Below are 57,671 nucleotides of genomic sequence, written 5' to 3' on the forward strand. Positions count from 1 at the left end.
CACCTGGGAGCTTGCTGAGCGAGCTTGGCGGGCTGATCACGCGACTGCGCACCACGATCGCCGAACTGACGGCCGACGCAGAACGGCTCGGTGCCGCGTCGCAACAGATCAGCGCAACCTCGCAGGCGGTGGCGGGTGCCGCGCACGAGCAGTCTGAGTCGACACAGTCGATGGCCGCTGCGATGGAGGAACTCACGGTCAGCATTTCGCATATCTCCGACAACGCGCAGGAGACCGAGCACCATGCGCGCGACGCTGCGGAGAAGGCCCTCAAGGGGCAGGGCGATGTTGAATCGGCAACGCAGGAGATGCGCGCCTTGTCGGAAACGGTGGCCGAGGCGGTGCAGCGCATCGGTAGCCTCAGCGCCCGCGCCAACGAGGTCGGCACTGTAGCCGCCTCGATCAACGATATTGCCTCGCAGACCAATCTGCTCGCACTCAACGCCGCGATCGAGGCCGCACGCGCGGGCGAGCAGGGCCGTGGCTTCGCGGTGGTGGCAGATGAAGTGCGCAAGCTTGCCGAGCGCACCGCGCACGCCACGGTGGAGATCGAGCGCATGGTGGCGGCGATTCAGTCCGAAACGCAGGGCGCGGTCGACGTCATGACCACCGCGTCGCAGCAGGCAACGCAGGGGGTGGACGCAGCGGAGCGCTCCGCGACGATGCTTGGGGAGATCGTTTCCGATGCGGAGCAGGCCAGCGGCCGCGTGGCCGAGGTGGCGGTGGCAACGCGTGAGCAGGGCAATGTCAGCACGCTGCTGGCGGGCCAGGTGGAACAGGTGGCGCGCATGGTCGAATCGACCAGCGTGGGCATGACCGAAACAGCGCAGGCCACGCAGGAACTGGAGCGGATCGCCTCGCGACTGAACGTCGTGGTGTCGCGCTTCGAAACCTGAGCGCGATTACGCCGCTCAGGCGAAAAAAAGGCGCCGCATCAAGCGGCGCCTTTTTTCATGGCTGATTCGGTTTCGGCGGCAGCAGTGGCGGCGGCGCGCCCTTGTGGGCTTTCTTGTCATGTTTGACCGCGCGTTTTTCCTTCGCGCTCAACTGAGCCTGTTTCTTCGGCTCCTTGTTGCTCTTTCTGACTTTGTTGCTCATGACACACTCCTTCGGACCGCAAGGTCAAGGCCAACGGCGCGAGGAGGCGGAGACTCCGTCGCAACCCGCGCATCAGCCGCAGCTTCAGTATAGGCCTTGGCGAGCGGCTTGACTGCTCGCCTGCCGCGCTACACTGATGGGCCATCAGAACCGTACGAGATCGGACAGGGTTGGACAGATGCTTGGAGGGCTAGCCGCACATCTACAAGGCATGCGCCGCGTCATCAGCGAGCGAAGCGGTGGAGTGCCGCAGTGCGCATGAGCGGTGTTACCGAGGCGGCGGAGACCAACGAAGCGTCTGCGCGCACGCCTGCCGCATTGCCGATGTACGCCCGCCATTTCGGGCTGGATAGCGCGCCGTTCTCGATAGCGCCGGATCCGCGCTACCTGTTCATGAGCGAACGCCATCGCGATGCGCTCGCCCACCTGCTGTATGGACTCGACGGCGGCGGGGGTTTCGTGCTGCTGACCGGCGAGATCGGTGCCGGCAAAACCACCTTGTGCCGCTGCATGCTCGAACAGGTGCCGTCGCACTGCAATGTCGCCTACATCTTCAATCCGCGCCTCTCCACCGATGAGTTGCTCGAAACGGTGTGCGAGGAATTCGGCATTGCGCAGGGCCAGCGTGGTGGCACGTTGAAGGCCCATGTCGACGCGCTCAATGACCACCTGCTGCGCACACATGCGCAGGGGCAGATCAATGTGCTGGTGATCGATGAAGCGCAGAACCTGTCTGCCGATGTGCTTGAGCAGTTGCGCCTGCTGACCAACCTCGAGACGAGCGAACGCAAGCTGCTGCAGATCATGCTGGTGGGCCAGCCGGAGCTGCGCGCGATGCTGGCCGCGCCTGGCCTTGAGCAGCTTGCGCAACGCGTTATCGCGCGCTATCACCTGCAAGCCTTGTCGGCGGACGATGTTGGCCGCTATGTGCAGCATCGTTTGCAGGTGGCGGGGCTGCGCGGCCAACTGCCGTTCGACCGCGCGGCGCTTAGGCGCGTGACGCTGCATTCGCGCGGTGTTGCGCGTCGCATCAACCTGCTCTGCGACCGCGCCCTGCTCGGCGCCTATGCGGAGGGCCGGACGCGGGTCAGTGCGCGGATCGTCGACAAGGCGGCCGGCGAGGTCTTCGATGTCGTGTTGCGCCGTACGCCCTGGCGGGCACCGGCAGCAATCGTCGCGGCGCTGGCGCCGTTGGTCGCGGGGGCGTTGGTGGCGTGGCAAACGCAACTGCGCGCCGTGCCAGCGGTCGTCGCCAAGGTGCCACCGACCAAGGCGGCGCCACCCGCGCTGCCTGCCCCAGCCGCCCCCAAGCCGGCTCCAGTCGCGCAACCGCACTGGCTGAGCCCTGAGGATCTGCTGCCCGCCGCCGACACCGCGACGGCAGATGAGGCGGCGGCCTGGCAGGCGCTCGGTAGCCTTTGGGGGCTGAGTCTGCCTGCGATGGAACCCTGCGTTGCCGCGGCACGGCAGGGTGTTTCCTGCTTCCGCGATGCGGGCAGTAACCTCGCATCGATCCGGCAGCTGGCTCGCCCCGGCATCCTTACGCTCTACAACGATCAAGGGCAGTCGGTACGTTGGCTGCTGGTCGGGCTGGGGCGCGACAGCGCCGAGCTGCGCACACCAGGCGGCGAGTTGAGAACCGTCAGCATTGCCTCGCTCACGACGTTGTGGCGGGGTGAGTTCGCGACCCTGTGGCGGATGCCACCCGACTATCGGCCGAACGCACGGGGCGCCGATGCCGAAGCGGCGATCGCCGCAGTGGCTGCGCGGCTCGCGGCCCTGCCGACCGCAACGCCAGCAACGGCCAGTGAAGCGCCGCGCGAGGTTGTTGCCGCGTTTCAGCTCGCGAATGGCCTCAAGCCAGATGGTAAGCCGGGTCCGCTGACGCTGATGCACCTCAACCGTGTGAGCGGTGTCGATGAACCCCGCCTCGAACCGCCGCGCTGAACGACCATGTCCTACATCCTCGACGCCCTTCGCCGCGCTGAAAGCGAACGCACCCAAGGCCGTTTGCCGACGCCGCTCGATCCGCCACTCGCGGGCCTGCCGCCAGAGGCGGCGGACTTGTCGCGTTCCCGCTGGCTCTGGATGGCGGGCGGCGCTGCCGTCGTCCTGCTCGCCGGCGGGATTGGCGCCCTGTTGATGCGGAGCGCCGCGCCACAGCCCGCTGGGGCTTCGCCCGCACAGGCGATGGCGCCGGCAGCACCAGCTCCCTTGCCCCAGACCGCGCCGGAGGCACCCGCGCCGCAACTGGCGCCCTCGCACGCGATTGCACATGCGCCAGCGGAGCGTGCACCGACACCGCCACGGGAGGCGCCCCCGCCGCGCTCGGCGCCCGCGGTGATCGCCGCGCCGCCCCCAACGCCACCCGCACCGCCTGCCGTGGCGCCGGAAGAGGGCACAGCCCCCCCACTCGCCGAACTGCCGGACGAAGTCCGGCGCGCGTTGCCGCCGATGCGCTTTGAAGGCACCGTGTATTCGGACACTGCAACAAGCCGCATGCTGATGATCAACGGCCAGTTGCTGCATGAGGGTGAATCGCTGAATGCCGACATTCGCGTCGAGCGAATCAAGCCACGCAGCGCCGTACTCAGCTATCGCGGTCAGCGCTTCGAGTTCTCGCGTTAAGGGCGCGGTCCATGGGGCTCGTGCTGGCGGCCTCTAGAGCTGTACCCAGTCTTCCGGCTTCTTGAAGCGCAGGGTTGTGAAGCCTTCGGCGATCAGATAGTCGCGCAACTTGGCGCTGACCACGATCGCATTGACGTTCTCGGCCAGGCGGAACAGCTGTTGATCGCGGCACGCCGATTCATCGAGGGCCAGCCGCGTGAACGAGACATTGATCAGTGGCGTGCCATCGTCGCTGAACCACTCGCTCTTGCCGAGGTCTGCTGCCGCGACGAGGCCGATGATGTTGTACGCCTTGTACGGATAGCGTACGCCGGTGGTGCTGTGAACCAGCGTGGCATCGTAAAAGTCGATATTTGACACGCCCGCATCGGTCAGCGCTTTTGCGAGTCGTGCCGACATGACGGGGATGCCCAAGTCGAGCAGCTCGACCGGCGGGCCGTTGTAGCCACGAAAGGTATCAAACGAAATCTCGATCGGTTCCGGCACCGGCTTTGTATGGCGGGCACCCGACTTCCACAGCCGGATACCGCCGACACGGAAGGTGTTGTGGATTTCCATCAGCGCCTCGCCATTCGGCGATAGCGGTTCGTCGCAGTCGAGGATGTAGAACATTGATCTAGGGGCCTTAATCAACGACGCCCAGCATGGTCTTCACGCGGGACGATGTGTAGTAACCGTTGCTTGCGTATTTCGTTGCATCGCTTTTGTTGCTGGCGGTGATTAACCGGCGATGGTGGGACGAAATCTGATTCAAGCGGCCAACGAGTCCAAATGGCGGCGTCACGCCGCCTTCGAATTTTTTCTTGCAAATCGGGCACGTGTCCGTCGGTTCGCCGAGCTTTTCGGCGAGTGCTTCAAGCGTTTTCAGCACGTTCTTGCTGTACTTCGGATGTGCATCGTGAAATTGGGCGCCGGCAGCCTTCGACATTGCCCGTTCTGCATACGCTTGTTTGAAACTGGGCGAAAAGCCGCTCCAGTTCTTTGTATAGTGATCATTGTCTTTGCGTACGCCGTAGTTTGCGGGCAGCCAGACACCGTTTTCCCGCGCATTGACGTTGTAGCCAATGTCACTTGCCAGGTTGAATTCGCCTCCTTTGCGCATGAAGTCGTGCAAAGCGGTGGCTTTGGCGAGCGACGCGCCGCCTGGGATGCAGTGGTGAGCGCCGGGTACGACGGTGGTCTTATGACCGGTGTCTGGGCAATCGATCTTCCATTGCGGGGGGCTGCCGAGGTTTTGGCCGAGAGCGCTTGAGCAGTTTGCCTCGTCGTTCTCCGGTACCGCGTCTTCGCTTTCGGAATCGCTTGTGTCAGGGTCCGCAGTCTCGTTGTTGTGAAGATCCCAAGTTGGCCGTTCCGAGCAGAACCAGCAGGGATCCTTTGGAGCCTCCGAGAGTGCAAGCATGCCTATTGCAATCGGTTCGCAGAGCTCTGTCATTGGCGACTCCTTGTGAAGCGCAGCGGCGGCGCGGCCATATTCCGCCCTGTTACATTGTGTTTGCGGGCGCGGCGGATTCCGTTTGTCATTGTCAGCGAGCCGCAACGATATTGCCACTCCCCACATGAAGCGGAATGAGGCGAAGACTGCATGGCATGAATTACTACCTGTGGCGGAACCGGCGCATGCCGGGTGACGCGATGATCTATGGCGGCTGGCCGAGTGCGCTGGGGATCTCGATGATTTCCGGCGACCGCATCGCCGCGCCTGCGGCGCCGATCGACGTGACGCTCAACGCTGAGTCCCAGGGCCGCCTGACCGACAGCTTGTTGATGACGGGTGCGGGGCGGGTGTTCTCCGAACGCCTTGTCGCGTTGTTGCTGGACATGGGGGTCAGCAACATCGACGCTTATCGGTGCCGCGTCGTAAACGTGGTGACCGGCGAGGTGCGGGAGGATTTTCGCGCCGTCAACGTGATCGGAAAGATCGCATGCGTGGATCGCGCCAAATCGGAGTTCGAGGATTTTGGCGACGGCAGCAACCGTATTCTGATCTGGGATTACCTCACGCTCGACGAAGCCCGTATCGGGGGCAACAAGCTATTCCCGCTTGCCGAGATGCCGGTGCAACTGGTGGTGCACCGTGACATCAAGCTGGCCATCGAGTCGGCGGGGTTCAGCGGCATGGAGTTTGTGCCGCAGGGCGATCAATCCTTCAAGCCGGCGGCGATCGGGCGCTAGCCGGAACCTGGGTCGCCTAGCGGTTGTAGCCGCGGCCCGTCGCCCTGTTTGCGCGCAACGATCACGATTTCGCGATGGAAGCGCCGCGGGCAGAGTCGATATGCGATGCGTAGCAACGCCGCCCGGCGGCCGCGTTTGTTCGCATGGAAACGGTAGCGGAGCGAACCGATTGCAAAACCGCTGGCCTGTAGAAAGCCGACCACCTCGCGTGCCGAGTATTCACGCACATGACCCATGTGGCCGAGCGTGCGTAGTTTGCCGAATTCATGCGCGGGGTCGGCAATGCTGCGTCCGAGCGCCAGGCGCGCCAGATTCGGCAGTGCGTAGAGGTTGGGCGTGGTGAGCAGAAGTGGCGCGCCCGGTGCGAGGACGCGATGAATCTCGCTCAGCACAAAGGCGGGATCGATGCGCTGGTGCTCGAAGGTTTCGCACAGCATCGCTGCCGAAAAGCGATCATCTGCGAAGGGCAACGGTTCGCACTCGATGTCACAGCGGCGAACATCGAGGTCGAACGCGCGGATCAGATCACCCACTCGCTGCGGTTGGATGTCCACACCCACCGCATCGATGCCCGATAGCTTCAGCAGCGCGCTCATGTGACACGGCGCCGCGCCAAGCTCCAGCACTGTGCCTTGCGGGGCCAGCGACTCGATCAGCGCGAGGTCGGCGAAATAACGGAGCTCATGCTGACGCAGATCGTCGATGTGCCAGTCGCGTGCGACGCCCTGCTGACTGCTGACGACGGCCCGCAGGGCCTGGATCGGGGTAAGTGCCACGCGTCTGATCTACCGGGTTTGCGTGCGTGAAGCATAGCCCGGGCGCGGCGACCAGCGCTCTCTTCATTCATTGCCCGGGCCGTGATCTGTCCGGAGGGCTCTAACGGTTGCATTGATGCAACGCTGCGTGCGCCGCGACGTGATTTCTTTCGCAATCGTTGCCGCGTTTTTTATCAATTTCGGGATCGGCGAGGAGGCGCTCCGTGCGCACGCAGAACGGCGTGTCTGAACGCGCTGCAGAACATCGTCGTGTGCTGGCGACGCGGCTTTGCACCGTGGCTGTGCAGGCATGACGAACGAGAATTTCGGTTTCCGCAAAAACGGCGGTTTCGCCTCACTTGTCATGCGGCCAAAACCCAACGCAGCATGTGAACCGCCAGCCCTTCATCGGGGCGTTGGGCAGGGCGCCGGGGGGCGTTGCAGTGCCGTTGTGCGGGAGTCGGATCGGCATTCCCGTCTTGCGATTCGGAGGGACCATGTCGCATCAATCCGGTGTTCTCGATCTGTCTGCGTACCGCGCTTCGCCTGCCGAGCGCCGTCGCACACAAGACCTGCTCGACCTGATCCCGGCGCGCGGCGACGTCGCGCTCGACATCGGCGCACGGGATGGGCATTTCTCGCACCTGCTGGCGCAGCGTTTCGACAAGGTCGTCGCCCTCGATCTGCAGCGGCCGCAGATCGATCACCCGCGCATCGAATGCGTGCAGGGCAATGCGGCCGCGCTGCAGTTCGCCAGCGAGTCGATCGACTTCGTGCTGTGCGCCGAGGTGCTCGAGCATATTCCGCCGCACCTGCTGGCCGATGTGTGCGCCGAACTGCAGCGCGTCAGTGCCGACAAGATCCTGATCGGTGTGCCGTATCGGCAGGATATCCGCGTCGGCCGAACCACTTGCCAGGCCTGCGGTGGCAAGAACCCGCCGTGGGGGCATGTGAACAGCTTCGACGAGGCGCGCCTCGCGGCACTGTTTGACCAATGCACCGTGACCTCGACGAGCTATGTCGGGCAGACGCGAGACGCGACAAATGCGCTGTCCTGCGTGCTGATGGATCTGGCGGGCAATCCGTACGGCACCTACACGCAGGAAGAGCCGTGCATCCATTGCGGCGCAAAGCTGGTGCCCCCGCCGCCGCGCGATCTGCCGAAGAAGGTGCTGACCAAGCTCGCCTTCTGGTCGCGCGCCGCAACGGCCGCGCTGCAGCCGCCGCGACCCAATTGGATCCACATGCTGCTGACCAAGCGGAATGCGCCGCTGCATCCCGCGATGTACGGGCTTTCCTGACGCTGCCGCGTACTCGGTCAGATCGGCGTCTTTTTCTTGCTCACGGCGCTTCCCTTGCGGGTGCTGACCGGTTCGTCGCGGATGTACTTGGCGTTGTCGACCTTGCCGGCGCGTGCTGCGTTGGCTGCGTCGTTGGCGTCGGCCAATTCGACCGCGCTGAGCGAGCGTTCGATCTGCGCCACGATCTCCTGTGCCGTGGCGGCATCCACCCGCAGCAGATCCTTGCGCGCCACCACGTTCACGCGGGTCAGGTTGGGCGACAGCGGTTCCAGTTCGACCGACACGCTCAGATTGCTCACCCGCGCCTTGGTCACCTGGCCGCCGTCCATGCTGGCCACTTCGTCGACCTGCAGGTACATCCGCTTCGAGGCGATTCGCACCGCGGCATCCACCTTGTTGAACGGTTCGCTGAAGGTGCGCGAGGCGGTGCCATTCATCTGATGCGCCAGGCCCGCACCGGCGCCCGCGCCGGCAAGGCTGACAGCCAGTGCCGCGCAGCCGTTGAGCAGCATCAGCGTGGCGATGGCGGCGCTGAGCCGCAATACGGTGGAGATGCGCGCCCTAAGGCGGGAAGCAGGCAAGGCTTGGCGTGTCGGCATGGCTTGGGGGCGTGGGTGGCGTGTGGTTCTTTCGGGGGCGGCAGACAACAAGCAGCCGCTATGCCAGCCGCATGTGCTACTGCCGCATCCGTGTGCGAGCCGCGCCGGTGCTTGCTTTCACGGCGGTCGCTGCCACCGCACCGTCACAACAGGGCCCGGCGGACGGGTACCGGCTGACGATTCTTGTCACATCGCTTGCCGGATTGGGCACATGGATTTTGCAGTGCAGCAGGCGAATTGCGCCGGTTGTGGGTCGCCGATTTCCGTCTGCCGCTGCTTCGGAGGAAAATGCCCGGTTTCACAAACCGCCTTTTCCAGGTTGCACCCATGAAAATCGAAAAGAACACCGCCGTCACCCTTCGCCTGAAAGTGACCGACACCAAGGGTTTTGTGTACGACGAAGGCAAGGCGCCGATGGCTTACCTGCACGGCGGCTACGAGAACATCTTCCCCAAGCTCGAGGCGCTGCTGGAAGGCCAGGAACCGGGTTTTCAGACCACGGTGGAACTCGCCGCGGTGGATACCTTCGGTGAGCGCGACGAATCGCTCGTTACGTCGATCCCGAAGAGCGAGTTTCCCCCGGGCGTGAAGGTCGGTGGCCAACTGCAGCGCGCCGGCGCCGATGGTCAGCCGCAGTACTTCTTCGTTACCAAGATCAAGGGCCCGGTTGTGTTGCTCGACGGCAACCATCCGCTGGCGGGCAAGGCGCTGCGCTTCACGCTGAAGGTGGTGGACGTACGCCCTGCGACGGCCGAAGAAATCGAGCACCAGCATGTCCATGGTGAGCACGGTCACCATCACTGATCCCGCGCTCCGCTTGGCACACACCGCGCACGTCGGTGTGTGCCGGCCGGCGGCGTGATGCACCTCTCCGCATCGCCACGCAGCAACCAATCCAAAAGGCTTCCGATGTCTCCCCGGTATGCGGCGCTTGCTGCGTTGTTGGCCCTCTTCGCGCACATCGGCCCCGCGCATTCGGCACCTGCCGATGACGAGGACGATGAAGACGAAGAGGAGATCGCCGACACGCCCGCATCGCCGAGCCTCACGCCGCCGGCACCAGCCGGGGCGAGCGCGGAGGTCACCAAGCCGGAAGACCACGCTGTGGCTGAGGACGAAAAGCCCGAGACCACCCTCGGCGTGTCCTTCTCGTACTATGCGATGCGCACCGAGGCGGACTTCCTCACCCCCGTGATCACGCTGGACCACGGCCCGCTGCACCTCGAAACCCGCTACAACTACGAGGCGATCGACACCGGCTCTTTTTTTGTCGGCTACACCTTTTCGGGCGGCGACACGGTGTCGTTCTCGATCACGCCGATCCTGGGCGCGGTGTACGGCGACAACGCTGGCGTGGCGCCGGGTCTGGAGGCCAGCGTGTCGTGGAAGGATTTCGACTTCTACACCGAGTCCGAGTACTACATCGATCACCACGACCATCACCGCAACTACCTGACCTCGTGGAACGAGATCGGCTGGCGCCCGATTCCGCCGCTGCGCCTCGCCCTTGTCACGCAGCGCACCCGCACGGTGGACGAAGGCCGCGATGTGCAACGCGGCGCCTTGCTTCAATGGACACTCAAGCGCGGCGCGACACTGGGCCTCAACTTCTTCAATCCGACCAGCGATCGTCGTTACACGATCGGATCGATTGCCTTTCAGTATTGAACCCCTGCTCAAGTTGCGACGCGCAGGCGCCGATAGTCTGAACTTGCCTCTCGCTGCGAGCGCGCGCTCCACATGCCCAGCTGCCGTTCCGTTCTTGCCTGTTGCGTGATCGCGCTGGCCGCGGGCGGGGCTTGCGCGGCGGAACTCTCGCTCGTATCGGGCAATGGCTATCCACCCTTTGCCGATAACGCGCTGCCCAACGGTGGCATTGCCACCGAACGGGTGCTTGCTACCTTCCGTGCCATGGGGGAATCGCCGAAGCTCGCATGGCTGCCGTGGGCACGCGGGTATCAACTCACGCTGGCCGGTGAGTTCGATGCCACGTTCCCCTATGTCCCCACGCCAGAGCGTGAAGCGGCGTTCTACTACTCCGCGCCACTATTCCGCTCGCCGCACTACGTCTTCGCGCGTCCCAGCGACGCGCGATTGGCGAGTAATTTCAAGGATCTTTCCGTCGGCCGTCTGTGCCTGCCATTCGGCTGGGCCGGTGCACCCGAGGTGCAACGGCGCATTGCGCAAGGCCGGCTGGTGCCCGACCGGCCTGAGACGCTCGCCAACTGTGTGCGAATGATCCTGCTCGACCGTGCCGACTACCTGATCGCCGCGCCGGGAATTGAAGCCGCGGCGCTGGCGGAAGTCGGCCTCGCAGCCGACGCCCTCGCGCGTGGCCCCAGTTCGGTGGGCGCACTGACCCTGCACCTGATCGTGCCGCGCAAGCGCCCCGGCGCGGCGGCGCTGATCCGCCGGTTCGACGAAGCGCTCGCCTCGCTCGACAAGGCCCAGCGTGCGGACAAGGCGCCCAAGCACTGACTGCGCCACAAGCACTCGACACGCCATTTCACCCCAGCGTGAGGCAGTTGTGCCGCAGCGCGTAAAGCCATTCGTCATGGACCGGGTGAGTCGAGTAAAACGACCGCTTTCCGTTGCGACCATCCGCGCACGTTCTTATGCGAATGCGCTCCATCCATCATGCTGCTGTTGCGGCGATTGCGTTGTTGCTTCTCGGCGCGGCGACGATCGGTCATGCGGCAACCGTTGCGGTGGACGTTGGTCACACGCCGAAGCATGTGGGCGCCCGAGGTGCCGCGGGCGGTGAGGAATACGCGTTCAACCGTGCGCTGGGTCGCAGGCTCGGTGATCTGCTGGCGATGCGTGGCTTCGTCGTGATCCGCGTCGGCGGTGATGGGCGAGAGATCGAACTGCGCCAGCGCACTGCGCAAGCAGCGGGTGCGGATCTGTTCGTGTCGATCCATCACGATTCGATCCAGCAGGCGTGGATCGACGCCGGCCGGCGCGGCGAATTCAGCGGCTACGCGCTGTTCGTCTCCGAGAAGAACCCGGACTACTCCGGCAGCCTGCGCTGCGCCAAGACGATCGGCGAGCAACTGCGCGGTGCCGGCGAAGCGCCGTCGCTGTACCACGCCACACCGATCGCGGGCGAGAACCGCCCGATCGTTGATGAGCTGCGCGGTGTGCACCGCTTCGACGATCTTGTCGTGCTGAAGACGGCGACGATGCCAGTGGTGCTGGTCGAGGCGGGCGTGATTGCCAATCCGCAAGAAGAAGTCCGCCTCGGCAAGCCCGCGACGCGCGAGCGACTCGCACAGGCCATTGCCGACGGCATTACCCGTTGCCTAAGACCTTGAGCCGTCAGTGCGACGGCGCCATCACCTGGAGACCCGAATGAAACGCACCCTCGTCTGCCTTGCCCTGAGTGTTGCCGTTGCGCCCGTTTTCGCCGCCGGCTGCGGCAAACCACGCAACGCCTTTGACCAGGTGTACTGCGCGGGCAACCTGTTCTCGCAAACCGACAAGGATCTCAACACCACGTACAGCAGCCTGCGCCAGAAGCTCAACGCGAGCCAGAAAGATGCGCTCAAGCAGGGCCAGCTCGCCTGGATTGCCAAACGCGATGCGGAGTGCAGCGAAGAAAAACGCAATGGCTACTACGTGAACCTCGACTGCGCGATCGAGCTCACGCAATCGCGTCTGGCCTTCCTGAAGGAACGCGAGCGCGAGTGCAACAGCACGGGCTGCGTCACCGAAGAGCTGGCGAAGTAAGGCGCGAAGCGGCAAGGCCAACGCTTGATGGCGGGCCTTGCAGCGCGGGGGCGGTAGCGCCCCTGCAACGCCTAGTGCGGGAAAGCAGTGGCGCGACAGGTACTATCTGTCTTTGCCCCACCTTAAGCTGCCTGCCCTGAATGCAAAGCGAAGTCAAAGATAAGCCCGTGCGCGCTGTTGTCGCCGCCGTACAACTGCCCAACGTCAGTGACGTCGAGTTCGAAGCCTCGCTCACCGAGCTGCGCGAACTCGCGAAGACGCTCGGCCTCACCGTCGTGCGTACTTTCACGCAGAAACGCGCGGGGTTCGACCAGACCGGCTACCTGGGCATCGGCAAGCGTCAGGAGATTCACGCCTACGTGACGGGCGAAGCCGGCTACGACGAGATGGACGGCACACCACTGTCCGTGGACCCGGAAGGCGGCGATATCGAGGTCGTGCTGGTCGACCATGAGATCTCGCCCTCGCAGGCCCGCAACTTGGAGCTGGAGGTGGGCTGCGAGGTGATGGACCGCACCATGGTCATCCTCGAGATCTTCCACCGCAACGCGCGCTCGCCCGCTGCCAAGGCGCAGGTCGAGATCGCACGCCTTGGCTACATGGCGCCGCGCTTGCGCGAAGCGGCCAAGCTAGCCGGTCCGCAGGGGCGCCAGCGCAGCGGCGTGGGCGGCCGTGGCGCCGGTGAATCGCACACCGAACTCGATCGCCGCAAGATCCGCGACCGCATTGCCGAACTGCAGCTCGAAATTGTCGCGATGAACGCCGCGCGCGAGACCCAGCGCGCCCGCCGCCAGGGTCGCCAGAGTCTGCCCAGCGTCGCGCTCGTCGGCTACACCAACGCCGGCAAATCCACCTTGATGCGTGCGCTGACCGGCAGCGAAGTGCTGGTTGCCAACAAGCTGTTCGCTACCCTGGATACGACGGTGCGTGCGCTGTATCCGGAAAGCGTGCCGCGCATCCTCGTCAGCGACACGGTGGGCTTCATCAAGAACCTGCCGCACGGCCTCGTTGCGTCGTTCAAGTCCACGCTCGATGAAGCGCTCGACGCCGCGCTGCTGCTGCATGTGATCGACGCCAGCGACCCCGGCTTCGAGCGCCAGCTCATGGTGACTGATGAAGTGCTGAAAGAAATCGGCGCCGACGAGCTGCCGCGCATCCGCGTCTTCAACAAGATCGATCACGTTGGCGATGCCGCCGCGCAGGCCGAATGCGAAGCCGCGCTGCGCGCGCAATACCCGGACTGCGTCGTGATGAGCGCACGCAGGCCGGAGGACGTCGCGCGCATGCACCAGACCATCGTCGCTTTCTTCCAACGCGATCTGGTCGAGGCGGAACTCTTCCTGCCCTGGTCTGCGCAGCAACTGCGCAAGGACATCTACGAGAACTGCCAGGTGCTGGAAGAACGCGCCGATGAAGACGGTGCGCACTTCAGCGTGCGCGGTGACGCGATTGCGCTTGAGCGCCTGAAGGAAAAGATCTCGCCGGCGGAGTGATCCGGCGGGTTGCGCACGGCCGCGGCGCGCAGCGCGCCGCTTCGTGCCGCGCCTTGGTCGGTGTGATCAAAGATCCAGCGCCGCTGCGCGCGCCACGATCGTGGCTTCCGATATCACCACGCAGAGACGCTGGTTGGCGGCGAGTTGAGCAGGCGCGCCGGTGGTGTGACCAACGTTCCCGATGAATACCGGAAACTGCACTACCTGGTTGTAGCCTGTGATCGCGTTCGCAGCGGTCACCACTGCGGAATGTGTTGCGCCGAGCGGCCAAAGCAGCACGCTGCCGGCCGGTGGCGTACCCGGCGTGATACCGAAGTTCCAGTTTCCGGAGCGCGTGAGCGCCAGCATTTCGGGCTGTGCCGCCATTGCGCCGATGTTGCCTAGCGTGGTCAGTGCCGGCTTCACCGGGCACAGGCCGAGCGCCTGAGCCTCTTGCGCCGCCCAGAACCACGTGGCGACGTGGCAGGTCATGGCAACACCGGGGATCGCCGGCAGTGGCGCAAGTGCTTGTGCTGCGAGGGGCATGGTCGTCTCTCCGCGGGTGAGAGCGCGCATGCTATGCCATAGGGATTTCACTTGTCATTGTGCGGCGGCCCGAATGTGAATATTCACTTCACCGCTTGCCTTCCCGGCGCAAAACTTGCGCCATGACCCACGCCAGCCGCGTGCACTGTGAAGGAGGGCGCCATGCCACTCACCATCGACGAACGCAACGCTGCCGCCCGCGCGCTTTACGTTGGCGCCCTTGGATTGGGCGAATCGCACGATGACCCGACCGCCCGTTCTTTCGCGCTTGAGTTGTTCCGCACAAGGCTCGTGCGCCGGCTGATGGTTGAGCTCTACCCCGCCGCCTATCAGCCCATGGTGGATCACGCTGCGGCAACGAACGGGCAGGTGTACGTCGTTGCGCTTCATCACTGTGCGATCACGCTGTCGGATGTGATCAACGCGGCCATCGCTGCCCAGATCCCGGTGCACTGCGTCGATGGGCGTGACGGCAACATAGGGCGGGCGTCGGGCGCAGCGATGCAACGCCGCAATCAAGCGGTTGGGGACAACTTCGCGCAGATCACAGGCGGTAACACAGCCACCCACCCTGGCGCGCGTGGCTGTCTGATTCTCTTTGGCGGCGCGCATTTCGAAGGCGCCAACCGCATCCAGAACTACATCGGCGGGCTACCGTACTGCCGGGCTGGCTGATGCCGCGAGACAGGCGCTCTGCACAGCCGATCTGCGGTTATCCATTCGGCCGCCCGAGCGTTTGAGTCTTCTATCACACATCGATACCACTGCCACGCCGCATGGTGGTGGAACGCAGCCAATGGTGCGCGGTCTCAATCAGGTGTGGTGTGTCGGGTCCGGAAAGGAGTCGCGCGTGTCGAACGTCAGCCTTGGGCGCCTTGGCGCCGCTCTGTTGCTTGTGTTACCACTCGCGTGCCTGGCGGCAGCCAAGCCGGAAGAGAAGATCCTCAACATCTACAACTGGTCCGACTACATCGCGGACGACACCCTGGCCAACTTCCAGCGCGAAACTGGCATCAAGGTGCGCTACGACAACTACGACAGCAACGAGATCCTTCACGCCAAGCTCGTCGCCGGCCGCACCGGCTACGACATCGTCGTGCCGAGCGCCCACTTCGCCAAGCAGCAGATCGAAGCCGGGTTGTTCCAGAAGCTCGATCGCGCGAAGTTGCCCAACTGGAAGAACCTGGACCCCGCGCTGCTGGCGCAACTCGCCAAGGTTGACCCGGGTAACCAGTATCTTGTGGACTGGCTGTGGGGCTACGTCACCGTCGGCATCAATGTCGGGCGGGTGAAGCGAGCGCTGGGCGATCTGCCGATGCCGGAGAACCCCTGGGCGCTGCTCTTCGATCCGCAATACACCAGCCGCCTGAAGCAATGCGGCGTCAGCTTCCTCGATTCGGCCAGCGAAGTGCTGCCGGTGACCATGCTTTACGCCGGCAAGCCCGGCTACAGCCGCAACGCAGGCGACTATCCTGCCGCCGCTGAAGTGCTGCGCGAGGTGCGGCCCTACATCACGCGCTTTTCATCCTCCGGCTACATCAACGATCTGGCTACCGGCGGGCTGTGCGCGGTGATGGGCTACTCCGGCGACATCAACATCGCCCGTGCTCGCGCGATCGCCGCGAAGAACGGCGAAGAAATCGAAGCCCTCGTGCCGACCCACGGCGCCACGCTTTTCTTCGATTCGATGGCGATACCCGCCGACGCTCCGCACCCGAACAACGCGCACCTCTTCATCAACTACATCCTGCGGCCCGAAGTGCACGCCGCGCTCACCAACAAGGTCTTCTACGCCAACCCCAACCGCGCCTCGCTGCCCTACGTGAAGAAAGAGGTTGCCGAGAACCCGTCGGTCTTCCTCTCGGCTGAAGCCGCCAGCCGCATGACTCCGCCGGACGCCGTGCCACAGGAGATTCGCCGCGTGCAGACGCGGATCTTCACCCGCTTCAAGGCGAAGGAATAGCGCTTGCCAACGCTGCTGCGCAGCGGCGTTGGTGGTGCTTTGGGCGCTTACGCTAGCTCCGTTTCGCCGGGGATCCCCGGTGCAGAAGCATGCGCGATGTCACGCCGCGCGGCACATGGGTGCCCATAGAATCGGTGACATAGCCCATTCGCCCCCATGACATGCGCCACGCCCTCCAGACACGGAACGATAGAAGCCCGATCGACACCTCGTGCGGCGGTTTCCGCGTGAGTTGGTGCGTCTGCGTTCTGCACCCACAGCGCGAGGGCGCCTGGTCTTACGGTGTCGGTTGCAGCTTGTGAGCAATTGGGCTTTGGCACACCAAGTAGTACAGCGCGCGCGGGCCAATACCGCACTCGGTATTGCGCTCTGCGGGTCAGTCTTGATCCACGTTGCGTTGTTCTCGCGTGTTTGTTGCATCGACTTTTGGGGTCAAGGCGTGCCTCAAGGCGTGTTGACGCGCGTGTCCGTTACCTTGACGCGACCAAGAGCAGAGCCACCGTTGGAGCGCCCTGTAGCGTCCGCGCCCTCCCGGCAACGTAGGAGCGCTTCAGCGAGCCCCCCGCCGGCTGTGCTCTCACGATCTGCGACCACCGACTCGCTAGCGCCGCGTGAAACCGCCGAGCCTGCCCCGCAAGCAGACGTGCCCCGAATTGATCTGGAGCGTGCTCGCGCGCTCGCACGCGCAAGCGCCGTGGGGTCCGAGAAGACGCGTGATGCGCGTTTCGAGCCGCCATCGCAGGAAAGGGAGAGTGAAGGGGCCTTGGCGAAAGGCATCGCCAAGGCACTGCGGCCAGATTGCCGGGACGCATACTCGGGAGCAGGGCTGTTCGCGGTTCCGCTTTTGCTTCGCGATACGCTCTCGGATCGTGGCTGCAAATGGTAGGCAAGGTCTAGAGGCGCTTCCGTAAAACACGGTGCGGCCGATGGCGAGGGCCGTCTGAGGCCGCAGCCGCCCAAATTGTCGAGCATGTGTGGGAAGTCAGGCGCTTACGCCTGACTGCTAACGGCGCAAGCGGGGTTTCGCGGAGCACTGCTCCGCACCCAACGCGGCTCAAGTCCGGCAAGGGCGAATCGGCCGTTGACGGTGCTCGTCGCACAAGGGTCCGGACGACGAACGTCGAAACCGCGCGAACAAGAATAAAGGCGGGTTAGGCCAGAACGGCCCACCCGCCCGCGGTTACCACGGTCGTAGCGACCATCATGGCCGCCGAAACCGTGCGACGCAGCGCACCGAGTTACGGCGCTACATTCACCGCAAACTTCTTCACCCAGGTGGTCCCCGATCCGCCCACCACTTCATTGCCGAATTCCACGCTGGCGACGTATTCCTCCGGGTTCACCAGGCCCTTGCCGACCATGTAGCGCAGCAGCGCGTCGATCGGGATCTGGCCTTTCAGCTGCCGGGTGGGGCTGCGGAAGGAGTAGAGCGTCCAGCCACGGCCGTCGCCGCGGTCGCCGATGTTGTCGGCGCGGAAGAGGTCGTAGCGCACGCCCCCGAGCACCGGCTGGTCGACGATCTGGCCGGCTGGCGTGGCGCTTTGCTGGTAGTCCATCCAGAACATGATCTCGGTGGTGATCAGTTTCGGGTTGGGCTGTTCGCTCCAGTTGCCGCTGCTGGTGAGCCAGATTTCCGGCGCGAGGTTGTAGCTGCCGCTGGCTTGCGTTTCGACTTCGTAGTCCATGCTCAGGCTTTGCATCGCCGAGATCTTGAGCGGGAAGCGCGGGTCGGACGGCTTGCCGCCGGACCAGGGCTTCCAGCCGAACATGATCTGCGGGTAGGCGAACACGGTGGGGTCTTGCCCCGGCCAGCTCCAGGTCCAGCCGATCTCGCTCTGGCCGTCCTTCGTGCGGTGGAGCAGGCATTGCTCGGGCGTGAAGCCGCGTGCCTTGTCGATGCCCCAGACGTTGTTCTCGTACTTGTAGGGGCCGACGATGGCGCTCGCCCATGCGGCGCAGTCGGCGGTGACGCCGGCCTCAGCACGGCCGGGGGCGGGCACGGTGGGGGCCTTGGCCGTGGCGCTGGGTGCAACCGACTGGGTGCCGCCGCAGGCGGCGAGCACAAGCAGGGCGAGGGGGGCAAAGCGGGTTACGCGCATCGAGTGTCTCCGTATCGTTATGTGGATGCGGTGGACTGTATCGGCGCGCGCCCGGCTTGCCCCTGCCCGGGCTTGCGCGACACCTTGCCCGGCTTGCGCTCTTGCGCGCCTGGCCAGCTCGCGCCGGCGCGTACGCGTTCAGCGCCCCAGCGGCAGTACCGGCATGCACAGCTCTGCGACGAGGTCGTCATTGCCGTCGCTCGGGTGCCCGGCCGCGTAGGTCTCAAAAAAAGGCCCGCTCGCGGCGATGAAACCGCTTTGCGGCAACCATTGGTCGATTAGCCAGGACCAGGCGAGGCCAATGTCTGCACGCGGGCCTTCGAAGCGGACGCAGGCATGCCAGCCGCCTTCGACACGTTTGCGAGAAGGGCGCAACTGGGCACTTTCCTGCCAGCCGGGTGGCAGCACCACGCATGCGTCGTAACGGCAGTGCTGCGGGGGGGCGATGGCGGGGTCGTCGAGGCCCATGCCCAGCATGGGCTGATCACCCAGGCCGAGCGCATGTACCCAGGGCTTGAAGCGCACCCACAGCGGCGCCACCACGTCCGAGTAATCGCCCTGTACGCGCCAGTACAGCACTTCGCGCTGCGGAAGCTGCTGCAGCGTGACCTTGCCGAGCGTCGGCGTCGCCGCGTCGCGATCTGGTCCGCCGGTCACCCTGTGCTGCGGCGGGCGTTGCAGCGCGCTCTGGCGCCAGGCGCTGGGCGTGACGCCGAAGTGCTGGCGGAAGGCGCGTGCGAAGGTTTCGGCGGACGCGAAGCCGCAAGTCACCGCCACTTCACGGACGGTCAGCGCCGGGTCGTAGCGCAGCCGGATGCCCGCGGTCTCCAGGCGCCGGCGGCGCACGAAATCGCGCAGGGTTTCGCCGGTCCAGGCGCGGAACACGCGGTGCAGGTGAAACGGCGAATAGGCGGCGAGCCGCGCGAGGTGGTCGAGCCGAAGATCGTCGGCCAGGTGGGCTTCGACGTGGTCGATCACGCGGTTGAGCCGTCGTGCATGGCTACCGACCAAGGCGTGGGAATCGAGAGTGGATGTCATGGAACCTCACTCGGCGGGTGCGGCGGCGAACCGGCTTGACAACGTTTTCATTCCCGCACAGCGTGCCACAGAGGCGACTTCGATGCCAGCCTATGTGAGGCGTTTCGCAAGGGCTGGGCATCATCGGCCGGTGTCACTCCGGCAGGCGTTGGCCGATCGGAGTCAGCGAGCTCGTCGCGACGGACGTTTCAGCGGGTTTCGCGCCCTTAGCGGTTCGCGCCGCCGGTAGCCGCATGCACGAGGCTCGGGCGCGGTGCCAGGCGATGGATCAGCAGATGAGCGATGCTGGCCAGCGCCAGCAGCAGGGCGATACCGAGCGCCCAGACGAGCCACAGTGCCGGCCCGATCCAGCCGATCGCGGTGGCGATCCAGGGCTGGCTCAGGACCAAGCCGGTGCCCACGGCGGATAGCGCCATTCGCAGCGACTCCAGCATGGCCGGGTCGGCCCATGCGAGCCACGCTGGCAGCGGCCAGTCTCGCAATATGGCGGCCAGTGTCTGTGCATCTGCCGTACCAGCGGCGGTTGCCGCCCACGCCGTGAGGCTATGCGCGAGCGCGACGGCGCCGCTCCAGAGCAAACCCAGGACTGCGGTGATCGACCACAAGACTGTTTTCATCGCTGTGCCCTCCGATGCAAGTGCTATTGCGCGTTCAGAGGGTGGGCGACGGATGAAAGTTCCAGCTGCTGAGCGGAGCCTGCGTTGCGGCGTGCGCGAAATGAAAAGCCCCGGGACCGGTTGTGCCGGGGCCCGGGGCTTGAGTACCACCAGTGCGCTTCAGTGGCTGCGCTCGTCGAGCTTCGCCAGCAGTGGCTTGAGGCTTTCCTTGCGCGCCGGATCGACGCGAATCGCCTCGTCCAGTGCGGCACGGGCGAGTTCGGTGTCGCCGCTGTGCAGGTAGGCCAGCCCCATGCCGATCCAGGCTTTGCTGTTCTTCGGCTCGAGCGTGATCACCTGCCGATAGGTGGCGACGCTCTTGCTGATCTCCTGCTGCGAGAGCTGGAAGCCGGCAAGGCGCAGCAGCGTGGCGCTGGACTTCGGCTCGGCCGCGACGGCGGCGGCGAAGCTCTCACCCGCCTTGTCGAGCTTGCCTTCCGTCCAGTACTTGTCGGCGCGGGCGATCAGTGTTGCCGCCGAAGTGGGCGCGGGCTCCGCCGCCACCGCCGCTATGCTGGCGGTGGCGACGAGCAGCGCCGCGAGGATGCTGCGCAGCCTCACTTCAGTGCCCCCTTGCCGTAGCGGTCTTCATAGCCCTGACGCACCTTCTCGATGGCGTCCTTGCTGATGCCGTTGAAGTACCAGTCGTGGCCCTCGATCGGCTTGAAGTACTTCTGCAGCAGCGCATCGGCGAAGGCTTCGTTGCCGTCCTTCTTGCGGACCGCCTCGCGCATCTGCGGGATCCACTCGAAGTAGGTGCGCTGGGCAACCTGATAGATGCCGTTCCACCAGGTGTAGTCCGGGCCCATCATTGCGGCGCCATGGCGGGCACGACGGCCTTCGTGGTGCCAGATTTCCCACCAGGTCCACTCGATCTTCTCGTCGAACGGCGCAGCCGTGACATAGCCCTTGGCGGTCAGCTCGCCCATCATCGCGGCGATCGGCTTGGCGAACTTGTCGTTGTAGAGATCCACCACGTCGTCGAACTGCTTGTAGTGGCCCTCGATCTGGCGCTTGGTGTGGCACGCAACACAGACGTCCTGCATGTTCTTGCGGCGCTTCTCCCAGGTGATCACTTCGACGACCTTGGCACCCTTGTAGGTGTCGCCCACCTTCGGCAGCGCGATGCTCGCCGGCAGGTCGTAGGCCTTCTTGTCGTCGGTGCGGACCATGTTGAGCTTGACCGACACCGCCGGGCGCAGCGTCCAGGAGATGCGTTCGCCCACATCGTGCGTGACTTCCTGACGCTCGGTCGCGCTCATGTGGCAGGTCGCGCAGGTCGGTGCAGCGGTGTAGTCCTTGCCGACCACCCACTTCTTCGACTTGAGATTCATCTCCTCCTTGTGTGCCGAGAAGGCGATGCCGTGCTTGGATTCCTCGTAGATCTCCTTCTGCGGATGATCGGGGCCGAGGTGGCACTTGCCGCAGGTATCCGGCTCGCGCGCCTGCGCGGCCGAGAAGCGGTGACGGCTGTGGCAGGCCGAGCACGAGCCGAGCGAACCATCGGGGTTGATGCGGCCAATGCCGGTGTTCGGCCAGGTTTGCGCCGTCGGGCGATTGTTCGCGTCGAGCGCCACCTTGCTGCCGTGGCACTGCAGGCAGCCGGCTGTGACCGCGGCCGGGCCGCCGATCACTTCACCCATGATGTTGTCTAGCGACGCCAGGATCTGGCCGCCCAGCGCATGGTGCGAGGGTTGCTGTTGTTCGACTTCCTTTTCGTGGCAGGTCGCGCAGACCTTCGGACTCACCACGGTGGTGATGAAGTTCGGCTTGCCCTTGTATTCGCGGTGCTTGTAGGCGCCGGGCGTGCCTTCGGCCGCCTTGTGGCAGTCGTAGCAGTCGACGTTGTGCTTCGCGTGGGAACTCTTCTTCCATTCACCGACGAGGCCGGGGTTGTCGTCTGCGTGGCAGGACACGCATTCCTTACCGATGGCGATGTCCGTGGCCGATTTCTTCACCTTCGCGTCGGCCGCCTGCGCGCCGAGCGAGAAAAAGGTGCAGAGGCCAAGGATCAAGCCCGCGAGGGCGATCCGACGAGGGGTCATTTTCATGCCTTCCTGAGTGATGACTGCACGGTTGATCAGGGGGCGACATGCTTGTGGAGCCCCGGGTACCGCTAAATACGCCCTGGGTGCTTTCTGCATCCTTGATGCATATCAATTTTCAAAACGCGGCGCCGGAACTTTGCGTGGAGGAGGGGGTCTCGGCCGCCGCTGCATCGGTAGGGCGGCCGTCATGAAGTGAGGTGGCGGCGCCGCAGCGAACGCCGCAACGCGATCCAGAACGCACAAGAGCCCGCCACCTGTGCAGAGGCGGCGGGCTCAAGGGGCTCAGGTGCCCGCTATGTGCGGCGAGCGGGCGCGGTACGCGCGTGTAGCAACGAAGCTGCTTCAGCTCACCTGAATCACGATCTTGCCGCGGGCACGGCCGGTTTCGCTGCGGGCATGCGCGGCGCGGATCTCGCTGAGCGGGAACACGCTGTCGATCACCACGCGCAGCTTGCCAGCATCGGCGAGCTGGCCAATCTCCGCCAGTTGCGGGCCGTTGGGCTGCACGAAGCAGAAGAACGGGGTAACGCCGTGCTGCGCAGCCAGCGCGGCATCCACCGGGCTTGCGATGGTGACGATGCGGCCGCCGCGGCGCAGCGTCGCGAGCGACTTCAGCTGGATATCGCCGCCGAGGGTGTCGAAGACCACGTCGAGATCGCGCAGGGTGCTGAAATCCTGCTTGGTGTAGTCGATCACCTCGTCGGCGCCGAGCGACTTCACCAGCTCGACGTTTGCGGTGGAGGTGGTGGTAATCACATGCGCGCCGCGAACCTTGGCAAGCTGGATTGCGAAGTTGCCCACGCCGCCGGCGCCCGCATGGATCAGCACGCGTTCGCCGGCTTGCAGCTGCGCCATCTCGAACAAGGATTGCCATGCGGTGAGCGCAACCAGCGGTACCGCGGCGGCTTCCTGCCAGTTGAGCGAGGCCGGCTTGCGGGCGATCTCCGATGCACGCACCGCGATGTATTCCGCATAGCTGCCGTCACGCACGATATCGGGGCGGGCGAACACCGCGTCGCCGATCTGCCAGCCGGTGACTTGCGTACCCACGGCAACAATCTCGCCGGCGAAGTCCCAACCCAGCGTGAGCGGCAGTTGATGCGGCAGCATGTCCTTGAGGTAGCCCTTGCGGATCTTCCAGTCCACCGGGTTCACGCTCGCGGCGTGGATGCGGACCAGCACATCGTCCGGCCCCGGCTGCGGCATCGGGCGTTGTTCGAGCGAGATCACGTCGGCGTCACCGTAGCGGTGGATGACGGCGGCAAGATGGGTGGTGTTCATGGCGGCTTCCTTGCAGTTGGGGTTCGATGTGGTGCCAGCATAGGCCCGCCATCGGCACTTGATAAGCACGCAGTAGCGCACTAGATTGTTTCCTCCTAGGAACCAATCTAGCGCTTGAATTGCGCCTCCCGATCACCATGGCCATCCCCTTTGAACGCATCCCCGGCCTCATGCTGTTTGCACGTGTGGCGCGCAGCGGCAGCTTTTCGGCCGCCGCGCAGGCGCTTGGCCTGAGCCGATCCGCGGTGAGCAAGCAGGTTGCCGCGTTCGAGGCGCAGATCGGCGGGCGTCTGATCCAGCGCACCACACGCAAGCTGGTGCTCACCGAACTCGGCGAAGAAATCCTGCGCGAAGCCCAGCGGGTGGAGGCCGCGTTGGAGGCCATCGAAGGGCTCAGCGCCGAACACGCCCAGCATGTTCGCGGCAAGCTGCGTGTGAGCTGCTCAGCCACCGCCGGGCGCGAGCTGCTGGTGCCGCTGCTACCCGAATTCCACCGTCGTTACCCGGAGCTGGAACTTGAGCTGGGCCTCGAAGACCGCTTCGTTGATCTGGTTGCGGAGCGCGTCGATGTTGCGATCCGCATCGGCCATCTGCCCGATTCCTCGCTCGTCGCGCGCAGGCTGGGCGAGCTGGCCTGGGCACTCGTTGCCAGCCCGGCCTACCTCGCGCGCCATGGCACGCCCAAACGGCCCGAGGATCTGGCCGGCCACGCCTGCCTTTTCTACAGCAACGGCAAGCATCGGCTCGACAACTGGGGTTTCGTCGTCGGCGGTGAAGTGCAGCGCTATCCGGTGCAAGGCCCGCTGGTGATCAACGACGCTTCGGCGCTGGTCAGTGCCGCGATCGGCGGCATGGGCGTGTTGCTGATCGACCAGGCACTGGTGCGCGCACCGGTCGCCGCCGGGCTGCTGACACCGCTGCTGCCCAACTTCCCGCCCGCGCCGGGTTTTCCGGTGTACGCCGTCTATCCGGCGCGCGAGCATCTGCCGGCGCGCACGCAAGCCTTCGTCGACTACCTGATCGAACGCTTCGCGCCGCTGCTGGGCGATGCGTAGATCGCCCGGATGCCGCGACGCGCAATCCGGGGCTGCGGCAGATCAAGGCTACGTGCAGGGACGCCGGTCAGTTATCAGCCGCTGTGTCGCCAGCCCCGCCGCTCAGTTCGCCGGCGCCGACTGCGTGGCGGCCGGTGGTTCGATTGGCGCGACGGGTGCTGATGACGCTGCTGGCGGCAGCGGGGCGCTGGCGTTTGCTGCCGGTTCCGACGCTGCGGGTTGATCGACGATCGGCGCTTCAGCCGCGGGCGCAGACGCCTCGGCCGCCGGGGGCTCGCTCTGCGCTGCGGGTGGTTCGATCGGCCGCGGCCGCGGCGCCGAGGCCTCCGTCGTAGGCGCTTCGCCGAACAGCGATTGGTACCACGCGTGCAGGCGGCCGCTGAGTGTTGCGTCTTGCGCGCGCACGAAACGGGCGTTGCTGTCGATCAGGCGGGCGTTCTGCGCGCGTGAGAAGAAGTCGCCGACCATCGGCAGCGCGCTGTGCGCGCCCTGGCCCCAGTAGTTGCTGCGCAGCGTAATGCGCGCGTCGTTGAAGCCGACCCACGCGCCCGCTACGAGTTGTGGATGCATCAGGATGAACCAGCCGTCTGTGTTGTCCTGCGTGGTGCCGGTTTTGCCGGCGAGGTCGCCACGCACACCGAAGCGGCCGCGGATGGCACTGCCGGTGCCGCGCTGCACGACACCGCGCATCGCGTCGAGCAGGGTGTCTTCAGCCTCTGCGGAAATCGCGCGCTCCGGGTCCGCCGGGCGGAATTCCTCCAGTACTTCGCCCTTGCGGTTCTCGATGCGCAGCACCATGGCCGGTGCGAGGTAGTGGCCGGCGTTCGCGATGGTGGCGTAAGCGCTGACCATTTCGTACAGCGTCACCGGGCTGGTTCCGAGTGCCAGCGAGGGCACCTCGTCGAGCTTGCTTTCGCGCACGCCCATCGCGCGCGCGAGCTTGGCGACGCGCGCTGGGCCCACCTGTTGCATCACCTGTGCGGTGATGCGGTTGCGCGATAGCGCGAGCGCGGTGGCGAGCGTCATCGGCTCGCCGGTCGGCGGCTCAGCGTCGTCCGGTTCCCACACCTCGCCACCGGGCAGCGGTATCTGCACCGGGGCGTCGACGAAGGTGTCGTCCGGCTTGGCGCCACGCTCGAAGGCGGCGCCGTAGACGAAGGGCTTGAAGGTGGAGCCCGGTTGGCGGCGCGCCTGGCGCACATGATCGAAAGCGTCGACCGCGAAGTCGCGACTGCCAACCCATGCGAGGATCGCGCCGCTGCGAGGATCGATCGCGAGGAAGCCGGCTTCGATACGTGTCTTCTCCTCACGCAGCTGCCGCATGAAGTCGGTGTCGCGCAGCAGCCGCTTGAGGGCCTCGTCCGCCGATTCGCCTGCAGCGGTGGCCGCTGCGAACGCAGCGCTGTCACGCACCAGCGCTTCGACCGTGCGATTGCCGGCACGCCACTGGCCGCCCCACGCGCTGTTGGCGATACTCTGCAGGGCGCGCGTGCGTTGCTCCACTGCGCGCGCTGCAAAACCCTGCAGGCGCGAATCGATTGTGGTGCGCACCACCAACCCATCGGTGTAGATGTTGTAGTCGTGCTGGTCGGCCCAGTCGATCAGCCAACGCTTCAACTGCACGGTGAAGTGGGGCGCGTCGCCGGGTTCGGCCGACTGACGTTCGAAATCCAGCCTCAGCGGCCGTCTGGCGAGCGCTTCGTAGCGCTCCGCCGAGAGCTTGTCCTGCTTCGCCATCAGCGCCAGCACCACGTTGCGCCGCTCGCGCGCGCGGTCCGGGTTCAGCACCGGGTTGTAGTAGCTGGTGCCCTTCAACATGCCGATCAGCGTCGCGCTCTCGGATATATCCAGCTCGCGCGCCGGCTTGCCGAAGTAGGTGCGCGCCGCCATGTCGATGCCGTAGGCGTTGTAGAGGAAGGGCACCGTGTTGAGATAGGTCTCGAGGATCTGCTGCTTCGAATACAGCGCCTCGATCTTCAGCGCGGTGATCGCTTCCTTGATCTTGCGAGTGATGTTCTGGCGACGCCCGATTTCTTCCGGGAACAGGTTGCGCGCCAACTGCTGCGTGATCGTGGAGCCGCCCTGCGTGTCGCCTTGCAAGGTTGCCAGCGTCGCCCCGACCAGGCGGCGAAAGTCGATGCCGTGGTGGTCATAGAAACGCTTGTCCTCAGTTGCGATCAACGCATCGATCACCCGCGGCGAAATCGCATCCAAGGGCACCCAGTCGCGGTTGCCGCGCTTGAACTCGGCAAGCGGTTTGCCGTCGGACGTCAGCACCTGCGTCGGCGCTTCTTCGCGCGCCTTGCGGATATCCGAGATCCCCGGCGTGAAGGGCACCAGCACCAGCACCCATGCCAGCAGCAGCGCAGGCGGTGCCGCGAGCGCGATCAGCACATCGCGCCGGTGCGGGTGGCGCAGGCGTTGCCACAGCGCTTCCAGAGCGGATCTGAGCTGGGGGACAAATTGGGGCGGCAAGTTTGGGGGCACGGTAGGCAGCGGATCCTGGAGGCCCGCGCATTATGCGCGGACCAGTTCGTCTGTCGATTTACTTGGCTGAAACGCCGTCTTCCGGATCAAGTGCCCGCTTCTCTAGTGCTTCGGCGCTCTTGGCATCCCACACCTTCATGTAGGCGTTGTACTTGCCTTGGATGTCCGCAGCGTTCGCCTTCGCCCACTGCTCACCTTCGGGCGTGTTGAGAACCAGCTTGCCCTGCTGCACCCAGCCCGGAAACTCGGTTCCCGCCAGGCTGTAGTGGGCTTTCGGATCAGCCTTGACCGGCCACAGCGAGAAGCGCGCCTTCCACATGCCCATGCGTGGCGCAACGATGGCGTAGTAGGTCTTGCCAGCGGTCAGATTGGCATCGAGAAAGTCCGCCGCTTCCGATACCACCATGAACCGGTGCTTGCCCGGCGCTGTGTCATAGACGACCTTGGTGCCCACCGAACTGACGCCAATGAAACCGGGCTTGCCGTCAGTCACATCGAACACCGAAGCTTGGATCGCACCACCGAGGGCAGAGGGCCTCAGGAACACCACGCGGGCACGCTGCTCGGGCAGCGCAGCAATCGACTTCTCGTCACCCGGCTTCATTAGGCTGGAAGCACAGCCGCTCAACAGCAGAGCGGCGGCGCACATCAAACAGGATAGGTATTTCATCTTGTCTCACTCGTGGTCGAATAGTTCGTCACGGCGCTGAGTGTGCCGCGATCGCAGCGCGGATTGTGGCGTCGGCCTGGGCGCGGTGACATGATGCGTATCAGTCGCCGCCGATCCTGATCTGACTGCCCGTTTGGTCACCGCGCCTCTAACACCGGCGTGCACGAGAAAGCCCGCCTTGCGGCGGGCTTTGGGCATGACGATGGCCGTGGTTACATGGCATCGCTCGGTCTACTTCAGATCAAACCGATCCAGATTCATCACCTTCACCCACGCGACGACGAAGTCGCGTACGAACTTCTCGCTCGCATCGCTTTGCGCGTACACCTCGGCCAGCGCGCGCAGCTGCGAGTTGGAGCCGAACACCAGATCCACGCGGGTGCCGGTCCATTTCACGGCGCCGGTGCGGCGGTCGCGGCCTTCGAAGCGTTGGGCGCTTTCATCGACTGGCGTCCACACCGTGCCCATGTCGAGCAGGTGGGTGAAGAAGTCGTTGGTGAGCAGGCCGGGGCGCTGTGTGAACACGCCGTCCTTCGACCCGCCGTAGTTCGCGCCGAGTGCACGCAGGCCACCGACGAGCACCGTCATCTCAGGTGCGGAGAGCGTGAGCAGCTGCGCCTTGTCGACCAGCAACTCCTCGGCCGGCACGCGGTACTGCGCCTTCTGGTAGTTGCGGAAGCCATCGGCCTGCGGCTCCAGCGGTTCGAACGATGCGGCATCGGTCTGCGCCTCGGTCGCGTCCATGCGGCCGGGTGCGAAGGGCACTTCGATCGCGTGGCCCGCAGCCTTCGCGGCGGCCTCCACCGCCGCCGAACCGGCCAGCACGATCAGGTCGGCGAGCGAGACTCGTTTGCCACCGCTCGCTGCCGCGTTGAAATCGCGCTGAATGCCTTCGAGCACGCCCAGCACCTTCGCAAGCTGCGCCGGCTGGTTCGCTTCCCAATCCTTCTGTGGCGCGAGGCGGATACGCGCACCGTTCGCGCCGCCGCGCTTGTCCGAGCCACGGAAGCTCGCCGCCGACGACCACGCGGTGTAGACCAGCTCCGCCGTCGTCAGGCCCGAGGCGAGGATCTTCGCCTTCAAGGCGGCCACATCGGCGGCGTCGATCAGCGGGTGATCCACCGCCGGAATCGGGTCTTGCCAGATCAGATCCTCACTCGGCACTTCCGGCCCGAGGTAGCGGCCCTTCGGCCCCATGTCGCGGTGCGTGAGCTTGAACCAGGCGCGGGCGAAGGCGTCGGCGAACGCGGCCGGGTCCTGGTGGAAGCGGCGCGAGATCTTTTCGTAGATCGGGTCGAAGCGCAGCGACAAATCGGCCGTGGTCATCATCGGCGGATGCTTCTTCGACGGGTCATGCGCGTCGGGGATCATGTGCTCCGGCTTGCAGTTCTTCGCCACCCACTGGTGTGCGCCGGCCGGGCTCTTCGTGAGTTCCCACTCGTAGCCGAAGAGCATGTCGAAGTAGCCGTTGTCCCAGGTGGTGGGGTTGGGCTTCCAGGCACCTTCGATGCCGCTGGTGGTGGTGTGCATGCCGCGGCCAGAGCCGAGCTGGTTGATCCAGCCAAAGCCCTGCGCTTCGATCGGTGCGGCTTCCGGGGCGGGGCCGACCAGCGCCGGGTCACCCGCGCCGTGCGCCTTGCCGAAGGTGTGGCCACCGGCGACCAGTGCCACGGTCTCCTCATCGTTCATCGCCATGCGGGCGAAGGTCTCGCGCACATCGCGGCCGCTCGCCACCGGGTCCGGCTTGCCGTCCGGCCCTTCCGGGTTCACATAGATCAGGCCCATCTGCACCGCGGCCAACGGGTTCGCGAGTTCGCGGTTGCCGGAGTAACGGCTGTTCGGCTTATCCGAGGTCGCGAGCCATTCCGTCTCCGCGCCCCAGTAGATGTCCTCTTCCGGCTGCCAGATGTCGGCGCGGCCGCCGCCGAAGCCGAAGGTCTTGAAGCCCATCGATTCCAGCGCGACGTTGCCGGCGAGGATCATCAGATCCGCCCAGGAGATGGCGTTGCCGTACTTCTGCTTGATCGGCCACAGCAGGCGGCGCGCCTTGTCAAGGTTGCCGTTGTCCGGCCAGCTGTTGATCGGCGCGAAGCGCTGGTTGCCGGTGCCCGCACCACCGCGGCCGTCTGCCGTGCGGTAGGTGCCGGCGCTATGCCAGGCCATGCGGATCATCAGGCCGCCGTAGTGGCCCCAGTCGGCCGGCCACCAGTCCTGCGAGTCGGTCATCAGCGCCTTGAGGTCGGCCTTCAGCGCCGCGTAGTCGATCTTCCTGAACGCCTCGGCGTAGTCGAAGCCCGCGTCCATCGGGTTCGAGGCCGGCGCGTGCTGGTGCAGGATCGACAGGTTCAACTGGTTAGGCCACCAGTCGCGGTTCGATTGCCGGGCGGGCGTGGTGCGGGAGCCGTGGCCGAAGGGGCATTTCTGTTCGCTGCTCATGGTCGCTGTCTCCGTGAAAGCCGATGAAGGGGTGGGTCTGGCTTCAAAGCGTAGTCGCCGAGGCCTGCACCATCCATTGAATTTCGACCATCATGAAGATTGATTCCTGCTATCGAAGGCGCGAAGCTGGATAGTCCGAATGAGCGCGCTCGACCGGGCAATTTGCCCCCAACCGCGCCCGCAGTGCAGCGGCATCTGGTCGCAGCGTTCCGCGTGATGCCAACCCCCGGATTCACGGCACAAGATTTGATCCGGGCCACAGATTAGGCAGGTCGCCCGCAGTAAGGTGAATGCCGACTACGGCCGCAATGTCTTCGATGTGCCTTGGCCCCAGCCCGCCGATATCGGTGCGGGGCGTCGGCACCCAACCCGGGGGTACACCATGAGTCACCGCCACGCCCAGCTGCTGCGCACCATCTTCCACGACCCGCCCAGCGCCAACCTGCACTGGCGCGACATCGAATCGCTGCTGCGCCACGTTGGCGCCGAGCTCGAACCGCTGTCCGGCGCGCGCATCCGCGTCAAGCTCGGCCGCGCCGAAGAAATCGTCCACCACCCGCACCACAGCAACACGTTGGCACCGCAAGCGGTGAAGCATCTGCGCGAAGTGCTCGCGCGCGGCGGGGTGACGCCGGGAACTTACGAGGCGGACGGATAACAGCCGCTTGCAAGGCTCAGCCTCACATCGGGAGTGGCGGCGCGCCTGACGAAAGCCCCGGATTCCGGCTTACGCCGTCATCCGGGCTACTTGCTGACCGGATGTAGCGCAGCAAATCCCGGACCAACGACACATGTGATGCAATCTGCGCGTACCGGCATCCGCCGAAATCCGGACCCCTCGACGGCAGCGTGAGTAGTCATCAGCATATCCGAAGCGTCTGCGCGCTAGACGGAGTCCTCTACCATCTTCGAAAAGATCGCCCCGATCAATCTCAAACCAACCCTCGTCGGATGTAGAAAAAAAACATCTGGACGCGGCACGTCACGTGAGTCAAGGCTGTAGTTGCTCCCGGCTAGGTGATGAAAATAATGGTTTCTCAATGTAACGAGAAAGTCGAACGCATCCTTCAAGCAAACATCGATCGATTGCCCGCCACTTACCGTCGCCTGCCTATTCTTTTCATTTATGTATGCAACGATCCGTGGCGAGATAGGGTCGTTAAACTCCATCCGACAAACCTCGCCGGCAAGCAAGGGGTCTCTACTCAAGAGTTGTCGTGAGAAATTGGAACAAAACTCTAACTCTCCTCCCTTAAAGTAGCCCTTTAGCTGATCGTATGCCTTCATGTATGAAGCATTTTGACGGGCGTGATAGAGCGGAAAAGCGAAGCTAAGTTTCTCAAGTGCTCGATATAGGTGCACAAAGGCCGAAAGCCCTCGCTCGAGGTCAAGACAAACCACCGCTCTGGCTACCTCGTCTAGGAGCGAAGTAAAAAAACTGTGATTCCCTCCGGGATCGGACAAGTACTTTCGAACCGCAGGCATCGCGCTATACAGCAGAAAATCGCCGTTTCGATCCTGTATCCCCAAGGTCGGGAGCGCGGCCTTAACTCGGTCATGCAAAGAAAGGGCCGCGCCCTGTACGGCCCCCACGGCCATGTAATTCACCATCTGAGCGAATTCATGGCCGTCGAATCTCACGGCCACTCCACCGAGAAGAAGGCGACATAGGCCAAATGCCGGAGAAACGGAACCAGATCTACGTCTGTAACGCGACCAGTCGGCGAGCAACGTCGCCTCGGTGAGGGTTACCTCATCAAACGCTTCGCTTTCGCGTGCAGATCTCATTAGATGACACAAGAGATTGTGTCGAGCAATTCCGAGTCATCCAATATTGACAGTTTGCTGTAATTCTGGATGAAATGCTCCACTGCCTTTCTCCTCGCCATCCCTAGCCGGATCTTGGAAACGTCAATCCCGGAAAAGGCTTTCTCAAAGACCTCCACGGAGGACATGAAGTCAGCAGGACTGCAGGTGTTCAGAGCGGGCAAACCTTTCTTTGCGCCGGCACTAAAACCAATTAGATTGTTCTGAACTAGCAACCAGTTCTTTATTCGCTCGTTAGCCGTCCAGGCGCTAATCAAATCCACTACGTCGTCGAACTCAGACTCCGATTCACCCAAGTCGGAGTCCATGATTTTAGTCGCGATTAGCTCATCCATTTTTTCCTGAATGATCTTCTCGTTGTCTATATTGACGCTTCCGGTTAGGAAGGCTAAATAGGCCTTAATAAGGTCGACTTTCTTGAATGCTCCACGGAGCCGCTTCTGGCCCGGCTTCCTCTTCTCTGCCTGAAGAGGAATATCCGACTCTTCGAAATCGTAGACATTGGACGCGATTATCTCAATTTGATGCCGCGCTGTCATAGGCTTCTGGCCGTTATTCAGTGTGATCATCCTGTACAGCAGCAAATCCATTGATTTGCAGATCAGCGCGTTTACAAACAAGGGACGATTTAGGGGGAAGTCGCCAACACTGTCTGCTGCAGCGCGTCGGATGGTATTTAGACGCTGCATTCCATCGAGAATGAAGAAGTTGCCTATGTTTTCATCGATATAGTCACCAATAGCGGCTACATCGGCAGTCGGCGGATCGCTGTCGATGATGGCGATTGTCAAAGGGGGCATGATGCACCCCTTGACAATATCCTTTGCCAGTCGCTCATAGAACTTGTAACTCTGCAACTCTCGCTGAATTTCTAGCCGCCCAATCAACGGGACAAGCTTATCAATTGCGTATTCATAGGTAGTGGACGCCGTGATGAATGTGCTCCTCACGACCTCGTCGTAATCTACGCTCAGTACTTTCATCTCGGCATCCTGTAGGTGGTCCGTCGGTTTAACGACTGATCGGCTTGTACCGAATCCGCTTCGGCTTCGCGCCTTCTTCACCGAGTCGCTTCTTCTTGTCTTCTTCGTACTCGTGGTAGTTACCGTTGAAGAAGGTCCATTGCGAATCGCCTTCGGCGGCGAGGATGTGGGTGGCGATGCGGTCGAGGAACCAGCGGTCGTGCGAGGTGACGAGCACGCAGCCGGAGAATTCCAGCAGCGCGTCTTCCAGCGCACGCAGCGTTTCAACGTCGAGGTCGTTTGACGGTTCGTCGAGCAGCAGCACGTTGGCGCCGGCGATCAGCGTCTTCGCCAGGTGCAGGCGGCCACGTTCACCGCCGGAGAGCTTGCCGACGATCTTCTGCTGGTCGCCGCCCTTGAAGTTGAAGCGGCCGATGTAGGCGCGGCTGGGCATTTCGAACTTGCCCACGGTCAGCACGTCGGCGCCGCCGGCGATGGCTTCGAACACCGTCTTGTCGGCGTCCAGGCCCTCGCGGGTCTGGTCGACGGCGGCGAGCTTCACGGTCTGGCCGATGATCACTTCGCCCGAATCCGGCTGTTCCTTGCCCATGATCATGCGGAACAGTGTGGACTTACCGGCGCCGTTCGGGCCGATCACGCCGACGATGGCGCCGGGCGGGATGCTGAAGTTGAGCTTGTCGATCAGCAGGCGATCACCGAAACCCTTGGAGACATCCTTGAACTCGATGACCTGGTTGCCGAGGCGCTCGCCCGGCGGGATGAAGATCTCGTGGGTCTCGTTGCGCTTCTGGTATTCGACGTTGGACATTTCCTCGTAGCGGGCCAGACGCGCCTTGCTCTTGGCCTGACGGGCCTTGGCGCCCTGGCGCACCCATTCGAGTTCTTCCTTCATCGCCTTGCGGTGGGCGTCTTCCTGCTTTTGCTCCTGCGCAAGGCGGGCGCCCTTCTGCTCGAGCCAGCTGGAGTAGTTGCCTTTCCAGGGGATGCCTTCGCCGCGGTCCAGTTCGAGGATCCACTCGGCGGCGTTGTCGAGGAAGTAGCGGTCGTGGGTCACGGCGACCACGGTGCCGGGGAAGCGTACGAGGAACTGTTCCAGCCACTCGACCGATTCGGCGTCGAGGTGGTTGGTGGGTTCGTCGAGCAGCAGCATGTCCGGCTTGCTGAGCAGCAGCTTGGCGAGCGCCACGCGGCGCTTTTCGCCACCGGACAGCGGGCCGATCTTGGCGTCCCACGGCGGCAGGCGCAGTGCGTCGGCAGCGATTTCGAGCTGGGTGTCGAGGTCGGCACCCGAGGTGGCGATGATGTTCTCGTACTTGGCCTGCAGCTCGGCGAGCTTGTCGAAGTCGGCGTCCGGCTCGGCGTAGGCGGCGTACACCTCTTCGAGCTTGGTCTTCGCTTCCATGATCTCGCCCAGTGCGGATTCGACTTCCTCACGCACCGTCTTGTTGGCGTCGAGCTCGGGCTCCTGCGGCAGGTAGCCGATGCTCATGTTGGGCTGCCACTGCACCTCGCCGTCGTATTCCTTGTCGGCGCCGGCCATGATGCGCAGCACCGTCGACTTGCCCGAGCCGTTGAGGCCCAGCAGGCCGATCTTGGCGCCGGGGAAGAAGGAAAGGGAGATGTCCTTGATGATCTGACGCTTGGGCGGAACGATCTTGTTCACGCGCAGCATCGACATGACGTACTGGGCCATTCGGGCGACTTCCGGTAGTTCGATTGAAGGCCGCCAGTTTACCCGCCTGCCACGCAATTGCGGGGAGTGCGCAAGCATTTGTGAAATCTTGCGGGCTTTGAGCCGTGCTCAAGCCGGCCGCCGGCGAATAGGCCGATAACATGCCTCGCCATGATGAACAGCCACGCTCCCGCGCCCCAGACGCCCGACCTGCTTGCCGATGTGGAGGCTCTCCTCGATGCCGGCCAATGCCTGCAGGCTTATCAACACTTCGATGCGCTGAAACTTCGGCAGGACCCCGAGGCGCAGCTCGTGCTTGCACGGCTGATGCGAAACCTCGGTGCGGACCGCCCGGGCGATGCGCTGTCGATCCGGGTTTGGCGATCGCATCGCGATCACCCCGGGGCGCGCGTGGCGATGTTCCGCCATCAGGTGTATCGCACGGGGCCGTATCGCGGCTGGAAGTGGCGCTCGCGGCTGCAGTTGCCCGATGACGCGCCAGAAGCGGAACGCGCGGAATTCCTCGGGCTGGAATCGTTCCTGTTCGCGACGCTGCGTGACTTTGAAGCGGCCGATGCCTGCTTCGAACGCGCCATTGCCATCGCCCCGAACAATGCCTGGCTGTGGGCCGAGCGGGCCTACACGCTTCAAATGGCGGATCGCTACGACGAGGCGATGGCGGCAGCCGACCATGCGCTCGCGCTGAGCCCCGGCTATCGCAGCGCGCTGCAACCCAAAGCCTTGCTGCTTGCGCTGCGGGGCGACGCCGACGCGGCGATCGCGCTGTTGCGCGATGCGTTTGCAGCAAAGACTTGCGCTGATCTCGGGGCTCACCTGTTCATGTTGCTCGAGGAACACGGCCGCGACGAAGAGGCGGCGGTGGTGCTGGACCGCATCGAATCGCTGCGGCCACTCGCGGACAAGTTCAATCGCCGCTGGCTGGCGGCGCGGCGGGCGGACATCGCGCTGCTGCGCAGCGATTGGGCGGTCGCGGCGCGTGAGTGCCGCGCTGCGGAGGGTGAGTTCTATCCCCCGATCGCAGATCGTATCGCGGCGGCAGATGGGCATCCGATGCAACGACGCGTGAAGCTGCCGGTGAGCTTCGTGCGCCAGCATTGGATGACCTGCGCGCCGGCAACGCTGACGGCGCTTGCGCGCTACTGGGGGCGCGAAGCCGACCACCTGGAAGTGGCCGAGGCGATCTGCTACGACGGCACAAGCCACCTGGCCGAGCGGCAGTGGGCACAGGACAACGACTTCGTTGCGCGCGAGTTCACGCTTGATTGGGACAGCGCCCGGGCGCTGATTGACGCCGGCATCCCCTTCACGCTGACCACGACCTTCACCAGCAGCGGCCATCTGCAGGCGGTCATCGGCTACGACCTGCTGCGCAACTCGCTGCTGATCCGCGACCCCTTCCAGCCCACCCATGCTGAATTTGAGGTGGTTTCGCTGATTGACGTTCAGCGCGCCTACGGGCCGCGCGCCATGGTGATGGTGCCGTCGGCCAAGGCAACCTTGCTGGACGGCATTGCATTGCCTGACGTCGACCTGTGGGATCTGTATTACCGCATGGCGGCCGCACTCGCCCGGCACGACCGTGATGCTGCGCTGGCGGAGGCGAACACGCTGAGCGGGCGAGCGGGCGGCCACAGGCTCGCGATCAACGCGCAGCGCATGCTCGCCTACTACGACGCCGATGAACCGCGTGGCCTGGAGCAGACCGAGGCCCTGCTCGCGCTCTACCCGACCGACACCAACCTGCAGCTTGCGAAGGCCGCTACGCTTTGGAACCTTGGCGAACATACGCAGCAGTTCGAGTGGCTTGAATCGCTGGCGCGGAGCGCCGGACCCGACGCCCATGTGCTGACGCGCTACGCAGAGCGGCTGGCGGAAGACGGCCGGCGTGTGCCGGCCGCCCACCGCGAGATGGAGCGCGCATTCCGTCGCGCACCTGCGGACGCGGCGTTGTGGCTGCAGAAGGGCATGCTGGTCTGGGCCGACGGCACGCCGCGTGACGCCTTGCCGTACTACCGCTTCGCGGCCACGCTGCAAGACACGAACGAACACTACGCATCCAGCTACATGCGGGCTTGCCACATCGCTGGCGCTTCGGCGCAAGGGTTGGCGTTCTTGCAGGCGCGTGTCGCAAGGCTCGGTGCGAAATCGTCTCAGCCGGCACGCACGCTGTTTGAACATCTGGATGCGCTGGAACGCGTTGACGAGGCATTTTCGGTGCTGGATGCCGCCCTCGCGGCGCATCCGGCTGACACCGATTTGCTGCTCTTCTGTGCCGAGGCCCGCTTGCGTTACGGCCAGATCCACACCGCGCAGGCGATCGTCGACCGGATAGGGAAATCGGTACGCCGCGCCGCGGTGTTGCGTGTGCGCGCGCTCGTCGCCAACTCGGATACGCGACTCGACGAAGCGCTCAAGCATGCCGAAGAGGCCGCTGCACTGGAGCCGCTCGACTTGCGGCTGCATCGCATGGTGGCGTCGTTGCGTGCGCGCCTGCAAGGCAACGATGCGGCGCTCGCCTGGCTGCGGCAGGCATGCGCCCAGTTCCCGCGCAACCCGGGGCTCAGCCGGCTGCATTACGAATGGATTGGCGACACTGATCCGGCGGCGAAGGAAGCGGTGCTCCGCGACATGGCGGCCCATCACCCGGGCGACGTCTGGGTGCTTCGCGAACTGGCCAACCACCTCACACGGCAACGGCGCTTTGACGAGGCACGGCCGTTTGCGGCCGATGCGCTTGCGCGTGCGCCGACGCAGTCGTCGTCTCACGCAACGATGGCCTTTCTGGCGCAGCGCACCGAGGGCTATGCCGCGGCAGAGCCCCATCTGCGTGCCGCGATTCGCTGCAACATCGACGACGGATTCGCCGTCGATACCCTGGTTGACGGCGCACCCACGCTGGAGTCGCGGCGCGCCGCACTTGAGTTCGTGTGGGATGAACTGCTGCGCCAGGTCACGTTGGGTGACGGCCTGCTCAACTATCGCGCAGCGGCGCAGCGCACGCTGGAGCCGGAGGCGCTGCTCGAAGCGCTTCGCTATGCCTTGAAAGTTCGCCCTGACCTGTGGCACGCCTGGGTGGCCGTGGCCGCACAGCTTTCTGACATGGGCCGCAGCTCAGAAGCGCTGGTGATCCTGAGCGAAGCGGCCGGGCGATTCACGCGTTTGCCACGCCTGCACTACGAGCACGCACGCGCTTACATGCTGCAGGGCGAGCGCGAGCGTGCGCTGGCCAGTCTCGAGTCCGCACTCGTGATCGCGCCCGCCTGGGGGCCGGTGGTGCGGGAGTACGTCGACCGGGTGGTCGAATCCGGCCGCGACCTTGACCGTGCGGAACGGGTGCTGCGTCACGCGCTGACTCGCGGCGACGAGAACCCCGACCTGCGCGCGTTGCTCGGCTGGCTGCTGGAGCGCCTTGGGCGCCCCGATGAGGCCATCGAAGCGGTGATCGCGTCGCTGCGCAGCGATCCGGCGCCGACCTGGGTTTGGGAGACCGCTCGCCGGCTGTTCTCTGCAACCGGCCGCACGGGCGATTTCAGCGGACTGATCGAAGAGGTGCTGCAAGCGCGGCCGGGTGATCCTACGGTGTGGGCGGTGAAAGCGGAGCTCGCGACCGATGCCAGTGCCGCTTTGGCGGCTGCCGAGCATGGGCTTGGAATCGACCCGCGCCACCTGCGCAACTGGATCGCGCGGTTCGCGGCCTTGCTGAGGCTGAAACGATTCGACGAGCTCGATGCCCTGCTGGCCGAAACGCCTTGGGGAGAATCGGCGCCCTTCGACTTACGGGTGTTTGGCGCCAGGACGCTTCGCGCCCGTGGCAAGACCAAGCCAGCGCGCGAGGCGATGCGCGCATTGCTGGCGCGGGACGGTAATCGCTACCCCTTGTGGCGCGAACTCGCCGACTGGGCCGACGAGGACGATCGCAACGAAGAGTACCTGGAGTGCAGCGAGCATTTGCTGCGACTGGCCCCCAACTATGCACAGGCGCATGGCTACCATGGCCATGCGCGGATGAAGCACGGCGACCCGAAGGGCGCCATGGCGGACTTCCGCCGCGCACTGGAGCTCGACCCGTCCTATGGTTTCGCTGCTGTCCATCTCGCAACGCTTGGCCTGGACCACGATGCGCTGGAGCAGGCACGTTTCGCCGTCGATGTGCATGCGCCCCATTCGGCCTCCGCGCGCATCGATGCGCTGCGCACGCGGATTGCAGTCCGCGGTGGCGACAAGATGCGTGCGCTCGACGCTGCACGCGAAACGCTACGGCACCCCACCGACGCCGCTCAATTTGGCGGCCATGCAGTGCGCGCCATCGCGGAAGCGGGCTGGGAAGCCGAACTCAACAGCCTGATCACCCAGCGGATACAGGCGGGTGACTGCCCGGCGAGTGCCGTCGATGCGTGGCTCGACTCAAGGGTCGGAAAGCAGCCAATCGATGCGCTCTACGGCAAGCTGCGACCACTGATCGAGAACGATCCGGGCCATGCGCTTCTGCGCGGGCTCGTCAATTTCGCCGGGCGCCGTTCACAGCACTTTCTGTTTGACCAGTTGTTGCGAGATCACAAGACGCGCCTGCAGCGCGACGGGGAATGCTGGGGCCTGGTCGGCTGGGCGCACATTCAGTTCGACCGCTATCGTGCCGCGGCGAAGTGGTACGCAGACTGGGCCGAACGGGCGCAGCGCCCGACTTGGGCGTTGGAGAATCTCGCATTGGCCCACATGGCGCAGCAAGAGGTGGCGCCGGCGATGGGCGTGGTGCGCGCACTGCTCAGCGAAGAGCCGCGCAATAGCGCGGGGCACCTCTGGATGGCAGCCGATGCGGCGCTGCGCGGTGCACATCCGGAGGCCGAGCGCTCACTTGCGAGCGCCGGTGACGTTCCGCAGCGGCATTACATGCATCCGATTGCTGATCTGCTCCAGGCCTGGGCTGTCGCGGTGGCGAAGCGCGCGCCGGCCTACGCCGAAGCGGCCTTCCTGCGCGCCGGGAAACGCGGTGACGCGACGCCGGGTCTGCGCATGCTGCGCAGCCGCCTTGGCGGTCAGTTGCTGCGGCTGGTGCCGTGGTGGAAGCGTCCGTACTACCTCTACGTCCTGCTTCTGGCTTGATCCAAGGCTTCAGTCGTCGAGGAAGCGCACCCGCCCCGTTTCGATTTCATAGATCGCGCCGACGAGGCGGATGTCGCCGCGCGAGAGCGTGAGGTGGCCTTCGGGCGACTCGCTGATTTGCCGCACGGCCCAGCGTACGTTGGCTTCCACGGCGGCGCGCATCAGCTCGTCGGCGGGGAGCTTGGGATCGAGGCCGGCGAGGGCGGGCTCGATGATGTCGAGCACCGTTTCGATGTGCTGGCGGTGCTCCACGCCGTGAAACTTGCTTGCCAGCGCCGCTTGCACCGCGCCGCAGCCTTCATGCCCCATCACCACGAATAGCGGTGTATGCAGATGCGTGCCGGCGTATTGCAGCGTGCCGGCGATGGTCGGGCCGAGCACATTGCCGGCGACACGGATGATGAACAGCTCGCCGAAGCCGGCGTCGAATACCAGCTCGGGCGGTACGCGGCTGTCGCTACAGCCCAGGATCGTTGCGTACGGCGCCTGCCCCTTGGCGAGATCGGCGAGCACTTCCTTCTGCACCGTGGGGAACTTCGCCTTGCCGGCGAGAAAGCGTTCGTTGCCGGCCTTCAGACGTTCGAGCGCCTGATCGGCGGTGAAGCTCGGGCGGGTGTGCGAATCTGGCATGGCGGGCTCCCGGTAGTGCCCGGCGGTAGCCGGGCTCAGGGCGCGCGATCGAGTTCGGCAGCGAGGGCGCGCAGATCTTCCGGAAGCGTAACGCCGGGGTGCGCTTCGCGCCAGCGTTTGAGCTGGGCGCGCGCTTCATCGTGACGTTGCTCGCGCAGCAGGCGGCGGATGTCTTCGAAGGTCTGGCTGTCCTCTGCGCTTGGCGTATCGCTTGCCGACGCGCGTTTCTGCATCAGCTTGGCGGCGGGCGCTTCTGCGGCGGGTTTTGCGCCTTGGGCGGGTGCTGGCGCTGCGGCGGCGGGCGCGGCGTTGAGCGATTCGGCGCTGCGTTCGCGACGGGTGCTGTCGGCCTGTGCGGCGGCTTCGCGCTTGGCCTCAGCTTCCGCGGGCGGCGGCGGTGCAGCAAGTTCGACACCGCGGAAGATCACGGCGTCTTCGGCGGTCTCGGCGTCAGCTTTCCGCGCCGCGCTCTTCGCTGACGGCGGTGCGTCGGCAATCGCTTGCTTGGGGGCTGCGTCGGCTTGTGCAGCCGGCTGTTGCATCTCGGTCGTGCGCGGTTCGGCAGCGGCCGGTGCAGCGGGTGCTTGGGCTGCATCGGCGGCGGTGGGCGCCGCCTCCTGCACTGCCGCGGGCGGTGCCGGGTAGGGGGTGTCAGGCGCGCGTTCCGACATCCCTTCGACGAACCACATCCGCCCTACACCAACCGCGAGCATCAGCGTGGCAGCGGCGGCGAGCGGCAGCGATGCGCGGCGCCACCACGGAAACTCGATCACCTTTGCGGCAGAGGCGGGGGCATCTGTCTCGACGGTGCCCGCCTTGGCGAGTTCAGCCGCCACTGCGGCGCGCACCTGCGCATCGAGTGCCGCCCCCGGTTCGGCCGGCGGCAGCGCGCGGTAGGCGTCCTGCACTTCGTGCAGTGCGCCCGCGTCGACGTGGTCAGCGGATTCGGTGGGGCGGGTCATGGCCAGATGCCGCGCAAGGCGGCCCTCAGTTTTGCAACGGCATAACGCAGCCGGCTCTTTGCGGTTTCGACATTCACGCCGGTCAAACGTGCCACCTCTTCCAGCGGTAATTCGCTGTGCTCGCGCAGCAGGAAGGCTTCGCGCTGCACCGCCGGCAGCGCCGCCAGGGCACGCGCGATGGCGGCGGCTTTCCGGCTGCGGTCCAGTGCGATATCCGGCGTGGGCGTATCGGAATCGGCGATCGTGTCGAAGGGGTCGCCGTCGTCGTCGTGGGCTTGGAGCTCGCTTGCAAGCGCCGGGCGCTTCTCGCGCAGCAGATCGATCGTGCGGTTGCGCGCGATCTGGAACAGCCAGGTGCGGAACTGCGCGGTGGGGCGGTACTGCGCACGCGCCTTGGCGACCGACAGCCACACATCCTGGAACACGTCATCCACGGCAATCCCCTGGCCGATCAGCAGGCGTGCCACAAAGGCATACAGCCCCCGTTTGTGCCGCGCATACAGCGCATCGAACGCCGCCATGTCGCCCGCCGCGAACGCGAGCATCAGCGCTTCGTCGCTGTCGGTGGCGGAGTGTGCGGCGGAGTCGGGCATGGCGGCCGAGTATACCGCCGCCGGTTCCGCCGCCACCTGGGTCGAGGTATGTAGGTTGGTGCTGAGCAACGCGAAGCCTGACATCAAGCTTGGATGACGAAGCCCTTGGGCTTCGCTGCGCTCAGCGCCAACCTGCATTCGATCACTGCGCGACGCTCACCTGTTCCGGCGCCTTCGTCGACAGCGCGCTGGCGAGCTTCACCAGACGGACGAACTCGCCGCGGTAGCCAAAGCGGTCGCTGCCTTTTGCGTTCGCGGCAAGCGCTTCGATCTGCGGGTAACCGAAGCTGCCGAGGTACTTGCCGCCGCGCAGTTGCTGGCCAAAGGCGGCGACCGCGGCGGCGAAGCGCAGGTCTTCGCTTGCCGCGGTGAGGCTGCGTTTCACCGGCGTGGCGATCTCCTGTGCAGCGTCGCCGGCGGTGCCCTTGTAGCGCAGGCGCAGCATGCCGAGCTCATCGGCATGGAGCGTGGTCTTCGCCACCGGCTTGCCACCGCCGTAACGCGATTCACCGAGCAGGCCGGGCTTGCCGACCAGCGCGACTTCATACAGCGCGGTGACGGTGTGGCCGGCGCCGATCTCACCGGCATCGACCTTGTCGTTGCGGAAGTCCTCGCGCGCCAGGGTGCGGTTTTCGTAGCCGATCAGCCGGTACTCGGCGACCACGCCGGGGTTGAACTCCATCTGGATCTTCACGTCGCGCGCGACGACCGACAGCGTGGAGCTGGCTTCCTCGACGAGCACCTTCTGCGCTTCGTTCAAGGTGTCGATGTACGAGTAGTTGCCGTCGCCCGCGTCGGCCACCTGTTCCATCATCGCGTCGTTGTAGTTGCCGGTGCCAAAGCCCAGCGTGGAGAGCGAGATGCCGCTCTTGCGCTTTTCGGCGACCATGCCCTTGAGCTGCGAGAAGTCAGTGACGCCGACGTTGAAGTCACCGTCGGTGGCCAGCAGGATGCGGTTGATGCCGTCCTTCACATAGCCCTGCTGCGCCATCTGGTAGGCGAGCTGAATGCCGGCTGCACCGGCGGTGGAACCACCCGCGACGAGCTGATCGATCGCCATGCGGATCGTCGCCTTGTCGCTGCCCGCGGTGGGCGGTAGCACGACGCGCGTGCCACTGGCGTAGGTGACGAGCGAGACATGGTCCTCCGGCCGCAAGCTCTCCACCATCAGCTTCAGCGCGTTCTTCAGCAGCGGCAGTTTGTCCGGCGACTCCATCGAGCCCGACACGTCGACGAGGAATACCAGATTGCTTGGCGGCAGCGTGGCGCGCGGCTTGTCGAAGGCCTTGATGCCGACGCGCAGCAGCAGGGTGTCCTTGTTCCACGGTGAGGCGGCGACCTCGGTGGTGACACCGAAGGGCGGGCGCTTGCCGTCTACGACACGCGGCTCGGCGTACTGGTAGGGGAAGTAGTTGATCAGTTCTTCCACGCGCACCGCATCGGGCGCCGGCAGGCGGCCCTCGTTCAGGAAGCGGCGCACGTTCGCGTAGGCGCCCGTATCCACATCGATCGAGAAGGTGGAGAAGGGCTGCTCGGCCGCGGCGACGACGCCGTTGTCCTTGATCGGGTTGTAGCGCTCGCGATCTTCGGCCGGCATCGGCGCGGGCATCGCCATCAGCGTCGGCTGCGCCATCACCGCTTTGGCGAGCGGCGCCGGCGCAGCGACGGCCTCGCGCGTTTCGGCGCGGCGCTTCTGCTCGGCGCCCGCGCGTACGGCTGATTCGGCGCGCACGGCATCAGCCTTGGCCGTGGCTTGTGCATTGTTGGTGCCAGCGTCCTGCTCTGCCGCGGTCGACAGGCCATTGGTGCCGCACGCGGTGGTCAGCACCGCAAGCGCGGCGAGCAAGGTCGCGTTGCGGGCGTGGAGGTGGGCTGGGCGGGAAAGGGTGTTGCGGGTCATGTGAGGCTCCGTTTTCAAAGTGTCCGGGAGCGCCCGAAGCGGGCGTCTGAGTACTGAAACGGAGCTGGTCGACGAAACGGGTTAAGGTTTCAAGAAAAGTCCGGCGGCGCGCCGCGCGCTATCCTGTCAGCCTTGATGAAGCCGCCACGGAGCGATCATGCCCGCCACCATTCTCGACCTCGCCCTCGGCATGCCTAAAGCCGAGCTGCACATCCACATCGAAGGTTCGCTGGAGCCGAAGCTGGCCTTCGCGCTGGCGCAGCGCAATGGCGTGGCTCTGCCGTTCGCGGATGTCGATGCGCTGCGCCGCGCGTATGACTTCGAGGATCTGCAATCCTTCCTCGACCTCTACTACGCCTGCGCCGCGGTGTTGCGCACCGAGGCGGACTTTCATGACCTGATGCTCGCCTACCTGCGCCGCGCCGCGGCGGATGGCGTGGTGCATGCCGAAGTGTTCTTCGATCCGCAGACGCATACGCCGCGGGGCGTGCCGTTCGCGACGGTGCTGGCAGGGCTGGAATCGGGCGCCGAGGCGGCGCGCAAGGAATCCGGCATCAGCACGCGGCTGATCCCGAACTTTCTGCGCCATCTTTCCGAGGAGGAGGGTTTCGCAGCGCTCGCCGAGATGGAGCCCTTCATCGACCGTATTCACGGTTTCGGGCTGGATTCGTCGGAGCGCGGGCATCCGCCGTCGAAGTTCGAACGCCTGTTCGCGCGCTGTCGTGCGCTGGGCAAGCCCGTCGTTGCCCATGCGGGCGAGGAGGGGCCGCCAGCCTACATCGTGGAGGCGCTGGATCTGCTGAAGGTGGCGCGTATCGACCATGGCGTGCGTGCGGTGGAAGACGCGGCCTTGATGGCGCGGCTTGCGCGTGAGCGGATGCCGCTGACGGTATGCCCGCTGTCGAACGTGCGCTTGTGCGTGTTCAAGGACATGCGCGAGCACACGCTGCCGGCGCTGCTGAAGCAGGGCCTCTGCGCCACGATCAACTGCGACGACCCGGCCTACTTCGGTGGCTACATGGGCGACAACATTCGTGCGCTGCAGGCTGCCTTCGATTTCGATGCGTCCGTCTGGTACCGGCTGGCGCGCAACAGCTTCGAGGCGAGTTTCGTGGATGCGGCACAGCGGGCGGCGTGGGTCGATCGGCTGGACGACTGGTTTGCGCAGCAGGGCTACGCGGGCGTCGTCAGCTAAACAAAACGGGGTGGCAAGCGCCACCCCGTTTTGTGTGTTGCTGCGCCGTGATCAGAAGTGCGCTTCGACTTTCAGCATCGGCGTGCGCGCGGTGGAGCCGACCAGCTTCGTGTGGTCGTTGCCGAACTTGTTCTGCCAGTACTCGTAGCCGACGCCGGCGAGGAAGGTGTCCTTCTTGCCGGCCAAGGCGCCGACGTCCGCCATCAGGAAGATGTTCAGCAGCGTCTCGGGCTTCGTTTCATCGCCGAAGCCGTCCTTGCCCTTGGCCGCGGTGTAGTTGAAGTAGCCATTCACGTTCATCGGCAGGCTGCCCGCAGCGAACGGAACGCCCCAGGCGCCCGCGATGCGCCAGGTACTGTCGAAGCTCACGTCCTTGCCGACGATGCCGTTGTGATTGGTTTCCTTGTAGTACAGCAGGCTTAGGTCTGCCCAGCCGTCGAACACGCCGAACTTGAGCGTCGGGCCGAAGGTGAACTTGCGCACGCGTGAGGCGAAGTCGTTGTTCTTGCTGCTCGCATCAAAGCCGGTAGTCAGCGCCAGGTCGCGCACCGGGCCGAAGGCGTAACTGCTACCGGTGATCTTGCCGAGATGCAGCTGGTTGGCATACACCGCGTAGATCTCCTGTGCGCCACCCTGGCCGCCGGCCGCGGGGTCGTTCTTGTCGGACAGCAGGAAGTCGACATTGAAGAAGTTGCTGCCGTACTTGAAACCGCTGACATGGGTCAGCGCGAAGATGCTCTTGGCGATGTCGCCTTCGATGCCGGGTTCGGCGAATTGTGTGCCGTAGCGGTAGCTGACCGAGGTGTCGCTCCAGTCGGCGGCGAACGCGGGGGTTGCGGTCGTTGAAGTGATTGCGGCCAGGATGGCGGCCGCGCAGATCGAACGTTGAATACTCAAGACGTGCTCCGGGAGACTTGTGGAATCGGGGGCACAACGATTCGCCGTTCTCGCGGGCCGCCGCACGCCTTCAACCGGCGAGTCAACCTGGCTCGCGATTTGGGCGAACAGATGCGATGTGGGGCCGAAGCGTATCGCAGCCGGATTTGCATGCTTTGCGCTTCGGCAAACCTGTGTCGGACTGCCGGGCGTGGCGCACAATGCGTGCGAAAATCTCGCCGGCCGCGATGCGCCGCATCGTCGGCATCAGCCAAAGTCCATCATGTCCGCACCCGCTACCACCCAATCTGCCGACGTTCTCTGCGGCCCCATCCGCCCTGAATTGATCCGCGACGAGATTCTCGCCGACCTGTTCGAAGCCAGTGCGCAACGCACGCCGGAGCAGATCGCGCTGATTCACGGTGAGCGAAGCCTGAGCTACGCCGAACTCGATGCACTGGCCGATCGCGCGGCATCGCGCCTGATCGACGCCGGCGTGCGCCCGGGCCAGATCATCGGCCTGTGGTTGCCGCGCGGCATCGACCTGCTGGTGATGCAACTGGCAATCGCAAAAACCGGCGCGGCCTGGCTGCCGAGCGATGCCGACACACCGGTGGATCGCGTTGCGGTATGCCTTGAGGATGCGGCGGCCCCCGGCATTGTCAGTTGTGAAGCGTTTGCGCCGCAGTTGGGCAAGCTCGGTCGTTCGGTGTGGACTGCCGAAGCACTGCTCGCACCACTCGATGCACTGTTGCGCCGCCGTGAAGGTGCGCGCCCCGATCACCCGGCCTATGTGATCTACACCTCCGGTTCCACCGGCAAGCCCAAGGGCATCGCGATCAACCAGGGCAGCATCTGCCACTTCCTGCGCAGTGAAAATGCGGTGCTCGGCATCCGCGCGTCGGACAAGGTCTACCAGGGCTTCTCGGTCGCCTTCGACATGTCCTTCGAAGAGATCTGGATCAGCTACCTGGTCGGGGCCACGCTGTGGATCGCACCGAAGGAAATCGCTGCCGACCCGGATGTGCTGCCACAGGCGCTCGCAGAAAACGGCATCACCGCGCTGCATGCGGTGCCGACGCTGCTGGCGCTGTTTGCGCAGGATGTGCCGGGCCTGCGTTTGATCAACCTTGGCGGCGAGATGTGCCCCGAGGCGCTGGTCGCCAAGTGGGCGCGACCCGGCCGGCAGGTGTTCAACACCTATGGCCCGACCGAGGCCACCGTCTCGGCCAGCCTCGCCGAGTTGCATGCCGGCGAACCGGTCACGATCGGCACGCCGCTGCCCAACTACGGGCTGCTGGTGATTGCGGCGGACGTGGAGAACGGCCTGCGTCTGCTGCCGCGCGGCGAGACCGGTGAGCTCTGCATCAGCGGGCCGGGCGTCGCGGCCGGCTACCTTGGTCGCCCCGAGCTGACCGCGGAGAAATTCCTCGCCAACCCCTGGGCGACTGGCGAGACCGACGCCCGCATTTACCGCACCGGTGACCTTGCGCGCATCGATGCCGATGGCCGCGTGCAGTGCCTTGGCCGCGCCGATGATCAGATCAAGATCCGCGGCTTCCGTGTCGAGCTGGGCGAGATCGAAGCCGTGCTCGCCGAGCAGCCGGGCGTGGGCACTGTTGCGGTGTTGCTGCGCAACGATGACGGCATCGACCAGCTGGTTGCCTTCGTCGTGCCCGAGGGCGACGCACCACTCGATCCGAAGACACTGCGCACTGCGCTCGGCGAGCGGCTGCCGCCCTACATGGTGCCGGCCCGCTACGAGCTGATGGCTGAGATGCCGCGCCTAACATCGGGCAAGATCGACCGCAAGGTGCTCAAGGCGCTGCCGCTTGCGGCGTTGGCCGGGGCCGAGGGGTCCGACGTGGCGGAGACCGACGCCGAGCGTGCGCTGTTCGCCGCGCTTGAGCGGCTCTTCCCCGGGCAGCCGATCCGCCGCGAGGCGGACTTCTTCAGCGATCTGGGCGGTCACTCGCTGCTTGCCGCGCGGCTCGCGTCTGCGCTGCGAGCCGACCCGCGCTACGCCGGCCTCACGGTGCGCGACATCTACCTGCATCGCAAGGTCGGGCATATCGCTGCGGTGCTCGAGGCCATGCACGCTGCGGCGCCGCAGGTTGCCGTCGAGTGGACGCCACCGTCGGCCTTCCGCCGCTGGCGCTGCGGCATCGCGCAGGCGGCGGCGGTGCCGGTGCTGGTGGCGATCCGCATGGCGCAGTGGCTGGCGCCCTTCTTCACCTACCACTTCTTCACCGGCGACCCAGGCGACTCGATTCCGTATGCGGTGGCGATGTCGGTGCTGGTGTTTCTGGCGGCCACGCTTGGCGAGTTTGTGCTCGCCTTCGTCGGCAAGTGGCTGATCGCCGGGCGCCTCAAGCCGGGGCGCTACCCCCTGTGGGGCCTGACCTACTACCGCTGGTGGCTCGCCGACCGCCTGACCGAGGCCGCACCGTCCTACCTCTTGAGCGGTTCCTCCCTGTACGCCTGGTGGTTGCGTGCCCTCGGCGCGAAGATCGGCAAGGATGTGCAGATCGGCGCGATGACGCTGCGCGCGCCTGAACTGCTGTCGATTGCCGATGGCGCCAGCATCGGCAATGCGGTCAATTTCGAGAATGCGCGCGTGCTGCATGGCGAACTGATCCTCGGCCCCATCGACATCGGGCCGAATGCCTACGTCGGCTCCTATGCGGTGCTGGAGGGCAACACCTCGGTTGCCGAGTGGGGCCATCTGGAAGGTCAGTCAGCACTCACCGACGGCATGGCAGTGCCGCCGCACCGGATCTGGACCGGCTCGCCGGCGCGTGATACCGGTGCCTTCGATCCGGCTTCGCTGCGGCCACGGCCGGCGACCAGCACGCTGCGGGCCGTCAGCGAAGGCGTGTTCTTCATCGCCGGTGCCTTGCTCGTCACCACGCTGTTCTTCATGCCGGTGTTCCCGACCTTCATCCTGATTGACTGGCTCGACGAAATCGACGGTCTGAGTTGGGCGCAGAGCGACGTCGTGATGCTGCAGTTGATCGAGTACTTCCTGCTCGCCCTGCCTGCCAGCGCGATCCTGGTGGTCGTGACTGCGCTGGTATCGGCAGGCATCCGCTGGGGCATCCTGCCCAAGCTCAAGACTGGCAGCTGGCCGGTGCACAGCAATGTGTATTGCGGCAAATGGCTGGTGAACCAGATCCAGGAAAACAGCCTGCAGATCCTGCACGGCGTGTACGCGACGGTGTATGCGCCGTTCTGGTACCGCCTGTTGGGTGCGAAGGTCGGGCGTGACGCCGAGATTTCGACCGCGCTGGGCGTGGTGCCGGACATGCTGACGCTGGGCGACGAAACCTTCATCGCCGACGCGGTGTTGCTGGGCGACGAAGAGATCAACGGCGGCTGGATGACGATGCAGGCCACCGTGGTGGAGCGCCGCAGCTTTGTTGGCAACGGCGCCTATGTGCCGGATGGCACGACGATCCCGGAGAACGTTCTGGTCGGCGTGCTCTCAAGGGTGCCGGACGGCAGCCTGATGAAGAGTGGCGACACCTGGCTCGGCAGCCCGCCGATCAACCTGCCGGCACGCGAGACCACCAGCGGCTATCCGGAGTCGCTGACCTTCCACCCCTCGCCGATGCGGCGCCTGGGCCGTGGCCTGATCGAAGCCTTCCGCATCGTCTCACCGCACGCGATCGTGATCGCGGTGGGCTACAGCATCGTGCTCGATGTGATGCCCGCCGCCGGGGCTGGCCGCTGGGGTGAAGTGGCCTGGGATCTGACCGAGGCGGGCTTGCTGTTCGGGCTTGCGAGTTTCATCTTCGTCGCTCTGTTCAAGTGGATCACGATCGGCCGCTACAGCAAGCGCGCAGTGCCGATGTGGACGCCCTTCGTGTGGCTTTCGGAAGCGGCGACCAACATGTACGAAGGCATCACGGTGCCGAACTTCCTTCGTTACCTGCGCGGCACGCCGTGGTTGCCGGTGGCGATGAACCTGCTCGGCGCGAAGATCGGCCGCGGCGTGTATCTCGATACCACCGACATCACCGAGTTCGACTGTGTGCACATCGGCGAGTACAGCGAGCTCAACGCGCTGACCTGCCCGCAGACGCACCTGTTCGAAGACCGCGTGATGAAGATCGACCATGTGCACATCGGCGCCAAGGTAAACATCGGCCCGCGCAGCACGGTGCTGTACAGCGCCTCGGTGGCGGACGGCGCGCAGCTCGGGCCGCTCACGCTGGTCATGAAGGGCGAGAGCATCCCGGCGGGCAGCCGCTGGCAGGGCTGCCCGGCCGCACCGCAAACGACCTGAGATGGCGCGCTGGCCGGTGTTCGAATGGCCGGCACAAGCGCCGCCGCCAAGCGCGCCTTGCGTGGTGCTCGCGCTCGCGCTAGCGCCAGACATGCCCCGTGCCGATGCCCGTGCGCGGGTACGCGAAGCGGCTCGCGAGTACATCGCTGCCCGACTGCGCGTCGCACCTGAATCCTTAACGCTGCGCGCGTCGCCCGGGCTTCCCCCGCAGCTTGTCGGTTACGCGCTTGGTCTGTCGTTCAGCCATGAGCCGGGCTGCTCTTTGGTCGCGGTGAACTGGGATGGCCCGGTGGGCGTGGACCTGATGCGTGTGGCGCTGCCGGAGGATTGGGCAGCCGTCGCGCGCGACTACCTGGGTCCGGCCATCGCCGAGCACATTGCCGCGACGCCGCTTGAACTGCGCGCCGAGGCCTTCTCGCAAGCCTGGACCCAGCTGGAAGCGAGCCTGAAGTTGCGTGGCGAGGCGTTGCGTGAATGGCGTGCCGGCGATGTGGTGGATGCGTGCCGCTGCAGCCCGCTCACCTTGCCGGCGGGCTACATCGGCACGCTGGCCCTGCCGCGTTGAAGCAGGGCAACCTTGAAGGCGCTTAGCGCACCGGCTCCCGCTTGAGGAAGAACGAGGTCGCGGCACCCAGCAGCGCGAGGGCGACAACGTAGTGCGCCGGCGCGAGCGGATCGCTCTTGAGCATCAGCGTCACGACCATCGGCGTGAGGCCACCGAAGATGGCGTAGGCCACGTTGTACGAGAAGGACAGCCCCGAGAAACGTACCGCAGGCGGGAAGGCATTCACCATCGCGTACGGCACGACGCCGACGATACCGACCGCGAAGCCTGCCAGCCCGTACAGCGGCATCAGCAGCGACGCATCGGCGCGTACGCCGGTGTAGAAGGCATAGCTCGTGGCAGCGAGCAGCAGGCCTCCGATCAGGATCGCGCGTGCTGCGCCGAGGCGGTCGACGAGGGCGCCCCAGAACACGCAACCGAGCGTGAGCGCGAGGGTTGCGACGCTGTTTGCGCGCAATGCGGTCGGTGCATCGAAGCCGTAGAGCTTCTGCAGGAAGGTGGGTGTCAGTAGGATCACTGTGACGATCGCTGCCGACAGCATCCAGGTCAGCAGCATCGACACCACCACCGCGCCACGGTGATCGCGCACCACGGCCTTGAGCGGCACTTCATCGGCGAGCGCCTTGCGCTGCTTGAGTTCGATGAAGACGGGTGTTTCTTCCAGCCACTGGCGCAGGAACATCGCGAAGAGCCCGAACACGCCGCCGAGCAGGAAGGGCACCCGCCAGCCCACCGCCAGCAGTTCGGGCTGGGTGAAGTGGGTGTTGATTGCGGTCGCGACCAACGAGCCAAGCAGGATGCCGCCGGTGAGCCCGGCTGTCAGCGTGCCGCAGGCGTAGCCAATGTGGCGTGCGGGTACGTGTTCGGCCACGAACACCCACGCGCCCGGCACTTCGCCGCCAACCGCAGCACCTTGCAGGATGCGCATTGCCAGCAGCAGCACTGGCGCGGCGAGGCCGATCGTCGCGTAGGTCGGCAGCAGGCCCATGCAAAGCGTGGGTACCGCCATCATCAGGATCGACAGCGTGAACATGCGCTTGCGGCCGACGAGGTCGCCGAAGTGCGCCATCACGATGCCGCCGAGCGGGCGCGCGAGATAGCCGGCGGCGAAGATGCCGAAGGTTTGCAGCTGGCGCAGCCAGTCCGGAATCTCGGGCGGGAAGAACAGCTGGCCGATCGTCGTCGCGAAGAAGACGAAGATGATGAAGTCGTAGAACTCGAGCGCGCCGCCGAGGGCGGCGAGCGAAAGCGTTTTGTAATCGCTGGCGCCGAGCGGGCGGTGCAGCGCGCCGGCAGTGAGCGTAGTGCTGGTCATGATCGGGCTCTTGGCAGGCCGTGGCGCCGGCGCGGGCGGCGGTGAACGCCACGACGCGCCGGCGTTTCCGGCGGTTCGGAAACGCGGCAAAGCGTTGCTTGGCGGGTGGCCTGCTGAATGCCCGGGTGGGGCGGTGAGCGCGAGCCGGCGCGGTTGGCGTCGGCAGCGTTGGGATCGCTTGGCTGCCTCAGCAGGCTAGCAGAATGCGCCGGCCCTCATGTACGTAGCGCTACGTAGGCAATCCCGGCAATCGCGCTGCGCGTGCGTCAGGCCTGCGCATACGGCCAGGTCGCACGCGTGAACACGCCGCCGTCGACCCAGATCGTCTGGCCGGTGACGAAGGCCGCAGCGGGCGACGCGAAGAAGGCCACCACGCCAGCCACATCCTCCACCTGGCCGACGCGGCCGAGCGGCGTGACGGCGGCCCAGGTATCGCCGTAACCCGGCGCTTCCTGGCGGGTGCGTTCAAGTTCGATGGCGCCCGGCGCCACGCAGTTCACCGTGATGCCGAATGGCCCCAACTCGACAGCGGCGACTTTGGTGAACTGCTCGATGCCGCCTTTCGACGCGGTGTAGTCCACCAGGTGCGGGAAGGCGAGCTTGTTCGAGCCGGAGCCGATGTTGACGATGCGCCCGCCGCCGCGCTCGCGCATCAGCCGCGCCGCCGCCTGGGTGTTGAGAAAGCAGCCCTTGAGGTTGGTCGTGATGACGCGGTCCCAATCTGCTTCGGCCAAGTCCAGCAGCGGCGCCCAGGTCTGGATGCCGGCGTTGTTCACCAGCAGCGCCGGCGCGCCGCACCAGGCAGCGACTTCGCCAAAGAAGCGGTCGACTTGCGCCTTGTCGCCCGCATCGCATTCCGTGAAAAGCACGTCGGCGCCCGCCGCACGCAACGCTGCGGCGACATCGGCCGCTGCCCCGTGGGCGCCCACATGCGTGAAGGCGATGTTCCAGCCCGCGTGGGCGAGGTGCAGCGCAATGCCGCGCCCGATGCCGCTGCTCGCGCCGGTGATGACGGCGCTGGGGCGTTCGGTTCTTGGGGGGGTAGTCGAGATATCGGGCATGGCTTCAGGTGACAGGTGGTGTGTTCAAGACGATTCGCAGTCGGCCGCTCAGCACCCGCGCCGCGAGGTCTGCTGCCGTGCGGGCGCCGGCCTTTCGCATCAGTGCGGCGCGATGGTATTCGACCGTCTTGACGCTGATCTGCAAGGACTGCGCGATCTCACGATTGAGTTCGCCGCGCATCACTGCGTTGAGCACCTGCTGTTCGCGGGCCGTCAGCACGGCGTGCGGGGCCTTGTCGATTGCGGTCTCTTCGTGCGGTGGATGCATCGGGCACTGCTTGATCGTGGGCGATGGCTGGATTCTGCGTCCCGCGCCGCCGGGTGCCTGCGAATCGGCTGCTGTTGATTGATACTAAAATGACGTCTTCGAGTTGCGGAGCGTTGCTGTGCGTCCAGTTCGCGAGTATGTCGCCGATCCGTCTACCGAGGCTTCATGGCACCTGCTCGCCAGCCCGCAAACCGAGATCCCCTTCGAATGGCACTACCATCCCGAATATGAGCTGACGCTCACGCTCAACGCGCGCGGCCAGCGCTTTGTCGGCGACAGCATCGCCGACTTCGGCCCCTGTGATCTGGTGCTGGTCGGGGCCAACCTGCCGCATGCCTGGTCGGTGCACGACCGCCAGGAGCGGCGCAGCCCGCTCACTACACGGGTGTGCTGGTTCTCGCAGACTTGGGTCGACCAACTGCTTGCCGCATGTGCGGAGCTCGCGCCGCTTGCGCGGCTGTGTGCGCGCGCGGCGCGAGGCCTGGCGTTTCCGCCGGAAGTCGCGCTACAGCAGCGCGACGCAATCCTCAAGCTCGCCGAGATGTCGGACGCCCGGCGCCTGCCGGCTTTGCTCGACGTCCTTGTGCAGCTCGCCGAGGTGAGCGATGTGCAAGAGCTTGCGAGCGGGCACTACACCGGATGGGTCGAGACCGATCCGCACAATGCACGGCTGACGCGGGTGCTGGCACAACTGCATGAGCGCTTTGCCGAGCCGGTCGATATCGCGGATCTCGCCGCACGCGCTGCGCTGTCGGTCGGCGCCTTCCACCGCTTCTTCCGCCGCCACATGCGGATGACGGTGACCCACTATGTCGCCCACCTGCGCGTGGGACGCGCCTGCCAGGCGCTGATCGAATCAGAGCGCCCGATCGGCGTGATTGCTGCGGAAGTCGGCTACGCCAACCTCGCGCACTTCAATCGCCAGTTCCGCGCGATCCGCGGCGCCACGCCGCGCGAGTTTCGCGCGCGCTATCGGCCTGGGCGTTGAAGTGCGCCAGGTGTTGCGGGTGCAATCACAGCTGCCACGGCAGCGGTGATTTGGTATTCTCAGGCGTCTGTCATCAGATCGATGGCAAGCGACTGATACATAAAGAAAAAGTAAATGAACCCCCAACAAATCTTCAGGTCAGGCAAGTCCTTCTTTTTGATTCTTCTGATGGCGGCGCTCACGGCCTGTGGCGGTGGCGGCGACACCGGCAGCACGAGTGATGGCAGTTCGGCCGGTTCCGGCTCCGCCGGCGCGACCAATCCGAGTGGCAGTTCAAGCACGGGCGGTACCGCAGGCGCGGGGAGTGGCTCCGGCAACGCTGGTTCGGGCGGTTCGTCTAGCGCTGGCGGCAGCAACGCGAACGCTGGCATCGCGGAGGCGGGCGCAATCGGCTACGGCGCTGCGACGACCGGCGCGGGAAGCAGCCCCGTTAACCTTGTCAGTGTTGCATCGCTCGCGGAAGCGCAGGCCGCCATCGATAGCTACCAGAAAGCGGGCGGCACTAACGGCCTGAAGATCACCTACACCGGTGCCTTCAACTTCGCGTCGATCACCGATCCCTGCACGCAGTTCAAGCTCAGCGCACAGACCCTCGAGATCAAGGGCGAATCGACCAAGCCATTGCGCAACATTTCGATCATCGGTGCTGACGGTTCTGCAGCGAACTTTGGCATTCACATCGTCGGTAGCGCGTCGAACATCATCATCCGCAACATGACGATCGGGCTGACACCGGGTGGCGGTGATTCGGACATCGTCGGTGTTGAGGGCAGCAGTGCCGGTGCACCGTCCAACATCTGGATCGATCACAACACCTTCTTCACATCCCTGGCTGAATGCAGCGGCGCGGGGGATACCGAGTTCGACGGCATGCTCGACTTCAAGAAGGGCGCGACCAACGTGACCGTGTCGTACAACTACCTGCACGACCATCACAAGGTCAGCCTCAACGGCTATTCGGACAGCGACACCGCTGAGCGCCTGATCACCTTCCACCATAACGTGTTCGAGAACCTGGGCTCGCGCACCCCGCTGCAACGCGCCGGCTATTCGCACCTCTTCAACAACCTGTTCTCCAGCATTCTCACGTCTGGCATCAACGTGCGCATGGGTGGGTACTCGCTGATCGAGGGCAACTACTTCGAGAACGCCAAGAACCCGGTTACGTCGCGCGACAGTTCGGAGCTGGGCTATTGGGAACTGCTGAACAACAACATCAGCGGACCGGGTGACTTCAAGACATACGGCATCACTTGGACGAGCAGCGACGCGTCACCGAGCAAGAATGCCGACGACTGGGCTACGACCAAGACCTTCCCGCGCGAGAAGCTGAGCTACGCCTACACGGCGCAATCGCCCGCCTGCGTGAAGCGTGGGCTCAGGGCCGTGGCCGGAGCGGGGACGGGCATGGCGACCCTGAACTGCAATTGACCAACGCGGCGGCGCGCTGACGTCGTCCTGCGTGCACGCAAAACGGGCCGCTCAAGCGGCCCGTTCGGTTGATCCGACGCGAGGCTGAATCAGCCCTTGACGCACACCACCTGCCGTAGCGTGTGCACCACCTCGACCAGTTCGCGTTGCGCATTCATCACCGCGTCGATGTCCTTGTAGGCCATCGGAATCTCGTCGATCACGTCGGCGTCCTTGCGGCACTCCACACCCTGCGTGGCGCGGACCTGATCGGCTATGGTGAAGCGGCGCTTCGCCTCGTTGCGGCTCATCGTGCGGCCGGCGCCGTGGCTGCAGGAACAGAACGCGTCTTCGTTGCCGAGCCCGCGCACGATGAAGCTCTTCGCCCCCATCGAGCCGGGGATGATGCCCAGCTGCCCCTTCTGCGCCGACACCGCGCCCTTGCGCGTGATCCACACCTCGGCGCCGAAGTGGGTTTCGCGCTGCACATAGTTGTGGTGGCAATTCACCGCTTCGACTTCGGCGCTGAAGGGTTGGCGGATGACCGTGCGCACAGCGGCGACCACCGCTTGCATCATCAGCACCCGGTTGCGCCGTGCGAAGTCTTGCGCCCAGCCCACCGCTTCGACGTAGTCGTCGAAATGTGTGCTGCCTTCGTTGAAGTAGGCGAGGTCGCGGTCGGGCAGGTTGGCAATGTGCTGCCGCATATCGGCTTGCGCAAGTTCGATGAAGAGGTTGCCGATCGCGTTGCCGACCCCGCGCGAACCCGAGTGGAGCATGAACCACACCTGGTCGGCCTCATCGAGACAGACCTCGATGAAGTGGTTGCCGGTGCCCAGCGTGCCGAGGTGCTTGTGGTTGTTGGTGCGTTCCAGGCGTGGGTACTTCTCGGTGATGCGCCTGAAGCCGGCCTGGAGTTCGGCCCACATCGCGTCCACCGCCTTTGGCGGCGTCTCCCACGCTCCCGGATCGCGCCGGCCGGGCGCTCGCCCATGCGGCACGGCGCGCTCGATCGCGCTGCGCAGGCCGTGCAGACTCGTCGGCAGATCGGCGGCAGTGAGCGTGGTGCGTGCCGCCATCATGCCGCAGCCGATATCGACACCGACCGCCGCTGGAATGATCGCGCCGCGCGTCGGGATCACGCTGCCGATCGTTGAGCCCTTGCCCAGATGCACGTCCGGCATTACCGCGAGGTGGCGGAAGATGAAGGGCATCTTCGCAGTGTTCATCAGCTGCTTGCGCGCGTCGTCCTCGACCGGCACGCCGTCGGTCCACAGCTTGATCGGGCGGCCGTTGGCCACCTCAAGGATCTGATGCGTCACGTTCAGCTGAGCAGGCGTTTGAGGTACTTGCCGGTGTGGCTGATCGGGTGGGCGGCGACGGCTTCGGGCGGCCCGGCGACGAGGATGCGACCACCACCACCGCCGCCTTCGGGGCCGAGATCGATCAGCCAGTCGGCGGTCTTGATCACGTCCAGGTTGTGCTCGATCACGACGATGGTGTTGCCGTGGTCACGCAGGCGCGCGAGCACCTTCAGCAGCATCTCGATGTCCTGGAAGTGCAGGCCGGTGGTCGGCTCGTCGAGGATGTAGAGCGTGCGGCCGGTGTCGCGCTTCGACAGTTCCAGCGCGAGCTTCACGCGCTGCGCTTCACCGCCTGAAAGGGTGGTCGCGCTCTGGCCGAGGCGGATGTAACCGAGGCCCACGTCGAGCAGGGTTTCCAGCTTGCGCGCGACGGTCGGCACCGCGTCGAAGAAGGCATGTGCTTCTTCGACCGTCATGTTCAGCACTTCGGCGATGGTCTTGCCGCGGTAGCGGATCTCCAGCGTTTCGCGGTTGTAGCGCTGGCCGTGGCAGACGTCGCAGGGCACGAACACATCGGGCAGGAAGTGCATCTCCACCTTGATCATGCCGTCGCCCTGGCAGGCCTCGCAGCGCCCACCCTTCACATTGAAGGAGAAACGCCCCGGCCCGTAGCCACG

The 57,671-nt window shown here is 65.2% G+C and carries 49 protein-coding genes (2 of these 49 only partly in view); 21 read left to right on the forward strand and 28 right to left on the reverse strand.

The window, feature by feature from the left end:
• On the forward strand, positions 1 to 896 hold the 3' portion of the coding sequence (locus HH302_RS11930) for a methyl-accepting chemotaxis protein (protein WP_172202385.1). It extends 727 nt beyond the left edge of the window; 896 of the gene's 1,623 nt are visible here — the last part of the coding sequence; its start codon lies off the left edge, out of view; the stop codon is at positions 894 to 896.
• 55 nt (positions 897 to 951) lie between these two features.
• Here HH302_RS11930 and HH302_RS11935 read toward each other — a convergent pair whose 3' ends face one another.
• Positions 952 to 1,098, reverse strand: coding sequence for a hypothetical protein (locus HH302_RS11935; protein WP_172202386.1), 147 nt, complete (start codon positions 1,096 to 1,098; stop codon positions 952 to 954).
• A 258-nt stretch (positions 1,099 to 1,356) separates the two neighbouring features.
• Between HH302_RS11935 and HH302_RS11940 the strand changes: the two genes are divergently transcribed.
• On the forward strand, positions 1,357 to 3,045 hold the full coding sequence (locus HH302_RS11940) for an ExeA family protein (RefSeq protein WP_253946088.1): 1,689 nt from the start codon (positions 1,357 to 1,359) through the stop codon (positions 3,043 to 3,045).
• A 6-nt stretch (positions 3,046 to 3,051) separates the two neighbouring features.
• Entirely contained in the window at positions 3,052 to 3,726 is a 675-nt protein-coding gene (locus HH302_RS11945) for a general secretion pathway protein GspB (RefSeq protein WP_172202387.1), read from the forward strand.
• A gap of 33 nt (positions 3,727 to 3,759) precedes the next feature.
• On the opposite strand, the gene HH302_RS11950 is transcribed toward HH302_RS11945, so the two are convergent.
• Entirely contained in the window at positions 3,760 to 4,338 is a 579-nt protein-coding gene (locus tag HH302_RS11950) for an imm11 family protein (RefSeq protein WP_172202388.1), read from the reverse strand.
• 13 nt (positions 4,339 to 4,351) lie between these two features.
• Positions 4,352 to 5,161, reverse strand: a complete 810-nt coding sequence (locus HH302_RS11955; RefSeq protein WP_172202389.1) for an AHH domain-containing protein — start codon at positions 5,159 to 5,161, stop codon at positions 4,352 to 4,354.
• 134 nt (positions 5,162 to 5,295) lie between these two features.
• On the opposite strand from HH302_RS11955, the gene HH302_RS11960 reads away from it, so the two are divergent.
• The gene (locus HH302_RS11960; protein ID WP_216661877.1) at positions 5,296 to 5,901 is read left to right on the forward strand and encodes an imm11 family protein; all 606 of its coding nucleotides are present in this window, start codon (positions 5,296 to 5,298) and stop codon (positions 5,899 to 5,901) included.
• Here the strand turns inward: HH302_RS11960 and HH302_RS11965 are convergent.
• Positions 5,898 to 6,677, reverse strand: a complete 780-nt coding sequence (locus tag HH302_RS11965) for a class I SAM-dependent methyltransferase (RefSeq protein ID WP_172202390.1) — start codon at positions 6,675 to 6,677, stop codon at positions 5,898 to 5,900. The genes HH302_RS11960 and HH302_RS11965 overlap by 4 nt on opposite strands.
• A 476-nt stretch (positions 6,678 to 7,153) precedes the next feature.
• Here HH302_RS11965 and HH302_RS11970 point away from each other — a divergent pair, with 476 nt between their 5' ends.
• Entirely contained in the window at positions 7,154 to 7,957 is an 804-nt protein-coding gene (locus HH302_RS11970) for a class I SAM-dependent methyltransferase (protein WP_172202391.1), read from the forward strand.
• Positions 7,958 to 7,974: 17 nt separating this feature from the next.
• Here HH302_RS11970 and HH302_RS11975 read toward each other — a convergent pair whose 3' ends face one another.
• Positions 7,975 to 8,556 carry a DUF3568 family protein gene (locus tag HH302_RS11975; RefSeq protein ID WP_172202392.1) on the reverse strand — a complete coding sequence of 194 codons (582 nt, stop codon included), beginning with the start codon at positions 8,554 to 8,556 and terminating at the stop codon, positions 7,975 to 7,977.
• 327 nt (positions 8,557 to 8,883) lie between these two features.
• On the opposite strand from HH302_RS11975, the gene HH302_RS11980 reads away from it, so the two are divergent.
• From HH302_RS11980 to hflX, 6 genes are all read left to right on the forward strand, one after another.
• Positions 8,884 to 9,360 (forward strand): peptidylprolyl isomerase, encoded by a 477-nt coding sequence (locus tag HH302_RS11980; RefSeq protein WP_172202393.1) that lies wholly within the window; start codon positions 8,884 to 8,886, stop codon positions 9,358 to 9,360.
• A gap of 105 nt (positions 9,361 to 9,465) precedes the next feature.
• A complete protein-coding gene (locus HH302_RS11985) occupies positions 9,466 to 10,224 on the forward strand; it encodes a hypothetical protein (RefSeq protein WP_172202394.1) in 759 nt (252 codons plus the stop codon).
• A gap of 72 nt (positions 10,225 to 10,296) precedes the next feature.
• Positions 10,297 to 11,034 carry an ABC transporter substrate-binding protein gene (locus tag HH302_RS11990; RefSeq protein WP_172202395.1) on the forward strand — a complete coding sequence of 246 codons (738 nt, stop codon included), beginning with the start codon at positions 10,297 to 10,299 and terminating at the stop codon, positions 11,032 to 11,034.
• Between the two features lie 143 nt (positions 11,035 to 11,177).
• Entirely contained in the window at positions 11,178 to 11,870 is a 693-nt protein-coding gene (locus tag HH302_RS11995; RefSeq protein ID WP_216661878.1) for an N-acetylmuramoyl-L-alanine amidase, read from the forward strand.
• 37 nt (positions 11,871 to 11,907) lie between these two features.
• Entirely contained in the window at positions 11,908 to 12,285 is a 378-nt protein-coding gene (locus HH302_RS12000) for a lysozyme inhibitor LprI family protein (protein WP_172202397.1), read from the forward strand.
• Positions 12,286 to 12,425: 140 nt separating this feature from the next.
• Positions 12,426 to 13,778: a GTPase HflX gene (gene hflX / locus HH302_RS12005; RefSeq protein WP_172202398.1), complete on the forward strand. Its 1,353-nt coding sequence runs from the start codon at positions 12,426 to 12,428 to the stop codon at positions 13,776 to 13,778.
• Positions 13,779 to 13,844: 66 nt separating this feature from the next.
• Here the strand turns inward: hflX and HH302_RS12010 are convergent, their stop codons facing one another.
• Complete coding sequence (locus HH302_RS12010) at positions 13,845 to 14,303, reverse strand: hypothetical protein (protein ID WP_172202399.1); 459 nt, start codon at positions 14,301 to 14,303, stop codon at positions 13,845 to 13,847.
• Positions 14,304 to 14,465: 162 nt separating this feature from the next.
• Here HH302_RS12010 and HH302_RS12015 point away from each other — a divergent pair, with 162 nt between their 5' ends.
• Positions 14,466 to 14,978, forward strand: coding sequence for a hypothetical protein (locus tag HH302_RS12015; protein WP_172202400.1), 513 nt, complete (start codon positions 14,466 to 14,468; stop codon positions 14,976 to 14,978).
• Positions 14,979 to 15,153: 175 nt separating this feature from the next.
• On the forward strand, positions 15,154 to 16,266 hold the full coding sequence (locus tag HH302_RS12020; RefSeq protein ID WP_371814712.1) for a polyamine ABC transporter substrate-binding protein: 1,113 nt from the start codon (positions 15,154 to 15,156) through the stop codon (positions 16,264 to 16,266).
• 1,238 nt (positions 16,267 to 17,504) lie between these two features.
• Here HH302_RS12020 and HH302_RS12025 read toward each other — a convergent pair.
• From HH302_RS12025 to HH302_RS12050, 6 genes are all read right to left on the reverse strand, one after another.
• Entirely contained in the window at positions 17,505 to 18,365 is an 861-nt protein-coding gene (locus HH302_RS12025) for a hypothetical protein (protein WP_172202402.1), read from the reverse strand.
• A 138-nt stretch (positions 18,366 to 18,503) separates the two neighbouring features.
• Complete coding sequence (locus tag HH302_RS12030) at positions 18,504 to 19,403, reverse strand: GyrI-like domain-containing protein (protein WP_172202403.1); 900 nt, start codon at positions 19,401 to 19,403, stop codon at positions 18,504 to 18,506.
• A 206-nt stretch (positions 19,404 to 19,609) separates the two neighbouring features.
• Positions 19,610 to 20,020, reverse strand: a complete 411-nt coding sequence (locus HH302_RS12035) for a hypothetical protein (RefSeq protein WP_172202404.1) — start codon at positions 20,018 to 20,020, stop codon at positions 19,610 to 19,612.
• 159 nt (positions 20,021 to 20,179) lie between these two features.
• Positions 20,180 to 20,620, reverse strand: coding sequence for a tetratricopeptide repeat protein (locus tag HH302_RS12040; protein WP_172202405.1), 441 nt, complete (start codon positions 20,618 to 20,620; stop codon positions 20,180 to 20,182).
• Positions 20,617 to 22,110 (reverse strand): multiheme c-type cytochrome, encoded by a 1,494-nt coding sequence (locus tag HH302_RS12045; protein ID WP_172202406.1) that lies wholly within the window; start codon positions 22,108 to 22,110, stop codon positions 20,617 to 20,619. Before HH302_RS12045 ends, HH302_RS12040 begins: the two co-directional genes overlap by 4 nt.
• Before the next feature lie 339 nt (positions 22,111 to 22,449).
• Positions 22,450 to 23,388, reverse strand: a complete 939-nt coding sequence (locus HH302_RS12050; protein ID WP_172202407.1) for an NADP-dependent oxidoreductase — start codon at positions 23,386 to 23,388, stop codon at positions 22,450 to 22,452.
• 137 nt (positions 23,389 to 23,525) lie between these two features.
• Between HH302_RS12050 and HH302_RS12055 the strand changes: the two genes are divergently transcribed.
• A complete protein-coding gene (locus tag HH302_RS12055) occupies positions 23,526 to 24,443 on the forward strand; it encodes a LysR family transcriptional regulator (RefSeq protein WP_172202408.1) in 918 nt (305 codons plus the stop codon).
• A 102-nt stretch (positions 24,444 to 24,545) separates the two neighbouring features.
• Here the strand turns inward: HH302_RS12055 and HH302_RS12060 are convergent, their stop codons facing one another.
• From HH302_RS12060 to katG, 3 genes are all read right to left on the reverse strand, one after another.
• Complete coding sequence (locus HH302_RS12060) at positions 24,546 to 26,930, reverse strand: transglycosylase domain-containing protein (RefSeq protein WP_371814713.1); 2,385 nt, start codon at positions 26,928 to 26,930, stop codon at positions 24,546 to 24,548.
• Positions 26,931 to 26,988: 58 nt separating this feature from the next.
• A complete protein-coding gene (locus HH302_RS12065) occupies positions 26,989 to 27,600 on the reverse strand; it encodes a hypothetical protein (protein ID WP_172202409.1) in 612 nt (203 codons plus the stop codon).
• Positions 27,601 to 27,831: 231 nt separating this feature from the next.
• On the reverse strand, positions 27,832 to 30,036 hold the full coding sequence (gene katG / locus HH302_RS12070) for a catalase/peroxidase HPI (protein WP_172202410.1): 2,205 nt from the start codon (positions 30,034 to 30,036) through the stop codon (positions 27,832 to 27,834).
• 382 nt (positions 30,037 to 30,418) lie between these two features.
• Between katG and HH302_RS12075 the strand changes: the two genes are divergently transcribed.
• Positions 30,419 to 30,694, forward strand: coding sequence for a type II toxin-antitoxin system HicA family toxin (locus HH302_RS12075; protein WP_172202411.1), 276 nt, complete (start codon positions 30,419 to 30,421; stop codon positions 30,692 to 30,694).
• 227 nt (positions 30,695 to 30,921) lie between these two features.
• Here HH302_RS12075 and HH302_RS12080 read toward each other — a convergent pair whose 3' ends face one another.
• The 3 genes from HH302_RS12080 to ettA all read right to left on the reverse strand — a co-directional run bounded on the left by HH302_RS12080 (position 30,922) and on the right by ettA (position 34,539).
• Positions 30,922 to 31,677, reverse strand: coding sequence for a hypothetical protein (locus HH302_RS12080; protein WP_172202412.1), 756 nt, complete (start codon positions 31,675 to 31,677; stop codon positions 30,922 to 30,924).
• Positions 31,678 to 31,823: 146 nt separating this feature from the next.
• Positions 31,824 to 32,846, reverse strand: a complete 1,023-nt coding sequence (locus HH302_RS12085) for a hypothetical protein (RefSeq protein ID WP_172202413.1) — start codon at positions 32,844 to 32,846, stop codon at positions 31,824 to 31,826.
• Positions 32,847 to 32,874: 28 nt separating this feature from the next.
• The gene (gene ettA / locus HH302_RS12090) at positions 32,875 to 34,539 is read right to left on the reverse strand and encodes an energy-dependent translational throttle protein EttA (RefSeq protein WP_172202414.1); all 1,665 of its coding nucleotides are present in this window, start codon (positions 34,537 to 34,539) and stop codon (positions 32,875 to 32,877) included.
• A 150-nt stretch (positions 34,540 to 34,689) separates the two neighbouring features.
• On the opposite strand from ettA, the gene HH302_RS12095 reads away from it, so the two are divergent.
• Positions 34,690 to 39,639: a tetratricopeptide repeat protein gene (locus tag HH302_RS12095; protein WP_172202415.1), complete on the forward strand. Its 4,950-nt coding sequence runs from the start codon at positions 34,690 to 34,692 to the stop codon at positions 39,637 to 39,639.
• A gap of 9 nt (positions 39,640 to 39,648) precedes the next feature.
• On the opposite strand, the gene HH302_RS12100 is transcribed toward HH302_RS12095, so the two are convergent.
• The 4 genes from HH302_RS12100 to HH302_RS12115 are packed head-to-tail and all read right to left on the reverse strand — an operon-like array spanning position 39,649 to position 43,724.
• Positions 39,649 to 40,269: a carbonic anhydrase gene (locus HH302_RS12100; protein WP_172202416.1), complete on the reverse strand. Its 621-nt coding sequence runs from the start codon at positions 40,267 to 40,269 to the stop codon at positions 39,649 to 39,651.
• Positions 40,270 to 40,304: 35 nt separating this feature from the next.
• On the reverse strand, positions 40,305 to 41,231 hold the full coding sequence (locus HH302_RS12105; protein WP_172202417.1) for a hypothetical protein: 927 nt from the start codon (positions 41,229 to 41,231) through the stop codon (positions 40,305 to 40,307).
• On the reverse strand, positions 41,228 to 41,962 hold the full coding sequence (locus HH302_RS12110; RefSeq protein WP_216661879.1) for an RNA polymerase sigma factor: 735 nt from the start codon (positions 41,960 to 41,962) through the stop codon (positions 41,228 to 41,230). Before HH302_RS12110 ends, HH302_RS12105 begins: the two co-directional genes overlap by 4 nt.
• Before the next feature lie 4 nt (positions 41,963 to 41,966).
• Positions 41,967 to 43,724 (reverse strand): VWA domain-containing protein, encoded by a 1,758-nt coding sequence (locus HH302_RS12115; RefSeq protein ID WP_172202418.1) that lies wholly within the window; start codon positions 43,722 to 43,724, stop codon positions 41,967 to 41,969.
• Positions 43,725 to 43,881: 157 nt separating this feature from the next.
• Here HH302_RS12115 and HH302_RS12120 point away from each other — a divergent pair, with 157 nt between their 5' ends.
• Entirely contained in the window at positions 43,882 to 44,919 is a 1,038-nt protein-coding gene (locus HH302_RS12120; protein WP_172202419.1) for an adenosine deaminase, read from the forward strand.
• Positions 44,920 to 44,970: 51 nt separating this feature from the next.
• Here the strand turns inward: HH302_RS12120 and HH302_RS12125 are convergent, their stop codons facing one another.
• Entirely contained in the window at positions 44,971 to 45,816 is an 846-nt protein-coding gene (locus HH302_RS12125) for a hypothetical protein (protein WP_216661880.1), read from the reverse strand.
• Positions 45,817 to 46,078: 262 nt separating this feature from the next.
• Here HH302_RS12125 and HH302_RS12130 point away from each other — a divergent pair, with 262 nt between their 5' ends.
• Positions 46,079 to 50,083 (forward strand): Pls/PosA family non-ribosomal peptide synthetase, encoded by a 4,005-nt coding sequence (locus tag HH302_RS12130; protein ID WP_172202420.1) that lies wholly within the window; start codon positions 46,079 to 46,081, stop codon positions 50,081 to 50,083.
• Between the two features lies 1 nt (position 50,084).
• Positions 50,085 to 50,648: a 4'-phosphopantetheinyl transferase superfamily protein gene (locus HH302_RS12135; RefSeq protein WP_172202421.1), complete on the forward strand. Its 564-nt coding sequence runs from the start codon at positions 50,085 to 50,087 to the stop codon at positions 50,646 to 50,648.
• 22 nt (positions 50,649 to 50,670) lie between these two features.
• On the opposite strand, the gene HH302_RS12140 is transcribed toward HH302_RS12135, so the two are convergent.
• The 3 genes from HH302_RS12140 to HH302_RS12150 all read right to left on the reverse strand — a co-directional run bounded on the left by HH302_RS12140 (position 50,671) and on the right by HH302_RS12150 (position 53,292).
• A complete protein-coding gene (locus HH302_RS12140; RefSeq protein ID WP_172202422.1) occupies positions 50,671 to 51,963 on the reverse strand; it encodes an MFS transporter in 1,293 nt (430 codons plus the stop codon).
• Positions 51,964 to 52,229: 266 nt separating this feature from the next.
• Entirely contained in the window at positions 52,230 to 53,024 is a 795-nt protein-coding gene (locus tag HH302_RS12145; protein WP_172202423.1) for an SDR family NAD(P)-dependent oxidoreductase, read from the reverse strand.
• A 4-nt stretch (positions 53,025 to 53,028) separates the two neighbouring features.
• Positions 53,029 to 53,292, reverse strand: coding sequence for a LuxR C-terminal-related transcriptional regulator (locus HH302_RS12150; protein ID WP_172202424.1), 264 nt, complete (start codon positions 53,290 to 53,292; stop codon positions 53,029 to 53,031).
• Between the two features lie 118 nt (positions 53,293 to 53,410).
• On the opposite strand from HH302_RS12150, the gene HH302_RS22740 reads away from it, so the two are divergent.
• Together HH302_RS22740 and HH302_RS12160 are read left to right on the forward strand one after the other, a co-directional pair.
• Complete coding sequence (locus HH302_RS22740) at positions 53,411 to 54,280, forward strand: AraC family transcriptional regulator (protein WP_172202425.1); 870 nt, start codon at positions 53,411 to 53,413, stop codon at positions 54,278 to 54,280.
• Between the two features lie 114 nt (positions 54,281 to 54,394).
• On the forward strand, positions 54,395 to 55,711 hold the full coding sequence (locus HH302_RS12160) for a polysaccharide lyase family 1 protein (protein WP_216661881.1): 1,317 nt from the start codon (positions 54,395 to 54,397) through the stop codon (positions 55,709 to 55,711).
• A gap of 89 nt (positions 55,712 to 55,800) precedes the next feature.
• On the opposite strand, the gene HH302_RS12165 is transcribed toward HH302_RS12160, so the two are convergent.
• Both HH302_RS12165 and uvrA read right to left on the reverse strand, forming a co-directional pair.
• Entirely contained in the window at positions 55,801 to 57,012 is a 1,212-nt protein-coding gene (locus HH302_RS12165; RefSeq protein WP_172202426.1) for an RtcB family protein, read from the reverse strand.
• A gap of 2 nt (positions 57,013 to 57,014) precedes the next feature.
• A protein-coding gene (uvrA, locus tag HH302_RS12170) for an excinuclease ABC subunit UvrA (protein WP_172202427.1) crosses the window boundary here: on the reverse strand, positions 57,015 to 57,671 show its 3' end. The gene runs 2,160 nt beyond the window's last position; only the last 657 of its 2,817 coding nucleotides appear in the window; its start codon lies beyond the right edge, outside the window — the gene reads right to left on this strand; its stop codon occupies positions 57,015 to 57,017.

This window comes from Niveibacterium sp. COAC-50, from assembly GCF_013184235.1.
In the GTDB taxonomy this organism is placed as follows: Bacteria; Pseudomonadota; Gammaproteobacteria; order Burkholderiales; family Rhodocyclaceae; genus Niveibacterium; species Niveibacterium microcysteis.

Bases quoted from the DNA above. Each gene is read 5' to 3' on its own strand.
- HH302_RS11935 (WP_172202386.1), bottom strand. From the start codon at position 1,098: ATGAGCAACAAAGTCAGAAAGAGCAACAAGGAGCCGAAGAAACAGGCT.
- HH302_RS11940 (WP_253946088.1), top strand. From the start codon at position 1,357: ATGAGCGGTGTTACCGAGGCGGCGGAGACCAACGAAGCGTCTGCGCGC.
- HH302_RS11945 (WP_172202387.1), top strand. From the start codon at position 3,052: ATGTCCTACATCCTCGACGCCCTTCGCCGCGCTGAAAGCGAACGCACC.
- HH302_RS11950 (WP_172202388.1), bottom strand. From the start codon at position 4,338: ATGTTCTACATCCTCGACTGCGACGAACCGCTATCGCCGAATGGCGAG.
- HH302_RS11955 (WP_172202389.1), bottom strand. From the start codon at position 5,161: ATGACAGAGCTCTGCGAACCGATTGCAATAGGCATGCTTGCACTCTCG.
- HH302_RS11960 (WP_216661877.1), top strand. From the start codon at position 5,296: ATGAGGCGAAGACTGCATGGCATGAATTACTACCTGTGGCGGAACCGG.
- HH302_RS11970 (WP_172202391.1), top strand. From the start codon at position 7,154: ATGTCGCATCAATCCGGTGTTCTCGATCTGTCTGCGTACCGCGCTTCG.
- HH302_RS11975 (WP_172202392.1), bottom strand. From the start codon at position 8,556: ATGCCGACACGCCAAGCCTTGCCTGCTTCCCGCCTTAGGGCGCGCATC.
- HH302_RS11980 (WP_172202393.1), top strand. From the start codon at position 8,884: ATGAAAATCGAAAAGAACACCGCCGTCACCCTTCGCCTGAAAGTGACC.
- HH302_RS11985 (WP_172202394.1), top strand. From the start codon at position 9,466: ATGTCTCCCCGGTATGCGGCGCTTGCTGCGTTGTTGGCCCTCTTCGCG.
- HH302_RS11990 (WP_172202395.1), top strand. From the start codon at position 10,297: ATGCCCAGCTGCCGTTCCGTTCTTGCCTGTTGCGTGATCGCGCTGGCC.
- HH302_RS11995 (WP_216661878.1), top strand. From the start codon at position 11,178: ATGCGCTCCATCCATCATGCTGCTGTTGCGGCGATTGCGTTGTTGCTT.
- HH302_RS12000 (WP_172202397.1), top strand. From the start codon at position 11,908: ATGAAACGCACCCTCGTCTGCCTTGCCCTGAGTGTTGCCGTTGCGCCC.
- hflX (WP_172202398.1), top strand. From the start codon at position 12,426: ATGCAAAGCGAAGTCAAAGATAAGCCCGTGCGCGCTGTTGTCGCCGCC.
- HH302_RS12010 (WP_172202399.1), bottom strand. From the start codon at position 14,303: ATGCCCCTCGCAGCACAAGCACTTGCGCCACTGCCGGCGATCCCCGGT.
- HH302_RS12015 (WP_172202400.1), top strand. From the start codon at position 14,466: ATGCCACTCACCATCGACGAACGCAACGCTGCCGCCCGCGCGCTTTAC.
- HH302_RS12025 (WP_172202402.1), bottom strand. From the start codon at position 18,365: ATGCGCGTAACCCGCTTTGCCCCCCTCGCCCTGCTTGTGCTCGCCGCC.
- HH302_RS12030 (WP_172202403.1), bottom strand. From the start codon at position 19,403: ATGACATCCACTCTCGATTCCCACGCCTTGGTCGGTAGCCATGCACGA.
- HH302_RS12035 (WP_172202404.1), bottom strand. From the start codon at position 20,020: ATGAAAACAGTCTTGTGGTCGATCACCGCAGTCCTGGGTTTGCTCTGG.
- HH302_RS12045 (WP_172202406.1), bottom strand. From the start codon at position 22,110: ATGAAAATGACCCCTCGTCGGATCGCCCTCGCGGGCTTGATCCTTGGC.
- HH302_RS12050 (WP_172202407.1), bottom strand. From the start codon at position 23,388: ATGAACACCACCCATCTTGCCGCCGTCATCCACCGCTACGGTGACGCC.
- HH302_RS12055 (WP_172202408.1), top strand. From the start codon at position 23,526: ATGGCCATCCCCTTTGAACGCATCCCCGGCCTCATGCTGTTTGCACGT.
- HH302_RS12065 (WP_172202409.1), bottom strand. From the start codon at position 27,600: ATGAAATACCTATCCTGTTTGATGTGCGCCGCCGCTCTGCTGTTGAGC.
- katG (WP_172202410.1), bottom strand. From the start codon at position 30,036: ATGAGCAGCGAACAGAAATGCCCCTTCGGCCACGGCTCCCGCACCACG.
- HH302_RS12075 (WP_172202411.1), top strand. From the start codon at position 30,419: ATGAGTCACCGCCACGCCCAGCTGCTGCGCACCATCTTCCACGACCCG.
- HH302_RS12085 (WP_172202413.1), bottom strand. From the start codon at position 32,846: ATGAAAGTACTGAGCGTAGATTACGACGAGGTCGTGAGGAGCACATTC.
- ettA (WP_172202414.1), bottom strand. From the start codon at position 34,539: ATGGCCCAGTACGTCATGTCGATGCTGCGCGTGAACAAGATCGTTCCG.
- HH302_RS12095 (WP_172202415.1), top strand. From the start codon at position 34,690: ATGATGAACAGCCACGCTCCCGCGCCCCAGACGCCCGACCTGCTTGCC.
- HH302_RS12100 (WP_172202416.1), bottom strand. From the start codon at position 40,269: ATGCCAGATTCGCACACCCGCCCGAGCTTCACCGCCGATCAGGCGCTC.
- HH302_RS12105 (WP_172202417.1), bottom strand. From the start codon at position 41,231: ATGACCCGCCCCACCGAATCCGCTGACCACGTCGACGCGGGCGCACTG.
- HH302_RS12110 (WP_216661879.1), bottom strand. From the start codon at position 41,962: ATGCAGGTTGGCGCTGAGCGCAGCGAAGCCCAAGGGCTTCGTCATCCA.
- HH302_RS12115 (WP_172202418.1), bottom strand. From the start codon at position 43,724: ATGACCCGCAACACCCTTTCCCGCCCAGCCCACCTCCACGCCCGCAAC.
- HH302_RS12120 (WP_172202419.1), top strand. From the start codon at position 43,882: ATGCCCGCCACCATTCTCGACCTCGCCCTCGGCATGCCTAAAGCCGAG.
- HH302_RS12130 (WP_172202420.1), top strand. From the start codon at position 46,079: ATGTCCGCACCCGCTACCACCCAATCTGCCGACGTTCTCTGCGGCCCC.
- HH302_RS12135 (WP_172202421.1), top strand. From the start codon at position 50,085: ATGGCGCGCTGGCCGGTGTTCGAATGGCCGGCACAAGCGCCGCCGCCA.
- HH302_RS12140 (WP_172202422.1), bottom strand. From the start codon at position 51,963: ATGACCAGCACTACGCTCACTGCCGGCGCGCTGCACCGCCCGCTCGGC.
- HH302_RS12145 (WP_172202423.1), bottom strand. From the start codon at position 53,024: ATGCCCGATATCTCGACTACCCCCCCAAGAACCGAACGCCCCAGCGCC.
- HH302_RS12150 (WP_172202424.1), bottom strand. From the start codon at position 53,292: ATGCATCCACCGCACGAAGAGACCGCAATCGACAAGGCCCCGCACGCC.
- HH302_RS12160 (WP_216661881.1), top strand. From the start codon at position 54,395: ATGAACCCCCAACAAATCTTCAGGTCAGGCAAGTCCTTCTTTTTGATT.